General features: G+C 71.4%; 49 protein-coding genes and 2 riboswitches (1 of these 51 cut by a window edge). Of the genes, 9 read left to right on the top strand and 40 right to left on the bottom strand.

Annotation, left to right across the window (positions count from 1 at the left end):
* The 23 genes from tsaE to HYV93_09250 all read right to left on the bottom strand — a co-directional run.
* Positions 1-20 carry the 5' portion of a tRNA (adenosine(37)-N6)-threonylcarbamoyltransferase complex ATPase subunit type 1 TsaE gene (gene tsaE, locus HYV93_09360; GenBank protein MBI2526177.1) on the bottom strand. It extends 430 nt beyond the left edge of the window, so only the first 20 of its 450 coding nucleotides appear in the window; the start codon lies at positions 18-20; its stop codon lies off the left edge, out of view.
* Complete coding sequence (locus HYV93_09355) at positions 17-1,618, bottom strand: NAD(P)H-hydrate dehydratase (GenBank protein ID MBI2526176.1); 1,602 nt, start codon at positions 1,616-1,618, stop codon at positions 17-19. The genes tsaE and HYV93_09355 overlap by 4 nt, the downstream gene beginning before the upstream one ends.
* A gap of 2 nt (positions 1,619-1,620) precedes the next feature.
* The gene (locus tag HYV93_09350; GenBank protein ID MBI2526175.1) at positions 1,621-2,397 is read right to left on the bottom strand and encodes a hypothetical protein; all 777 of its coding nucleotides are present in this window, start codon (positions 2,395-2,397) and stop codon (positions 1,621-1,623) included.
* The gene (acpS, locus tag HYV93_09345) at positions 2,375-2,788 is read right to left on the bottom strand and encodes a holo-ACP synthase (GenBank protein MBI2526174.1); all 414 of its coding nucleotides are present in this window, start codon (positions 2,786-2,788) and stop codon (positions 2,375-2,377) included. Before acpS ends, HYV93_09350 begins: the two co-directional genes overlap by 23 nt.
* Positions 2,789-4,141, bottom strand: coding sequence for a phosphoglucosamine mutase (locus tag HYV93_09340; GenBank protein MBI2526173.1), 1,353 nt, complete (start codon positions 4,139-4,141; stop codon positions 2,789-2,791).
* Positions 4,138-4,839, bottom strand: coding sequence for a YbbR-like domain-containing protein (locus tag HYV93_09335; protein MBI2526172.1), 702 nt, complete (start codon positions 4,837-4,839; stop codon positions 4,138-4,140). Before HYV93_09335 ends, HYV93_09340 begins: the two co-directional genes overlap by 4 nt.
* A complete protein-coding gene (locus tag HYV93_09330) occupies positions 4,836-5,660 on the bottom strand; it encodes a TIGR00159 family protein (GenBank protein ID MBI2526171.1) in 825 nt (274 codons plus the stop codon). Before HYV93_09330 ends, HYV93_09335 begins: the two co-directional genes overlap by 4 nt.
* Positions 5,661-5,664: 4 nt before the next feature.
* The gene (gene folP, locus HYV93_09325) at positions 5,665-6,492 is read right to left on the bottom strand and encodes a dihydropteroate synthase (GenBank protein MBI2526170.1); all 828 of its coding nucleotides are present in this window, start codon (positions 6,490-6,492) and stop codon (positions 5,665-5,667) included.
* Between the two features lie 220 nt (positions 6,493-6,712).
* The gene (locus tag HYV93_09320; protein ID MBI2526169.1) at positions 6,713-8,533 is read right to left on the bottom strand and encodes an ATP-dependent metallopeptidase FtsH/Yme1/Tma family protein; all 1,821 of its coding nucleotides are present in this window, start codon (positions 8,531-8,533) and stop codon (positions 6,713-6,715) included.
* Between the two features lie 39 nt (positions 8,534-8,572).
* Positions 8,573-9,109, bottom strand: coding sequence for a hypoxanthine phosphoribosyltransferase (gene hpt, locus HYV93_09315; protein ID MBI2526168.1), 537 nt, complete (start codon positions 9,107-9,109; stop codon positions 8,573-8,575).
* A gap of 21 nt (positions 9,110-9,130) precedes the next feature.
* On the bottom strand, positions 9,131-9,826 hold the full coding sequence (locus HYV93_09310) for an SPOR domain-containing protein (protein ID MBI2526167.1): 696 nt from the start codon (positions 9,824-9,826) through the stop codon (positions 9,131-9,133).
* A gap of 125 nt (positions 9,827-9,951) precedes the next feature.
* On the bottom strand, positions 9,952-11,664 hold the full coding sequence (locus HYV93_09305; GenBank protein MBI2526166.1) for an arginine--tRNA ligase: 1,713 nt from the start codon (positions 11,662-11,664) through the stop codon (positions 9,952-9,954).
* Between the two features lie 355 nt (positions 11,665-12,019).
* Complete coding sequence (gene cobD / locus HYV93_09300) at positions 12,020-12,931, bottom strand: cobalamin biosynthesis protein CobD (protein ID MBI2526165.1); 912 nt, start codon at positions 12,929-12,931, stop codon at positions 12,020-12,022.
* A 10-nt stretch (positions 12,932-12,941) separates the two neighbouring features.
* Positions 12,942-13,910 carry an energy transducer TonB gene (locus HYV93_09295; protein MBI2526164.1) on the bottom strand — a complete coding sequence of 323 codons (969 nt, stop codon included), beginning with the start codon at positions 13,908-13,910 and terminating at the stop codon, positions 12,942-12,944.
* Positions 13,907-14,560 (bottom strand): adenosylcobinamide amidohydrolase, encoded by a 654-nt coding sequence (locus HYV93_09290; protein MBI2526163.1) that lies wholly within the window; start codon positions 14,558-14,560, stop codon positions 13,907-13,909. Before HYV93_09290 ends, HYV93_09295 begins: the two co-directional genes overlap by 4 nt.
* 10 nt (positions 14,561-14,570) lie before the next feature.
* Entirely contained in the window at positions 14,571-16,460 is a 1,890-nt protein-coding gene (locus HYV93_09285; protein MBI2526162.1) for a TonB-dependent receptor, read from the bottom strand.
* A gap of 50 nt (positions 16,461-16,510) precedes the next feature.
* Positions 16,511-16,678: riboswitch (cobalamin riboswitch) on the bottom strand.
* Between the two features lie 53 nt (positions 16,679-16,731).
* A complete protein-coding gene (locus HYV93_09280) occupies positions 16,732-17,481 on the bottom strand; it encodes an ABC transporter ATP-binding protein (protein ID MBI2526161.1) in 750 nt (249 codons plus the stop codon).
* 77 nt (positions 17,482-17,558) lie between these two features.
* Entirely contained in the window at positions 17,559-18,674 is a 1,116-nt protein-coding gene (locus HYV93_09275) for an iron ABC transporter permease (protein ID MBI2526160.1), read from the bottom strand.
* Complete coding sequence (locus HYV93_09270) at positions 18,671-19,567, bottom strand: cobalamin-binding protein (protein MBI2526159.1); 897 nt, start codon at positions 19,565-19,567, stop codon at positions 18,671-18,673. Before HYV93_09270 ends, HYV93_09275 begins: the two co-directional genes overlap by 4 nt.
* Complete coding sequence (locus HYV93_09265) at positions 19,564-20,970, bottom strand: cobyrinate a,c-diamide synthase (GenBank protein MBI2526158.1); 1,407 nt, start codon at positions 20,968-20,970, stop codon at positions 19,564-19,566. Before HYV93_09265 ends, HYV93_09270 begins: the two co-directional genes overlap by 4 nt.
* The gene (cobT, locus tag HYV93_09260) at positions 20,967-22,043 is read right to left on the bottom strand and encodes a nicotinate-nucleotide--dimethylbenzimidazole phosphoribosyltransferase (GenBank protein ID MBI2526157.1); all 1,077 of its coding nucleotides are present in this window, start codon (positions 22,041-22,043) and stop codon (positions 20,967-20,969) included. Before cobT ends, HYV93_09265 begins: the two co-directional genes overlap by 4 nt.
* Positions 22,018-22,581, bottom strand: coding sequence for a bifunctional adenosylcobinamide kinase/adenosylcobinamide-phosphate guanylyltransferase (gene cobU, locus HYV93_09255; GenBank protein MBI2526156.1), 564 nt, complete (start codon positions 22,579-22,581; stop codon positions 22,018-22,020). The genes cobT and cobU overlap by 26 nt, the downstream gene beginning before the upstream one ends.
* A 26-nt stretch (positions 22,582-22,607) precedes the next feature.
* Positions 22,608-22,802: riboswitch (cobalamin riboswitch) on the bottom strand.
* A 78-nt stretch (positions 22,803-22,880) separates the two neighbouring features.
* A complete protein-coding gene (locus tag HYV93_09250; protein MBI2526155.1) occupies positions 22,881-23,672 on the bottom strand; it encodes an OB-fold nucleic acid binding domain-containing protein in 792 nt (263 codons plus the stop codon).
* Between the two features lie 284 nt (positions 23,673-23,956).
* Between HYV93_09250 and HYV93_09245 the strand changes: the two genes are divergently transcribed.
* The gene (locus HYV93_09245; GenBank protein MBI2526154.1) at positions 23,957-25,132 is read left to right on the top strand and encodes an MFS transporter; all 1,176 of its coding nucleotides are present in this window, start codon (positions 23,957-23,959) and stop codon (positions 25,130-25,132) included.
* A gap of 78 nt (positions 25,133-25,210) precedes the next feature.
* Here the strand turns inward: HYV93_09245 and HYV93_09240 are convergent, their stop codons facing one another.
* Genes HYV93_09240 through HYV93_09230 form a run of 3 tightly spaced genes read right to left on the bottom strand, consistent with a single transcriptional unit; the run spans position 25,211 to position 27,893 of the window.
* Positions 25,211-25,462, bottom strand: a complete 252-nt coding sequence (locus HYV93_09240; GenBank protein MBI2526153.1) for a hypothetical protein — start codon at positions 25,460-25,462, stop codon at positions 25,211-25,213.
* 43 nt (positions 25,463-25,505) lie between these two features.
* The gene (locus HYV93_09235; GenBank protein MBI2526152.1) at positions 25,506-27,503 is read right to left on the bottom strand and encodes a tetratricopeptide repeat protein; all 1,998 of its coding nucleotides are present in this window, start codon (positions 27,501-27,503) and stop codon (positions 25,506-25,508) included.
* A gap of 24 nt (positions 27,504-27,527) precedes the next feature.
* A complete protein-coding gene (locus tag HYV93_09230; protein ID MBI2526151.1) occupies positions 27,528-27,893 on the bottom strand; it encodes an RNA-binding S4 domain-containing protein in 366 nt (121 codons plus the stop codon).
* Between the two features lie 159 nt (positions 27,894-28,052).
* On the opposite strand from HYV93_09230, the gene HYV93_09225 reads away from it, so the two are divergent.
* Positions 28,053-28,745: a DUF3047 domain-containing protein gene (locus HYV93_09225; protein ID MBI2526150.1), complete on the top strand. Its 693-nt coding sequence runs from the start codon at positions 28,053-28,055 to the stop codon at positions 28,743-28,745.
* 25 nt (positions 28,746-28,770) lie between these two features.
* Entirely contained in the window at positions 28,771-29,193 is a 423-nt protein-coding gene (locus tag HYV93_09220; GenBank protein ID MBI2526149.1) for a DoxX family protein, read from the top strand.
* A gap of 18 nt (positions 29,194-29,211) precedes the next feature.
* Here the strand turns inward: HYV93_09220 and HYV93_09215 are convergent, their stop codons facing one another.
* The 13 genes from HYV93_09215 to HYV93_09155 form a co-directional block, all read right to left on the bottom strand.
* Complete coding sequence (locus tag HYV93_09215; GenBank protein ID MBI2526148.1) at positions 29,212-30,795, bottom strand: GMC family oxidoreductase; 1,584 nt, start codon at positions 30,793-30,795, stop codon at positions 29,212-29,214.
* A 4-nt stretch (positions 30,796-30,799) separates the two neighbouring features.
* The gene (locus HYV93_09210; protein ID MBI2526147.1) at positions 30,800-31,375 is read right to left on the bottom strand and encodes a hypothetical protein; all 576 of its coding nucleotides are present in this window, start codon (positions 31,373-31,375) and stop codon (positions 30,800-30,802) included.
* 576 nt (positions 31,376-31,951) lie between these two features.
* Entirely contained in the window at positions 31,952-32,923 is a 972-nt protein-coding gene (locus HYV93_09205) for an alpha-ketoacid dehydrogenase subunit beta (GenBank protein MBI2526146.1), read from the bottom strand.
* A gap of 151 nt (positions 32,924-33,074) precedes the next feature.
* Complete coding sequence (locus tag HYV93_09200) at positions 33,075-34,061, bottom strand: thiamine pyrophosphate-dependent dehydrogenase E1 component subunit alpha (GenBank protein ID MBI2526145.1); 987 nt, start codon at positions 34,059-34,061, stop codon at positions 33,075-33,077.
* Positions 34,062-34,096: 35 nt separating this feature from the next.
* Positions 34,097-34,942: an ABC transporter permease gene (locus HYV93_09195; GenBank protein ID MBI2526144.1), complete on the bottom strand. Its 846-nt coding sequence runs from the start codon at positions 34,940-34,942 to the stop codon at positions 34,097-34,099.
* Positions 34,935-35,885 (bottom strand): ABC transporter permease, encoded by a 951-nt coding sequence (locus HYV93_09190; GenBank protein ID MBI2526143.1) that lies wholly within the window; start codon positions 35,883-35,885, stop codon positions 34,935-34,937. The genes HYV93_09195 and HYV93_09190 overlap by 8 nt, the downstream gene beginning before the upstream one ends.
* Positions 35,886-35,909: 24 nt before the next feature.
* Entirely contained in the window at positions 35,910-37,538 is a 1,629-nt protein-coding gene (locus HYV93_09185; protein MBI2526142.1) for an ABC transporter substrate-binding protein, read from the bottom strand.
* 28 nt (positions 37,539-37,566) lie between these two features.
* Positions 37,567-38,199 (bottom strand): histidine phosphatase family protein, encoded by a 633-nt coding sequence (locus tag HYV93_09180; protein ID MBI2526141.1) that lies wholly within the window; start codon positions 38,197-38,199, stop codon positions 37,567-37,569.
* 71 nt (positions 38,200-38,270) lie between these two features.
* On the bottom strand, positions 38,271-39,017 hold the full coding sequence (cobS, locus tag HYV93_09175; GenBank protein ID MBI2526140.1) for an adenosylcobinamide-GDP ribazoletransferase: 747 nt from the start codon (positions 39,015-39,017) through the stop codon (positions 38,271-38,273).
* Positions 39,018-39,039: 22 nt separating this feature from the next.
* Positions 39,040-40,563: an acyl-CoA carboxylase subunit beta gene (locus HYV93_09170; protein MBI2526139.1), complete on the bottom strand. Its 1,524-nt coding sequence runs from the start codon at positions 40,561-40,563 to the stop codon at positions 39,040-39,042.
* Between the two features lie 7 nt (positions 40,564-40,570).
* Positions 40,571-41,617 carry a sigma-70 family RNA polymerase sigma factor gene (locus HYV93_09165; protein ID MBI2526138.1) on the bottom strand — a complete coding sequence of 349 codons (1,047 nt, stop codon included), beginning with the start codon at positions 41,615-41,617 and terminating at the stop codon, positions 40,571-40,573.
* A gap of 179 nt (positions 41,618-41,796) precedes the next feature.
* Positions 41,797-42,306, bottom strand: coding sequence for a type II 3-dehydroquinate dehydratase (aroQ, locus tag HYV93_09160; GenBank protein ID MBI2526137.1), 510 nt, complete (start codon positions 42,304-42,306; stop codon positions 41,797-41,799).
* A gap of 71 nt (positions 42,307-42,377) precedes the next feature.
* Complete coding sequence (locus HYV93_09155; protein MBI2526136.1) at positions 42,378-45,605, bottom strand: tetratricopeptide repeat protein; 3,228 nt, start codon at positions 45,603-45,605, stop codon at positions 42,378-42,380.
* Between the two features lie 423 nt (positions 45,606-46,028).
* Here HYV93_09155 and HYV93_09150 point away from each other — a divergent pair, with 423 nt between their 5' ends.
* The 6 genes from HYV93_09150 to HYV93_09125 all read left to right on the top strand — a co-directional run bounded on the left by HYV93_09150 (position 46,029) and on the right by HYV93_09125 (position 56,709).
* Positions 46,029-47,153, top strand: coding sequence for a hypothetical protein (locus HYV93_09150; GenBank protein MBI2526135.1), 1,125 nt, complete (start codon positions 46,029-46,031; stop codon positions 47,151-47,153).
* 111 nt (positions 47,154-47,264) lie between these two features.
* A complete protein-coding gene (locus HYV93_09145) occupies positions 47,265-50,135 on the top strand; it encodes a fused MFS/spermidine synthase (GenBank protein ID MBI2526134.1) in 2,871 nt (956 codons plus the stop codon).
* Between the two features lie 46 nt (positions 50,136-50,181).
* A complete protein-coding gene (gene gspE, locus HYV93_09140; protein MBI2526133.1) occupies positions 50,182-51,873 on the top strand; it encodes a type II secretion system ATPase GspE in 1,692 nt (563 codons plus the stop codon).
* An 8-nt stretch (positions 51,874-51,881) separates the two neighbouring features.
* A complete protein-coding gene (locus HYV93_09135; GenBank protein MBI2526132.1) occupies positions 51,882-53,105 on the top strand; it encodes a type II secretion system F family protein in 1,224 nt (407 codons plus the stop codon).
* Positions 53,106-53,521: 416 nt separating this feature from the next.
* The gene (locus HYV93_09130) at positions 53,522-56,263 is read left to right on the top strand and encodes a hypothetical protein (protein MBI2526131.1); all 2,742 of its coding nucleotides are present in this window, start codon (positions 53,522-53,524) and stop codon (positions 56,261-56,263) included.
* A 140-nt stretch (positions 56,264-56,403) separates the two neighbouring features.
* Positions 56,404-56,709, top strand: coding sequence for a hypothetical protein (locus HYV93_09125; protein ID MBI2526130.1), 306 nt, complete (start codon positions 56,404-56,406; stop codon positions 56,707-56,709).
* Positions 56,710-56,760: 51 nt separating this feature from the next.
* Here HYV93_09125 and HYV93_09120 read toward each other — a convergent pair.
* The coding region (locus HYV93_09120; GenBank protein ID MBI2526129.1) for an IS66 family transposase at positions 56,761-57,391 on the bottom strand (631 nt) is incomplete at its 5' end.

Genomic DNA, 57,391 nt, shown 5'->3' with positions numbered 1-57,391 from the left:
AAGGTCTCGGCGACCCTCATCGCGAGTCGTCGCGGCGCCCCCCGGCCCGCCGCCCGGCGGCTCCCGGCTGCCGAGCCGGCGGCGTCTCGGGTCGCAGCGTGCCAGGAATGGCTTCGATGATGTCTCCGGCGATGAGGCCCTCCTCTCCCCACCGGGCGCAGGCCAGGTCGCCCGCCAGCCCGTGCAGGTACACCGCCGACTGGAGCGCGGCGAGCGGATCCAGCCCCCGCGCCAGGAAGGCTCCCACCATGCCGGTGAGTACATCGCCCGATCCGCCCGTCGCCATCCCGGGGTTGCCCGTGGGATTGACGAAGACGTCCCCGTCCGGCGCGCCGATCACACTTCCCGCTCCCTTGAGTACGGCCCAGACCCGACGACGCGCACAGAAGACGCGGACCATCTCGATGCGGTCCGCCTGCACCTGGCTCACCGGGACCCCGAGCATGCGCGCCATCTCTCCCGGATGCGGGGTGAGGAGTCTGGGACCGGCGGCGCCCTCGAGCAGCTCGGACGCGCCGGCCAGGGCGGTGAGCCCGTCAGCATCCACCACCATGGGCTTCGGGAGCTCGCGCAGGAGCTCCCGGACCAGCGACTGGGTCTCCGGGTCGAGGGAGAGGCCGGGGCCGAGCGCCACGGCCTCGGTGCGGCCGGCCAGCTCGAGGATCCGCCCCTTGCTCTTGAGGGAGAGAGTCTGCGCAGCGGTCTCGGCAAGGGGCTCGGTCATGCTCTCCATGCCGAGCGACGCCACGATGGGCTGCTGCGAGGCAGGGGTGGCGACGGTGACGAGCCCCACCCCGCTCCTGAGCGCCGCTCGCCCGGCGAGGGCGGCCGCCCCGGTCTTCCCCACTGATCCCGCCACGATCAGGAGATGGCCGTAGCTGCCCTTGTGCGCGTCGCGACGGCGGGCGGGGAAGTGGCTCCTGATGTCGGCTTCCTCGAGGAGCCAGGTGCCGATCCCGCGGCCCACCTCGGCCTCCGGGATGCCGATGGGAATCACCGCCACCTCCCCAGCGTAGCCGGCGGCCGGATGCACGAGAAGCGCCCGCTTCCAGCCGGCGAAGGTGGCGGTGAAGCGGGCCCTGACCGTGGGGCCGGAGATCTCTGCGCCGTCTGCACTGAGCCCCGACGGCAGGTCCAGCGCCACCGCAGGCGCCCGGGAGTCGTTGATCGCCTCGATGACCGAGGCGGTGATGCCGCGTGCGGGCCCCTCGAGGCCTGTCCCCAGGAGCCCGTCGACGACGACGTCGGCCGCCCGGGCCGCATCCCCGACAGCGGCGGCCTGGGCCACGGTGACGATCTCCTCGACGCGCCCGCGCCATCGGCCGAGCGCCCGGGCTGCATCCCCTCTCACCTCCGCGCGTCGCCCGCACAGGAGCACCCTCACCCCGGCGCCCCGGGTCTTGAGGTGGCGGGCGACCACGAAGCCGTCGCCGCCGTTGTTCCCCTTCCCGCAGAGGACGAGCACGCCCTTGCCCCGGATGGGCGCGAAGCGCTCGGCGATCAGCCGGGCAGCCCCCGCGCCGGCCGCCTCCATGAGACGCGGCCCCGGGATGCCGAGCTGGCTCGTGGCCCGCAGGTCGAGAGCGCGCATCTCGGCCGCGGTGAACACCGGGAGCATGGCTACCTGCCGGGAGGCGCGAGGAGGCGGCCGGCCTGGGCGAGGAAATCCGCCAGCAGTGTGGTGTAGGCCTCCCGGTGCGTGGTGCGGATCGCCCGCGGCAGCTCGATGTGCAGCGCGCGCTCGGCCGTCTTGAGGACGCCCTCGTCCTTGGCCGCCGAGGCCGTGTAATGCAGCGGATCGAGCGGCTCCACGAGCACCTCGAGCCGGGGCAGCCCGTCTCGCCCCCGCACGTGGACATCGCGCACCAGCTCGAGGAGGCTCTTGAGCCGCCAGGCCTCGTCGCGCGTCACGCCGACCGTCGCGATCTCGATGCGCTGGGCGCTGCCCTGCCGGCCATTGCCGTGGAGCTCGACGTAGAGCCGCAACGGACCCTGGGACGCCGCTGCCACGTGAGCGCGGTAGGCGTCGAAGGTCTCCCGGGCGGCGGCGGTGTGTGCCTCGAGGCGAGGCGCTTCTCCCGGCACGCTCTCCGTGGGGCGGTTCACGTTGAGCCTGCGGCCGGCGACGTCGAGACGAGAGAAGCCCCGGACCACCACGGCGCTCCACCCCGTGAGGCGAGCCAGGTCGGCGCCGATGAGGTCCGTGGCGCTGTCGGAGCTGCCGTGGGGGGCTGCGATCACGAGGCCGGGACGGCCACGCTCGACGGCAAAGTTGCCCCCGACGGGCGCGGTCCCGGGAGCCGGAGGCTTCACGACAGGCTCGGGGATCAGCCCGGCACAACCCTGGAGGAGCAGGGCGAGGCTCAGCACGAGCCTACCCGCGCTCCGCCTCGCCATCCGGCTCCCCACCGACGAGCAGCACCTGGGCCAGGGCGTAGTCGCCATCGTGCGTCAGCGACAGGAGCGCCCGCCGGGCGCCCTTCGCGTGCGCCAGCGCCCGCGTGCGCCCCGACAGCACCAGGATTGGCGCCTGCCCCGGCTCCCGCCTCACCTCGAGCTCCTTCCACCTCACCCCCATGCGCAGGCCGGTGCCGAGCGCCTTGAGCCCGGCCTCCTTGGCGGCGAAGCGCGCGGCGAGGTGCGGGACCGGATCTCGCCGGCGCCGGCAGTACGCGATCTCCTCCTCCGTGAAGACGCGCTGGAGGAAGCGATCGTTCCAGCGCTCGATCACCTTGCGCATCCGCGGGATCCTGGCGAGGTCCACGCCGATGCCCTTGATGCTGGTCACTTATCTGCGCCCGATTTCCCGCTGGATCATCCCCGCCAGCTCGGCGGCCATGCGCTCGATCCGTGACTGGTCCTCGCCCTCTACCATCACCCGCAGCAACGCCTCGGTCCCTGAGTACCGCAGCAGGATGCGCCCGGAACCGTTCATCTCGCGGTCGTGCCCCTCGGCGCAGGCGGTGAGCCCTGGGATGTCCTCCAGCGGCCGCTTCTCCCTCACCGGCACGTTCAGCAGCACCTGGGGGAACTTGGTGAGGCACGTCGAGAGCGCGGACAGGGACTTGCCGGTCTCGCGCATGACGGTCAGGAGCTGCAGCGCCGAGACGATCGCGTCCCCCGTGGTCGCGTGATCCAGGAAGAGGAGGTGGCCGGACTGCTCCCCGCCCAGGTTCGCCCCGAGCCTCAGCATCTCCTCCAGGACGTAGCGGTCGCCGACCTGAGTCTTCACCGTTCGGATGCCGGCTTCGCCGAGCGCGCGGTCGAGCCCGAGGTTGGCCATCACGGTGGTCACCAGCACCTGGCCGCGGAGCCGCCCCTGCGCGGCCAGGTGGCGGGCGCAGATGGCCAGCGCGTAGTCACCGTCGCGGATCTCGCCGCGCTCGTCCACGGAGATGAGACGATCGCCGTCGCCGTCGAAGGCGACGCCAAGGTGGGCGCCCAGGGCGAGAACCTTCCTCCGCAGCGTCTCCGGATGCAGCGCCCCTGAGCCCAGGTTGATGTTGCGCCCGTCGGGCCGGGCGCCGAGCACCGTCACGCGGGCCCCGAGTCCGCGGAACACACGGGGTGCTACCCGGTAGGTGGCGCCGTGAGCGCAGTCCACCACGATGCTGAGCCCGGTGAGGTTTACCGGGCAGGTGCCAATGGCATAGCCCACGTAGTCCGCCTCGGCGCTGGCATGGGGCAAGTGGCGTCCGATGCTGGCCCCCGTGGGCTTGGGCGCCGCATCGGGCTGCCTCAGCCGGGACTCGATCTCGTCCTCCCAGGCGTCGGGGAACTTCGAGCCCTCGGAGGAGAAGATCTTGATGCCGTTGTCCTCGAAGGGGTTGTGCGAGGCCGAGAGCACCACCCCTCCGTGGGCTTCGAGGGCGCGGGTGAGATAGGCGATGGCGGGCGTGGGCAACACGCCGACCGCGTACACGTCGCCGCCAGCCGACAGAGCCCCCGAAACCAGTGCCCCCTCGAGCATGGGCCCGGACAGCCGCGTGTCCCGTCCGACCACCAAGCGCGCGTTCTCGACGCCGTGGTGCTCGAGGAGGGTGGCGACGAGCTGCCGCCCGAGACGGAAGGCCAGTTCGGTGGTGAGGGGCTCGGCATTGGCGACCCCCCTGATCCCATCGGTGCCGAAGAGGCGGCTCATGTCCGCTCCCGTCCGGGGAGGGTCGAGCGCCCTCCCGTGGAGTCACCGTTCCTCGTCCCGGCGCCGGTGACCTCGACGACGACCCGGACGCGTCGCTCGCCGACGATCCGGATCGAGCCCGCCGGTGCGGCGAGGGCCACCATCCGCTCGATCGTGGCCGTGGCGCCTGAGAGGTTCACGGGCTCCGTGGCGATCTCCGTCAGTCCGTTCACCTGCGAGGCGGGGCCTTCCACCTGCACGTCCGCCGGCGTGACGCTGACGCCGACGACCCGATAACCGTCCTGCAGACTGCCGGTCAGTCGCGGAACCACCGTGAGCCGGGAGGAGCGGGAGGCCTCGACGACGAACCGAACCCGCGAGGGGCTCACGCGCAGCACGGTGACACCGGCCGGGACGACGATCTGCTCGGGCAGCACGCGAAGCACCACCTCGCCCGGCCGCACGCCGGCCAGGCTCACACGCGCCCTCACCTGGTCGGGGCCGAGCCGTCCCAGGATGGCGCGCAGCCCGTGAAGCTGCACGTCCACGCTGTCGGGCCGCTCGCCGACCACCTGGACGCCCGGCGGGACGGCGTCGATCTCCAGGGGAGCTGCGACCACCACCTCCGCCTTCTCCGAGGTCGTCACGAACACCCAGAGGGCGGTGGCCACGGCCAGCGCGGCGACCTTGAGCTGCCAGTGTTGAAGGAGGGCCGTCATCTCCTCAGCCATCCCCGCGCCGGCACCCACCAGGGGGCGCGCCCGGGTGAGGGCCCCGGGGCCAGCGCGAACAGCTCTGCCAGCCGCTGACGGAGCTGCTCGCGGTCCAGCGGCGTCTCCATCTGGCGCCCCACCGCGAGCGAGATGCGCCCCGTTTCCTCCGACACCGCAAGGACCACGGCATCGGTCTCTTCCGACAGCCCCAGGGCCGCGCGGTGCCGCGTCCCCATGGCCCGTCCGAGCTGGGTGTTCCGGGACAGGGGCAGGAAGCACCCGGCAGCGACGGCACGGTTGTGGCGGATGAAAACGGCTCCGTCGTGGAGGGGAGAGTAGGGCAAGAACAAGCTCACGAGGAGGTCGGCCGACACCAGGGCATCCAGCGGGACGCCCAGCTCGGCGTAGTTCCTGAGCCCAGTGGTCCGCTCGAGCACCATGAGGGCCCCGATACGCTTGGCGGCCAGGGAGTCGGCGGCCTTCACCACATCGTCGATGACGTGGCTCTGCCGCTCCTGGCCGGCCCGGGTCATCCCCTGGAAGAGGGGGCTCCGCCCGATCTCCGCCAGCGCCCGCCGCAGCTCAGGCTGGAAGAGCACCACCAGGGCGAGCACCCACACCGACCAGAAGTTCTCGAGGATCCAGCTGGTGCTGAACAGCTCCAGCCGGCGAGCCAGGAAGGAAGCCACCATGAGCCCGCCCAGCCCTGCCAGCATCTGAAGCGCCCGCGTGCCGCGGAGCATGACGAGCACGCGGTGCAGGACCACAGCCACGAGGAGGATGTCCACCGCGTCGCGCACCCGGAAGGACTGGAGCAGAGCCCACACGGGCCTACGCCCCTTCCCCGGCCTGCCGGATGGCCAGTGCGACCTTGACGGCCTGCACGGTCTCGGCCACGTCGTGGGAGCGGATCATGTGCGCTCCGCCGAGCACGGCCGCCGCCGCGGCGGCCAGCGATCCCGGGAGGCGGCGCGCCGGATCAGCCTCACCCGCCAGGGCGCCGATGAAGGACTTCCGCGACACTCCCACACAGACCGGCCGGCCCAGGTCTCTCAGGTGGCGCAGAGTGGCCAGCACCTGGCAATCCCACTCGTGCCACGGGATGCCGCGGCGCCTGAAGAAACCGATCCCGGGATCCACGACGATCCCGTCCCCTGGCACCCCCGCCTGGGCGGCGATCGCCAGGCTCTCCCGGAGCAGGGCCAGCACCGTGTCCGCCGGCGACAGCCCTTCGTGGCCGTCCCGCTCCGAGGCCATGACGATGAGCCCGGCTCCGGCCTCGGCCACGGCCCGAGCCACCCCGGGGTCGCCGGCGAGCCCGCGCACGTCGTTGACGACGCGAGCGCCGGCCTTGAGCGCCGCCCGGGCAGGCGCCCTCCGGCTCGTGTCGGCCGACACGGGGACGTCGAACTTCCCGACGAGCAGCTGGACGGCCGAGGTCAGGCGGTCGGTCTCCTCGGCCTCCGAGATCTCCCCCTGCCGGTACGGCGCCGTGGACATGGCCCCCACGTCGAGGAGGGCGGCCCCCGCGCCTGTCATCTCCTCGGCGAGGCGCAGGAGGTGGTCGCCCGAGCGGGCCACGGAAGCCCCGTAGAACGAGTCGCGGCTCACGTTGATCGCCCCCATGACTGCCACGTCGAGGCCGTCGCCGACCCTCACCCCCGCCAGACATGCCCGGTTTGCCGCGGCTCCCACGCAGACAAAAATACCATTCCCTCCCTCACCGCCGCCGCCCGAAATGGCGGGACGCCGGGCGCCGGCCGGGGCGGGGGCCCTCCCCGCAGAACACGCTGAGTCGCAACCCTCGGCGACATCTCGTCCGACCGAGAACGTGGCGGGGCGACCGTGAGCGAACCGGAGCGACGCGGGCCGGCCCGGCTCAGGCGGGAGCGGGCGCGGGGGCTTCCTGGAACGGCCGCGCCCGCAAGATCCGGGCGATCTCCTCGCCGTCGAGCGACTCGCGCTCCAGGAGGGCGCGGGCGAGGGCATGGAGCTTCTCGAGGTTGTCCTCGAGCATCTGCCGGGCGCGAGAGGCGCAGTCCGTGACGATGCGCTTGATCTCGGAGTCGATCAGGATGGCCGTGTCCTCGCTGTAATCCTTGGGGCGGGACATCTCGCGCCCGAGGAAGATGTGCTCCTCGCTCTTGCCGAACGTGAGCGGGCCCATCTTGTCGGACATGCCCCACTCGCAGACCATCTTGCGGGCCATCTCCGTGGCCTTCTCGAGGTCGTCGCCGGCGCCGGTCGTCTGCTGCTGGAAGACGACCTCCTCGGCGGCCCGGCCGCCCAGCAGGATCGTGATCCGGTTGACGAGGTACTCCTTCGAGTAGTTGTACTTGTCGTCGGTGGGCAGCTGCTGCGTCAGTCCCAGCGCCCGGCCGCGCGGGATGATCGTCACCTTGTGGAGCGGATCGGCTCCCGGCAGCAGGTCGGCCACCAGGGCATGCCCGGCCTCGTGGTAGGCGATGGTCTTCTTCTCGGACTCCGAGATGATCATGGACCGGCGCTCCACACCCATGAGCACCTTGTCCTTGGCGTTCTCGAAGTCGATCATCTCGACAGTCTTCTTGTCCTGGCGGGCGGCGAGGAGGGCGGCCTCGTTCACCAGGTTGGCGAGGTCGGCGCCCGAGAAGCCGGGCGTGCCGCGCGCCAGCACCTTGAGGTCCACGTTGGGCGTCAGCGGGATGCGGCGGGCGTGGACTCGCAGGATCTCCTCGCGGCCCTTGACGTCCGGGCGCGCCACGACCACCTGGCGATCGAAGCGGCCGGGGCGGAGCAGCGCCGGGTCCAGCACGTCGGGGCGGTTCGTGGCGGCGATGAGGATCACGCCTTCGTTGGTCTCGAAGCCATCCATCTCGACGAGGAGCTGGTTGAGCGTCTGCTCGCGCTCGTCGTGGCCGCCGCCAAGGCCCGCGCCACGGTGGCGCCCCACCGCGTCGATCTCGTCCATGAAGATGATGCAGGGGGCGTGCTTCTTGCCCTGCTCGAAGAGGTCGCGGACGCGCGAGGCGCCGACGCCGACGAACATCTCGACGAAGTCCGAGCCCGAGATGGAGAAGAAGGGCACGTTGGCCTCACCGGCGATGGCCTTGGCCAGGAGCGTCTTGCCGGTGCCGGGCGGCCCCACCAGGAGCACGCCCTTCGGGATCTTGCCGCCGAGCTTCTGGAACTTCGGCGGATCCTTCAGGAACTCGATGATCTCCCGCAGCTCTTCCTTCGCTTCCTCCACGCCCGCCACGTCCTGGAAGGTGATCTTGTTCTGCTTCTCCGAGATGAGCCGGGCGCGCGCCTTGCCGAAGGAGAGCGCCTTGGCGCCGCCCCCCTGCATCTGGCGCATGAAGAAGACCCACACGCCGATGAAGAGCAGCATCGGCACCCACTGCAGGAAGATGGCGAAGTACGACGGGTTACCGTCCACCGGCTTGACGCTGATGCGGACGCCCCGGTCCTTGAGCACCTTCACGAGGTCGGGGTAGTCAGCCGTGATGGTGCGGAAGGGCTCGCCGTTGGTGAGCTTGCCGCTCACGGCATTGCCCCGCAGCGTGACCTCGCGCACCTCTCCCGCCTCGACCTTCTTGAGGAAGTCGGAGAAGACGACCTCGTCGCGGGGAGACTCCTTGGCCTGGAACAGGTTGAACAGGAGGATGACGATCAGGCCGATGACCATCCACAGCGCGAGGTTCTTGTAAAACGGGTTCATCGTGCAAAAAGTATAGCATACGGCCCCCGGGGGGGCCGGTCAGCCGGACGCTCCCGCCTCGAGCACGTGGATGTCGGGCAAGCCGCGATAGAGCCCTCCGAGATCGAAGCCGTAGCCGACCACGAAGCGGTCCGGGATCACGAAGCCCACGTAGTCGAGCTTCACGTCCACTTCCCGCCGCCCGACCTTGTCCAGCAGCACGCAGACGGACAGGCTCTTCGGCCGGCGGGTGGCAAAGTTGCGCTGGAGGTAGTCGAGGGTCCGTCCGGAATCGACGATGTCCTCCACCAGGATCACGTCCCGGCCCTCGATGGACACGGACAGATCGGCAGTGAGACGGACGGCGCCAGACGACCGGGCGCTCGCCCCGTACGAGGAGAGCCCCATGAAGTCGATCGCAATGGGAGCGCCGATGGCGCGGATCAGGTCGGCCATGAAGATCACCGCACCCTTGAGCACGCTCACGAGGAGCGGGTTCCTGCCGGCCAGGTCGTGGCCGATGGCCCGCCCCAGCTCGCTCGTGCGGGCGGCGATCTCCTCGCGCGGGATGAGGATGCGGCCCACCCGATGCGGCATGCTGACGCCGGCCCCACCGGCTCAGTTGGCGGTCACGTAGGTGGCCAGCGCCCGTTCCGCGCGCAGCCGCTCGGCCATCTGCTCGGCGTCGCTGCGCGTCTTGAACCACCCCACGCGGACCCGGTGGCGCGGCTGGCCATCCTCCGCCGTCAGGGCGGTGATCTCGGCCGGGAACCCGGCGCCGCTGAGCGCCCGCTGCACGGCGTCGGCCTGCTTGCGGTTCTTGAAGGCCCCCACCTGTACCGTCCACACGGTGCCGGTGGCCGGGGAAGCTCGACCGGGGCCCTCGACCCGGCTCCCGCCGGGCTCGCCCGGCGCGGTGACGGGCCTCGCCACGCCCTCCGCCTTGGGCGAAGCATCGGCCGCAGGCCCGGCCTCCGGCCTGGGTCTGGCCTCCGGCCTGCCCTTCTCCTCGGACTTGCCCTTGGCGTGGGAGTTGGTGGGGCCCAGCGGCGCGGTGAGGGTCTGATAGAACGTGAGCTTCTCGGAAAGGCCCCTGGGCCGCTCCGCCTCCATCTCCCCCAGACCGCCCCGCCGCACCGGCACCGCGCCCTTCCTGGCGGCATCCGGGGTCGCGGCCTGGGACGCCGGGCGCGTCCACTGCCGGCCCACGAGCATGCCGAGCGTGAAGGTGAGGGCGAGAATCACCACCGCGGCCACCCCGAACCCTGCGCGCTGGAAGAACCCTGGGCCGCCGCCTGCTCCGTTACGAGTCATAGGGTCGCCTCATTCCCTTGCCTCCACCTCCGCTCGGCTCGCCTCCGGCTGCGCCTCGCCCCCTCGCTCCGCTCGGGGGACCTCCACCTCCGCTCGGCTCGCCTCCGGCTGCGCCTCGCCAAACATTACATGCTCTGGGGGGCGGAGACGCCGAGGAGGCCGAGGCCGCTGCGCACGACCTGGCCCACGGCGGCGCAGAGGCCGAGCCGTGCCAGACTGAGGGGCCTGTCCTCCGTGAGGATCCGGTGCGCCTTGTAGTAGGGGTGGAAGGCCCCCGCCAGCTCGCCGAGGTAGTAGGCAACCCGGTGTGGCTCGCGCGCACGGGCGGCGCCGGCCACCAGCTCGGGGTACTGGAGCAGGCGCTTGATGATCGCCTGCTCCTCGGGCAGCACGAGGCGGCCGAAATCCACCTCGCTCCACGGCGGCACCCCGACGCCCTGCTGGGCCGCGGTCCTGAACAGGCTCGTGACCCGCGCGTGGGCGTACTGGACGTAGAACACCGGGTTGTCGGCACTCTGGCGCGTGGCGACGGCCAGATCGAACTCCAGCGGGCTGTCGTGGCGCCGGGTGAGGAAGGTGAAGCGGGCGGCGTCCCGGCCCACCTCCTCGAGCAATTCCTCCATGAGCACGAACTCCCCTCGCCGCTTGGACATGCGGACCGGCTGGCCGTCGCGGAGGAGCGTCACGAGCTGGACGATGAGGACGTCGAAGGTCGCCTCGGGATGGCCGAGGGCCTTCATCGCGGCCCGGAGCCGCGGGATGTAACCGTGATGGTCGGGGCCCAGGAGATCGATCACGCAATCGACGCCCGCGAACTTGCCGAAGTGGTGGAAGCCGATGTCCACGGCGAAGTAGGTGAGGTCTCCGTCCGACTTCCTGAGGACCCGGTCCTTGTCGTCCCCGAGGGCGGTGGAGCGGAACCAGAGCGCGCCCTCGTCCTCGAAGAGGAAGCCCGCGGCGCGGAGCTCCTCGATGGCCCGCTCGGGCAGGCCGGCGGCGCGCACATCGCTGGTCTCGCGGGCCCAGCGGTCGAAGGTCGTGCCGTACGCCTCGAGGACACGCTGCTGGCCGGCGACCATGGCCTCGACCGCCATCCGGCCCAGCCGGTCGAGGCGCTCGCCGGCCGGCAGCGCCAGCACCGCGCGGGCGCCGGCCGGGTCGCGCGCGAGATAGTCCCGGGCGAGGTCCACGAGGTACTCGCCGGGATAGGCGTTCTCGGGCAGCTCGGCGGGCTCGCCCAGCGCCTCGCGCAGCCGCACCTCCACGGAGGCGGCGAGGGCCTGGAACTGCGTCCCCGCGTCGTTGACGTAGTACTGGCACTCCACGCCGGCGCCCTGCGAGCGGAGGATGCGCGCCAGGGCATCGCCCACCGCGGCCGCGCGCGCGTTGACGATGACCAGCGGCCCCGTGGGATTGGCCGAAACGAACTCGATGCGGTAGCGGCGACCCGTCTCCTGTTCGCCCTTGCCATAGTCCGGGAGCAGGAGGATGTCTCGAAGCTCATCGGCCCAGGAGGCCGGCTTCAGAACGACGTTGATGAAGCCTGGGCCGGCGACCACCGCGCTCGCCACCTGCGGAAGGGATTCCAGTTCTTCCGTGACGACGACGGTGACCCCCTCGGTCGGCACGCCGTGCTCACGGGCGTAGATCATGGCGGACGGGGTGGCGTAGTCGGCGTGATGTACCCCTCGAGGCACCTGCCAGATGACATCCGCGGGCGGCACCAGGTTCTTCTTCTCGAGGGCTCGCTTGAACGCCTGTGTGAGCAGTTCCGTGACCTTCAGTTCAGTCTCCTCACGTGCAGATACAAATCGCCGCCCATGGCGGCGATGGCTCATGATACCGCCCGCCCGCAGCGCCCGCGAACAAATTACCGGCGCGCGCGGGGGGTTCTCGGGTCAGGCTGAGAGCCCGAGGAGGCGCAGGAGGCGGGGCAGGCCGATGGCGGCCTCGAGCGCGTCGGCGAGAATCTCGTAGGCGGTCTCGCGCCGGGCGCGGTGATCCTCCGCTGTACTGGCTGGCACCGCCTGGCTTCCGCGTGCCCAGGCCGCCAGCCTCGCGCGCGAGGCCGCCGATTGAAGGGCAGCGCCCTGATGCCGTGCCGCATCAGCAGCCGGCAGAGCCCCGCCACGAGCACGGTCTTGCCCGCATGCGAGCCCGTGGCCTGGAGCATGAGCGCCGGCGGGCGATGCCTCATGACAGCACGGCCAGCGCGAGGGCGGCCGCCGCGAGCCAGAGCCCGCAAGCCCAGCGGGCGACGGCAAGCCCTCGCTCGATCGCGCGGACATCCGGCGCGGGGCCCGCGCCGAGCCGGTAGTGGCCGGGCTTGGCGAGCGTGACGCCGAGGGCGCCCGCCATGGCGGCCATGGTGCGTCCCGCATTGGGGCTGGCGGTGAGCCCGCCGTCTCTTCTCAGCGTCGCCCAGGCTGGCCGGGCGGACTGCCCGGCGCACCACGCCCCCGCGACCAGCGCCGCTGCCGCGAGCCGCGCCGGGATCAGGTTGAGGAGGTCGTCCAGGCGCGCGGCCGCCTTCCCGAGGTGCTCGAGGCGGCCGTCCCGGTAGCCGATCATCGCGTCAGCCGTGTTCACGGCGCGGTAGGCCCATGCGGCCGGCACCCCGCCCACGAGGAAGAGACAGAGGGGCGCCACCACGCTGTCGGTGAGGTTCTCTGCGAGTGACTCGATGGCGGCCGAGGCGGCAGCGCCCTCGTCGAGCGACCCGGTCGGGCGGCTCACCAGATGGAGGGCCAGCGCCCGTCGGGCTTCCGCCAGGTCGCCGCGGGCCAGGGCCCGCCGCACCTCGTCCACCGCCGCGAAGAGGCGCCTCACCGAGAAGGTGTACTTGAGGAGGCAGGCGGCCACCAGGGTTTGGAGCCACGCCCACCGTCCGGCCCATCCCGCGGCGATCCCGGCTGCGAGGGCGGCCGCCCCCGCCACGCCGGCGACGAGGAGGGCCCCGTGGAGCCGGAGCAGCCACGGCGGGCCCGGCGGGGCCAGGCGCGCGCCGGCACCGAGGAGGCGCCCGGCCCACGCCACCGGGTGCCAGCGGCTCGGCGGCTCTCCCAGCATCAGATCCAGCGCCACCGCCAGCAGCAGCACCGTCATGGCGGCAGGATCAGCGCAGCTCGAAGACCAGCGGGAGCTTGACCCTGAGGGGGCGGGCGGGCAGCGTCTCGGGAAGCGGCAGCGGCGCCATCTCTCGCACCGTCTCCAGCGCCGCCTCGTCCAGCATGGCATGGGACGAGGAGGACGCCACCTCCACCTTCTCGACCTTGCCGGCCGCGTCGATCAGCACGTCGAGCTCCACCGCGCCCGAGAGCCCCCGTCGCCTCGCGGCCAGGGGGAAGACGAGCGCGTCCTGGACCCGCTGCCGGAAGCGAGCGAGATACGGGCCGTACTCGGGTGGAACGCCACCCCGCCCGTCACCCGACCCCACGAGCGCGACCCGCGAGCCCCCGCTCAGTCCGAGACCCCGGCTCCCGTCGCGCCCGCCCCCCGATGCCCACGCGGCCGGGCTCCCCGCCGCGCCCGGGCCCGCGCTCGCCGCGCCACCATGCCCCGCGGCGGCGAGAGCGCCTGGACCCGATGGAGCCGCCGCCGTCGGGCCACCAGGAACCGCATCTCTCGTCCCCGATGCCGAGTGCTCCCGGGCACCGTCCTCCAAGGGCGCGGCCGGGGGGCGCTCGAGCGCGACGCCATGGCGCTCCGGAGGCTGCTCCGCGGTGGCGCTCCCTTCCCGGGCCCGCGAGGGCGCGGATTCGGAGGCGTCGCCAGGATCCTGGCTGTGGAGCCGGGGCCTCGGCGCCCCGCTCATGGAAGCGTCGGCGGCGGTCTCGACGGACGGGGGCCCTGGGGAACGCGCCCAGCGCATCCCCTTCATCCTCCGCGCGGGCCCCCCATCGGAGCCCAGGCGCAACGGGGGGGCGGCCACGGCCGGCCGCACCGTGACGGCCTCCCACGCAGAGAGGTGCACCACCAGGACCGGGCGGAAGCCCGCCTTCACCGCCACCAGGGCCAGCAGCGCCAGTACGGCGGCATGGAGCCCCGCCGAACCCAGCAGCAGCGCCGCCCGGCGCACGCTCATGGATTCCGCTCCCTCCAGCCACGGACACCCTCTCCGAGCGCCTGCCTCGCGGCGCGGGCGATGACCCACCCGAGGGGGCTGGCAGGCCCGCCGAAGCGCGCGCGAGGCCCCCGGCCCGTCGCGGCGATCACGACAGCGTCGGTCGAGGTGCCCGTGGCGGGGCCGCCGTCACCGTCGCGGATCCCACCTTCCATCAGGAGCAACGCCTTCACCTCGGTGACGGTGATCACGGCGTTGACGAGGGCGGCGGGCTCCGGGTCGGCCTCGACGATGACGATGGTGTTGATGGTGGAGGGCGCCCAGCCGAGCGTCGCGCTCCGGCCGGCGGCGATACGATTGCTGAGCCCGACGGTGGTGACGGCCACGGCCGCGAAGCCCCCGCCCGAGGCCTCGCCCACCGTGGCCTGCTCCGTCCAGGCCGAGGTGAGGAGGCCCACGTAGGGCTCGGGGACGGCCGCGCGCCGCGCGAAGTCCGCCACCATCGCTCCCGGGTCCGCGCAGGGATCGTCCTTGGGCACGTGCAGGTTGACGATGGCGCGGGCCTGAGCGAGCCCACCGCCCACGACCGCGGAGGAGAGCGCCCGCAGCGGCAGCTCCGCGCAAATCACGACCGCCTCCGGCCCGATCTCCACGGCGAGTCCCTGGATCATCCGCGCTGCCTCAGAAGCGCACCCGCGCGCCCACGAGGGCCTGGGTGCCCAGGGCCGGGAAGCCGCGGACCTCCGCATACCCTTCGTCGAGGAGGTTCTGCACCCGCGCCGTGATCTCCACGGCCTGCAGCCACCCGTAGCGGTCCAGCACCCGGTAGGTCCCGCCCACGTCCACGCGGGTGTGGCCGCGGTTGTAGCCCACCGTCTCGTCCTCGAACTGGCGCGAGGAGGTGTGGACCTGGGTGAAGAGCGACAGCCCCGCCAGGGGCTCCCAGGTCAGCCCCACGTGCCAGCGGTGGCGCGGCTCGCGGGCCAGCGGCCGGTTGCTCCCGGAGGTCTCCGAGTCGGTGTAGGTGTAGTTGACGGAGCCGACGAGGTTCTTGAGGAGATCCGCCTCGGCCATCGCCTCGATGCCCGACGTTCGCGCGCGGGCCAGGTTGACCACGGCCACGAAGGGGGGCGCCGGGAGCGTCACGAACCGGATGAGGTTGTCGAAGTCGTTGTGGAAGTAGGTGAGGCCGAGCCGGATCCGTTCCTGCCAGAGCTTCTGGTCGGCGCCCACCTCCCAGGAGAAGCTCGTCTCCGGCTCGAGCGCCGGGTTGGAGAAGCCCGGGAAGAAGAGGTCGTTGAGCGTGGGGGCGCGGAAGCCCGAGCCCGCGCCGCCGCGCAGCCGCGTGCCCCAGCCCTTGATCAGGTAGGCCAGCGAGCCGCGCTCGGTGGTCTCGGTGCCGAAGACGCTGTGGTCCTCCACGCGGAAGCCGCCCGTGAGGAAGAGCCGGCCGAAGAAGCGGAGCTGCTCCTCGAAGAAGAGGGCCTGCGTGTGCGTCCGCGAGCGGAACACGCCCTTGTTCTCCCCTTCCTCGTGGCGGTACTCGAGCCCCACCGTGCTCGTGCTCCACTTTCCCAGGTGGAAGGCGTTGATCCACTCCGCCTCCCTGCGCTCGACGTTGATCTGCGAGAACGTGGGGATGTCGAAGGCATAGCCCGGGTCCACAGCGTCCTGGAAGCCCAAGCTGTTCTCGTAGCGGGAGATGCGCCCGCGGCTCTCCCACCAGGGCACGGGTCGCGTCTTCCCCTCGAGACTCAGCACGAGCGTCTCGCTCTGCTGCTGCTGGTTGACGTCGATCAGCGGCTCCACGGGCAGCGGGCCGCAGCAGACGAACTTCACGGGCAGATCCGTGTCGGTCCGGTTCCAGCGGGCCACGAAGGCGAGCTGGCTGTCCCAGGGCAGCGCCACCCCCAGCCGACCGGAGAGCGCGCGCTCCTCCGAGCCGTCGTTCTTGAACTGGCCGTTGCTCTCGAGATGCGAGCCGGCAAAGGCGTAGTCGAGGATCTGCCACTGCCCGCCGCCGGAGACCCGCGAGCGGAGCGTGTCGTAGTTGCCCACCTCCTGCTGCACGGAGCCGCTGAAGGGGCCCTTCCCGCGCCTGGTGATGATGTTGACGACGCCGCCGATGGCGTCGGCGCCGTAGAGGGCCGACTGGGGCCCCCGGAGGATCTCGATGCGCTCGATGAGGTCCGGGGAGATGTCCGACAGCTCAGCTTGCCCCGTGGTCGGGCTCTTGACGCGCACGCCGTCCACGAGCACCTGCACCTGGTTGGCCGTCGCCCCCCGGATGGAGAGGCTGGTGGTCTTGCCGAAGCTGCCGGAGCGGCGGATCTCGAGGCCGGGGACGCTGCGAAGCGCCTCGTCCACCGTCGCGTAGTGGTAAGTCCTGAAGTCCTCCTCCGTCACCACCGTCACCGCGGCCCCGACCTCGGCCGCCGGCGTCTCGATCCTGGTCGCCGTCACCACCACGGGGTCAACCCTCTTGCTCTCCTGCGCCGTCGCTGGCGGGGGGACCACCGCGAGCAGCAGTCCCGCGACGACCCAGCCCCTGATCCGTGCGTCCCTTGCCATGACCACTCCTCTTGCCTCGAAAGGTGTGTGGGGAACCATGCGCCCCGGACAGGTCTCCTGACTCGTGGATCGTCGCCACAGATCCGGCCTTCCCGGGATCGCTCCCAGTGGCTCCCCCGAGGCCGTGGCCTCCGGGGGGTCGGACGTGACTCCCCACTCACAGTGGCGGGACCGTGCCGGATTCAGCCCGTTGGCCGGGCCTCTACCGGCTTCCCTTTGACCGGGGCGCCGCATGTCGCCTGCCGCGTCTGCTCCAGGGTCTCTTTCCGGATCACCCCCTCGACGCCGGGTCCGGCTGAGGCCAGACCACGTGCACGACGGGCCGCCGGCTCGAGGGGTGCTTCTCGACGCTGACGCGGCAGCCGTACACGGCCTCGAGTGTCGCTTCCTCCAGCACGGACTCGGGGGGGCCGAGGCTCACCGCCCTGCCCCGGTGGAGCAGGAGCAGGCAGTGGGAGACCTCCGCGGCGAGATTGAGATCGTGGGAGACGAGCACCACGCTGAGCCCTGCCTCCGCGTTGAGGCGGCGCAGGAGCCCGACGCACTCCGCCTGGTAGCGGAGGTCCAGGTGGGCGGTGGGCTCGTCCAGCACCAGGAGCCGCGGCCGCTGGGCGAGAGCCCGCGCGAGCACGACACGCTGGCGCTCGCCGCCGCTCAGCCGATCCAGCGGCTCGCGCGCGAGATCGAGCACACCCGCCAGCTCCATCGCCTCCCGCGCGGCGGCCCGGTCCTCCTCGCTCTCGAAGAAGCGTCCGGGCGCGTGGGGAAAGCGGCCCATGAGCACCAGCTCGCCGGCCGTATACGGGAACCCCCGCGGCACGTCCTGCGGAACCACGGCCACGCTGCGGGCCACCGCCGCGCGCCCGAGCCGCATCAGCGACAGGCCGTCGAGGAGGATCTCGCCGCGCGCCGGCGCCACGACCCGGGACAGGAGGCGGATGAGGGTCGTCTTGCCGGAGGCGTTGGGACCGATGACACCCAGGATCTCTCCCTGCTCCACGGCGAGGGAGAGATCGTGGATCTCGAAGGGGGCGCGCCCGCGCTCCTCCCCGGCCGAGGGGTAGGCGAAGCTCACGTCGCGTACCTCCAGGAGAGGGCTCACGGTTGGAGCCTCGCTCCGCTCGGGGAGTCTCCATGTTTCGCTCGCCTCGCCGTGAGGCACGGCTCAGCTCGCCCTACCATCGCAGCACGCGATCGGAGCAGCGCGATGAACACCGGCGCCCCGCAGAAGGCGGTGATCACGCCCACCGACACCTCCGCCGGCGCGACGACGCTGCGCGCCAGCGTGTCCGCCGCGAGGAGGAACACGCCGCCCCCCAGCGCGGCCGCCGGCACCAGTACCCGGTTATCCGGCCCCAGGAGCATCCTGAGCGCGTGGGGAACGATCAGCCCCACGAAACCGATGGGCCCGGCGAAGGCCACCACGGCGGCGGTGAGGAGCGCCGCGCCTGCGAAGATCCGTCGCTTCAGGGCCTCGGCATCCACCCCGAGCTGCAGCGCCGCCTCCTCGCCCAGCGCGAGGAGATTGAGCCGGCGCGCCTGGCTGGCGACGAGCGCGACGCCGGCGGCCGTGAGCCCGGCGAAGACCAGTAACGGGCCGGCCGGGATGGGCGCCACGTTGCCGAGCAGCCAGTGGATCACGCCGCCGAGGCGGTTGGTGTCCACGAGGGAGATGAGCACGGTGATGGCCGAGGAGAAGAAGATCCCGACGATGACGCCCGCCAGCAGGAGCGTGTGCACCGGCAGCCCGGCGGCCGTGCTGGCGATCAGGTAGACGGCACCTCCGGCGATGAAGGCGCCGGCAAAGGCCAGGGCCGTGAGCCCGAAGGCCTGGAGCACCGTGAGCCCGAGCCCGAAGAGCTGTCCCGTGACGACGCCGAAGGCCGCGCCGCTGGAGACGCCGAGCACCGAGGGCTCCGCGAGGGGATTGCGCGTGAGCGCCTGGAACCCCACTCCGGCCACGGCAAGCGCACCGCCGGCCAGCGCGGCCACCGCGATGCGGGGCAGCCTCAGATCGAGCACGACCACGCGCGCCACTGCCTCCGCCGTCTCCTGGCCCGTCAGCACGGCGAGGACCGATGCTGGCGTCACGGCGGCGCTGCCGACGAAGAGCGCCGCCGCCCCGGCGGCCGCCAGCACGAGCCCCAGGGCGCCGACGATCCCCGCGAGTCTCGCGGCTGTCGTCCTCGGGGCCCCGTCGCCGGCGCCGCTCATCGGGTCGCGGCCCGCGGGAAAGCCCCGGGATGGATGAGGCGCGCCAGCGCCTCGAGCGCCTCCGCGATCCGCGCCCCCTGGCGGTGGAAGAGGTCGCCGTCCACGGCGTGCAGCCGTCCCGACCTGATGGCCGCCAGGCTCGTCAGCCTGTCCCACTTCTCGAGGCTCACCGGCCCGACCGCGACGCTGTGACGGGCCAGCAGGATCACCTCGGGCGCCTGCGCCACCGCCGCCTCGAGGCTGTAGCGCGGATAGCCCTCCCCGGCGCCGGCCGTCACCGACTCGCCGCCCGCCAGCGCGATCAGCTCGGTGACGACGGCCCCGCGCGCCGGGACGATCAGCGGATCCGGCCAGAGGACGTAGAGCACCCGCGGCCGTGGCCGCGCGGCGACCCGCTCGGCCACGGCCTTGATCCGCAGCCGGAGCCCCTGCGCCGTCTGCCGCGCCGTCTCGCGCCTCCCGGTGACCGCCCCGAGCCCCTCCATCATCCTCAGCACGTCGGCCACGCTGGCAGGGTTCACGAGGTAGACGGGGATGCGCAGGCGCTCGAGCTGGGCGACGGTCTCCTCGCGATTGCCGGAGGGCGTGGCCACGACGAGATCGGGCCTGAGGGCGACCATGGTCTCGAGGCTCGGCGCCAGCATGCCGCCGACGCTCGGCTTGCGGCGCGCCTCGGGCGGGTAGTCGCAGAAGTCAGTGACTCCCACCAGGCGGTCCTGGGCGCCGATGGCGAAGAGGATCTCCGTGGCCCCGGGGACGAGGGAGATGATGCGCTGGGGCATGGCCGGCAGCGTCACGGTGCGTCCCGTCAGGTCGGTGAGCGTGAGCGCCGCGCCCGCCAGGGGTGTCGCGAGCAGGAGAGCGGCCGTGAGGAAGCCGACCAGGGGGGTCACCGGCGCGCCCTCGCGCAGGCATCCACGAAGGCCGCGGCCATCGAGGGGCTGGGTCCCCAGTGAAGGTGGACATAGCTCATGAGGGCCGCGCCCACGAGGAAGCCCTCGGGGCGCGCCCCGCTGCCAGCATGGTCCTGCACCGCGTAGACGCGCTTGACCGAGGCCGGCGGCGCCTCCAGGGTGGAGCAGTGGAACTCGTGGCCCCTGGCCGTGGCACCCGCGGGTCCCAGCGGCGAGGGCTGCGTGGTCACCACCTCGCGGTAGCCGAGCGTGAGCGGGCCTGGCCGCATCCGCACCTTCGCGGGCAGCACCCCCACCATGGGCCAGGCAACGCCCCCGGCGTCCTCCAGGAGCTCGGCCAGGTACATGAGGCCGCCGCACTCGGCGTACGTCGGGCGCCCGGAGGAAGCGAAGCCAGCCACGGCCCGGCGCATGGCGGTATTGGCCGACAGCGCCTTGGCGTGAACCTCGGGATAGCCACCCCCGATGTACAGCCCGTCGGCGGCGGGCAGCCTCTCGTCGGTGAGCGGCGAGAAGAAGGCCAGCTCGGCGCCGGCCCGCTCGAGGGCCTCCAGGTTGTCGGCGTAGTAGAACTGGAACGCGTGGTCCCGCGCCACCGCGATCCGGGCGTGAGGCGAAGGAGGCCGGAGGCGCTCAGCCTCTGCGGGGCCCGGCACACGGTCCGCCGGTGGTCGGCGGATCGCGCTCCGGGCCAGTCCCACGAGGGCGTCGAGGTCCACGTGGCGCTCGACGAGGGCCGCGAGCCCCTCGCGGAGCGCCGGCGTGTAGCCGCCCTCGGCTGCCGTGACGAGCCCGAGATGGCGTTCGGGCAGGGCGAGCCCCGCGCTCGCCGGGACGGCCCCGAGCACGGGAGTCCGGCATGCCCCGTCCACCGCCTCCAAGAGCGCGCGGCGATGGACGGGGCCAGCCACGCGGTTGAAGATCACCCCGCCGAGAGCGAGATCCGGATCGAAGCGCTCGAAGCCCAGCACCACCGCGGCCGCGCTCCGGGCCGCGGCCTGCGCGTCCACCACGAGCAGCGCCGGGGCGCCGAGCCATTTGGCCACCTCCGCCGTGGAGCCCGTCTCGCGGCTCCCCTCGCAGCCGTCGAAGCAGCCCATGACCCCCTCGACCACGGCGAGGTCGGCCTCCGCGGCATGGCGCACCACCGAGGCCAGGACATGCTCGCGCCCGCACATCCAGCCGTCGAGGTTCAGCGAGGGGCGACCGGTGGCGAGGGCGTGGAAGGCCGGGTCGATGAAGTCCGGTCCCACCTTGAAGGCCTGCAGCGCGAGCCCGCGGCGCCTGAGCGCTTCGAGGATGCCGAGGGTGATCGTGGTCTTCCCCACGCCGCTCGCCGCCCCCGCGACGACGATCACCGGGATGGAGGAGGCCTCCCTCATGCCGGCGGCCCCTCGCCGCTGGACCGATCGGACACCCCCGCGGACTTGAACGTCGCCATCTCGGTGAGCACGGCCAGCGCCGCCCGCGCCAGCGCGATGCAGAGGGCGGCCCCTGTCCCCTCGCCCAGGCGCATGGCGAGATCGAGGTAGGGCTCCAGGGCGAGCGCCTCGAGAACGTGGCGGTGCCCCGGCTCCACCGAGCGATGGGCGGCGAGAAGGTATTCCCGCGCCTCGGGCTTGATGGTGACCGCGGCCAGCGCGGCTGCACCCGCGATGAAGCCATCCACGACCACGGGCAGGCGGTGGGCTGCCCCGGCGAGGACGACACCGGTCAGTCCCGCGATCTCGAAGCCTCCGACGCGGGCCAGCACGTCGATGCCGTCGCGCGGATCGGGCCGGTTCAGCGCGAGCGCCCGCGCGACGACCTCCACCTTGCGCCGCCAGCCCTCGGCGTCTATCCCGGTGCCGCGCCCGGTGACCTCCTCCGGCGGCGCTCCGGTGATCGCCGCCACCACGGCGCTGGCTGCCGTCGTGTTGCCGATGCCCATCTCTCCGGTGCCCACGAGATCGGCGCCCGCGGCGATCTCCCTCTCCACGAGCGTGGCCCCAGCCTCGACGGCGGCGACAGCCTCCTCGCGACTCATTGCCGGCCCCCTGGCGATGTTCCGCGTCCCGGCGCCGATCTTCCTCGAGACGAGACCTTCATGGACACCCAGCGGGGTCGCCACACCGAGGTCGGCGACCACCACCCTGGCCCCGGCATGCCGAGCCAGCACGTTGACGGCGGCTCCGCCCCTCAAGAAATTCTCGACCATCTGGGCCGTAACTATCTGCGGATACGCGCTGACCCCCTCGTCCACCACTCCGTGATCCCCGGCCAGGGTGAAGATCACGGGATCGGCGATCCGGGCCGGGCACCGCCCTGTGATGAGACAGAGCCGTCGGGCCAGCTCCTCCAGCCGGCCCAGGCTCCCCGGCGGCTTCGTGAGCTGGTCGAGCCGCTCCTGGGCGGCGACGCCCACGGCGGGATCCGGCGAGGCGATGCGGTCAAGGAGCCTGTGAAGACTCTTCATGGGGGATGGACTCCTTCACGGTGAGGGGGATGCCGGCCACCATCAGGGTGACCCGGTCGGCGGCTGCGGCGATTCGCTGGTTGACGAGGCCCAGGAGGTCCCTGAAGCGCAGGCCGTCGGCGGTGGGAGGGTGTACGCCCTCGCCGACCTCGTTGGAGACGATGACCAGGGACACCGCGCGCTCGCCCATGAACCGAGCCAGCTCCTCGGCCCCCTGGAGAATCACCTTGTCGTCGTCACCGCGGAGCAGCCGGTTCGCCACCCAGAGGGTGAGGCAGTCCACGAGGACGAGGGGGGCGCGGCCGTTCAGGCGGCGGCAGGCCGCAACGAGATCGAAGGGCTCCTCGACGGTGAGCCACGACGGCGGACGCTCCGCCCGGTGGCGGGCGATGCGCGCAGCCATGTCGGCATCACCGGCACGGGCGGTGGCGACGAAGGCGACGCGCGCGCGGGCGCTGCCGGCGAGGGCAAGCGAGTAGCGGCTCTTGCCGCTGCGGGCGCCGCCCAGGATCAGGTGAGATGAATGGTGAGCCGGCACCCGGGCCCTCCCTCGAAGACCGGTATGGTTGGTCTGGGAGTCCGGGTCGGTCTCCTGGCTCTCGGATCGTCCTACTCCCCACGCCTTCCCGGCGCACGCTTCCGCGCACCAGTGGCTTCACCGTGGGTTTCGTCCCCGATTACAGTGACGGGGTCGCGGCGGATTCGCACCGCCTTCCCGGGGAGCCCGCTCCGGCGGGCACCCTGGACTCCAGGCTACGCGGGCAACCTAGCAGACCCCTACGCTGCGGTCAAGGCCCGGGCCTGCACAGTGTCGGGAGCACATGATTTGACCCGAAGCTACTTCCGGACCGTGGCCTGTTCCACGATCACGGCGTAGCTGTAGCCGGCGCCGACTTGCTTGTTCTGGGCGACCTTTCCTCGAACCAGCACCTCGTCGCCCACTGCCACGGTGTCGGCCGTCGTCACCGTGAGATCCGCATTCTTTCCTTCTGCCGAGCCCGAGCCGTCGCGGATGTGGACCCAGTTGCTGCCCATGATGTTGGCGTTGAACTTGACCACCTTGCCGCGGACGGCCACGTCCTTACCGGCCAGCTCGGCCGCTTGAGCATGGACCTCGGCCACGGTGCGGCCACGGTCGCCCTCGGCCCTGGCCACCTTGATCTCACCGACGGCAGCGGCCAGCGCCATGCCTCCAGGGTGGGGCGCCACTTCCGTGCCGAGGCCCGGAACGCCAGCCGGCGAGGAACCTCCGGCCGTCGGCTCGCCACCCGGCGGAATGAGGGTGCCGAAGTAGATGCGATCGAAGGTCTTGTTGAGCGACTCGCTCCTGAAATTGCGCATGAGCGCGCCGTTGACCACGCTGACCTTGGCGCCCCTCTGGACCGGGGCCTTGGTGACCGCAGCCCACTCCTCGCCGCTGTCGGTCTTGAGCTTGAGGTAGGTGTAAGAGGCCACGTTCTGGATCTCGAGCACCTCGCCGCTGATCCTGTCGGCGCTGGCCACGGGCGTGGCGGTCGGAGCTGCGGGCTGGCCCACCTTGCCCGGAGCCTCGACCTTGGGATCGGCATCACCGGGCTTGTTGCTGCACGCTACCGCGAGTACCAGAGAGAAAACGAGCAGATACCGCATGAGCTGACCTCCTCGGTCCCCTGGGAGCTGTTTCAGCGCCAAGACCCCTTCCCGGTACGCCCACGCTACCACACAAGCCGAAGGCCGTGCCGGCGCCGCGCCCCGAGGCGCGATCAGCACTGGTCCGCCTGCCGCTTGACGGCGCCCGTGTGCCTGGCTACGATGGGACTCGCTGGCGCGCATCACCCCGTCACCCTCGACCAACCGGCCGCGTTCGTCTCTTCGATGGCCGCCTTCCTGGACGGCATCGCGGCGTAGCGACCACGCGCCCCGCACGGAGGCCGATGGATTCGACCAGGAAGAACGTCGCGCTGCTGTCCCTCTCGCAGGGCCTGCTCCTGACCAATAACTCCATCATGATCGCGACCAACGGCCTCGCCGGGTTCGTGCTCGCGCCCGACAAGGGGATGGCGACGTTTCCGGTGACGGGGTACGTGGTGGGCTCGGCCCTGGTCACGATGCAGATGTCGCTGCTCATGCGGCGGCTGGGCCGGCGGGCCGGTTTCATGCTGGGCGTCGGGCTCGGCATGCTCGGCGCGTCCATTTGCGGCCTGGCGGCGTACCTTGGAAGCTTCTGGCTCCTCTGTCTCGGCACCTTCGTGGCCGGCGCTTACAACGCCGCCGGCCAGTACTATCGCTTCGCCGCCGCGGACAGCGCCGCGCCGGAGTTCCGGTCCACCGTGATCTCACTGGTGCTGGCGGGCGGCATCCTGGGCGGCATCCTCGGACCCGAGACCAGCAAGCTCACCAAGGACGCGCTCGCCGGCCACCCCTTCGTCGGCTCCTATTTCTCGCTGGTGGGCTTCGGCGTGCTCGCGCTCGTCGTGCTGTGGTGGCTGCGGATCCCGGGCCTGTCCGCGGCGGAGCGCGCGGCGCCGGGCCGGCCGCTCGCCGAGATCGTCGCGCAGCCGGCGTTCATCGTGGCGGCGCTCACGGGAATGGTGGGGTACGGCGCGATGAATCTGCTCATGACCGCCACCCCGCTGGCCATGATGCACCACCATCCCTACCGGGCGGCGGCGTTCGTCATCGAGGGGCACGTCGTGGGCATGTTCCTGCCCTCGTTCTTCACCGGCCGGCTGGTCCAGCGGTTCGGCGTGCTCCAGACCATCCTGGTCGGCGTCCTCTTGACCTTCGTGTGCGTGGTGATCGCGCAGTCCGGCCTGGATGTCGTCCATTTCTGGAGCGCCCTGGTGCTGCTCGGCGTGGGGTGGAACTTCATGTACGTCGGCGCGACCACGCTGCTCGCCGAGGTCTATACCCCGGCCGAGCGCGCCAAGACGCAGGGTGCCAACGACTCACTGATCTTCGTCACAATGGCGTTCACGTCGGCGGCGTCGGGGTTCGTGTTCACGCGGGAAGGCTGGGAAGTGATGAACTGGAGCGTCACGCCATTCCTCGCAGGCTGCGCCCTGGCCACCCTCTGGCTTCTCGCCGCGCGTCGCCGCCAGGGGGCCTGAGTTACTCCTCCAGGGGCTCCGCGCGCCGCCTCCGTGACGCGCGTCGCCCCACTTCCACCAATGGATGTGGAGGGCGACTCAGTACTTGGCCTTGATCCTGTCGAGCTGCTCCTTGGTGATGGCGGGCACGTTGCCGCGCGCTCGCCAGCGGTTGGTATTCCACGCGCCCTCACCGAGCCAGGTCTTGATGGTCTGCAGATTCCTGGCGCGCTCCTCGCTGGTTCCGCCGAGGAACTCGTGCATGTTGCCGGGCTTTCCGCCGGCGGTGCCCTTGCCATCATCGAGCCGCCGCATCACCGAGCCGGTGGCCGGCCACACCACGTGGCGCATGAAGTAGGCGTAGCGGAGCCAGCAGGGCGAGCGGAGCCGGGCCTCACGGCGAGGCGAGCGGAAAGGAAGGATCGGCCGAGCGGAGCGAGGCCCCCAGCGCGGGATCGATCTCGTCGAGCACGGCGGCGTGCCGCGCGGCCCCGGTCAGGTCGCCCGAGCGCAGCAGGGCCCGCGCCAGCCAGAAGCGCGCCGGACCGTCGCGCGGAGCCACCGCCACCGCGCGCTCGAGTGGGGCCAGCGCTTCGCGCTCCCGGCCGAGCTCCATCAGCACCCTGCCCAGGTTCAGGAAGGTGTCGGCGTCGTCCGCGGACAGCTGCACCGCCTCGGCGAAGAGCGCGAGGGCCTCCGCCAGCCGGCCCGCCCGAACCAGCGCGGCCCCCTGGTTCTTCAGGGTGTGGGCGAGGTTGACCCGCGCCCCGGGGAAGTCGGGCGCGAGGGCCAGCGCGCGGCGCAGGAGCGGAATCGCCTCGAGGTAGCGCCCCTGGCGGGCGTGCAGAGCCCCGAGGTTGGCCGGCGCGTCCGCGAGCCGGGGGGACAGACGCATGGCCTCCGCGAACTCGCCCTCCGCCTCGGTGTAGCGCCCCTGATACGCGAGCGCGGTGCCCAGGTTGTTGTGGGCCGCCGCGCGGCCGCCCCGGAGAGTGCCGGACACGCGGAACTCCAGCTCCGCCTCGCGGTGGCGGCCCTGGGCCAGCAGCGAATGGCCGAGGTTGTTGCGGCAGACCACGCAGCGGGGATCCGCGGCGACGGCCACCCGCCAGAGGCTCTCCGAATCGCGCCAGATCCTGCTCTGCTCCCAGGCCCCATACCCCAGGCCCGCCGTGGCGAGCACCGAGGCGGCCAGCACCGCGAGCATCACGCCCCGGCCCACACGCCCCTCCTCGCGCCGCCTGAGCACCCAGACCACAGCCGCGCCGAAGAGCAGCGCCCAGCCGAGACAGGCGAGATAGGTGTACCGGTCGGCGGCGATCTGGGGCCCGCTCTGCACCACCCCGATCACGGGCAGGAGCGTGACGGCGTACGTCGCGGCCGCCGCGCACAGCGCCGGCCAGCGCCGGCGCAGGGCCACGGACCCGGCGGCCAGCAGGAGCACCGCCCCCGCGCTCCCGAGCACGGGCGTGCTGGAGAGGTCGAGGCTCTCGGACATCTCGTAGAGCGGCGAGAGCGGGTAGGGGAAGAGCGTCTTCCCGAGATAGAAGGCGTAGCCGTAGAGTGAGAGCAACACGCGCTCGGCGATGCCGAAGTCCTGGAGGCCCGCGGCGGCGCCCACCGGCGCGCGCGCCAGGAACGCCACCACCGTGGCGGCCAGAGCGAGGAGGACGAAGGGGACCTTCTCGACCCAGACGCGTCGCGCGGCCGCCGTCCCCCACCCGGTCGCCCCGCCGAGCCGTCTCAGCGGATAGACGTCCAGGATCACGAGGACCACGGGGAGGCTGACGACCAGCGCCTTGGAGAGGAGCGCGGCGACGAAGAGGACGAGGGAAGCACCGTACCAGCGCCGGCCGCGCGGGACGGCGCCCGCCGCGCGCGCGGCGACGGCCTCGAGGTAGGCCAGCACGGCCATGAGGTAGAGGAGCCCGGAGAGCACGTCCCGGCGCTCTGAGATCCACACGACGGATTCCACCCGCAGTGGATGCACGGCGAAGAGGAGTGCCGCGGCCGTGGCCCCGACGCCGAGCGCGGCCTCGCCGGCTCCCGCGGGCTGCGCCGCCCGGAGCAGCCGCCGCGCGACGTGCAGGAAGGCCACGGCTGCCGCGGAGTGGAGGAGCAGGCTCGTGAGGTGGAAGCCGAAGGGGTTGAGCCCCCAGATCGCGAAGTCGGCGCCGAGCGTCATCCAGGTGAGCGGGTGGTAGTGGCCCATGTGGAAGGCCGTGAACATCCACCGGAGCTGCGCCCGGCCCAGCCCCCGGTACCCCTCGTTCTTCAGGAAGTTCTCGGGGTCGTCCCCGTTGACCCAGTCTGCCCCAAGGGCCGGGAGAAAGGCGGCGAAGGAGACGAGGCAGACGAGGGCGACGAGCGCCGGGTGGAGGGGAGGTCGCACGTCAGCCAGCAGCGCACCCGGCCGTCACGCGCCGGAGATACGGTCGAGAAGCCGGCGGTCCCGCTTGGTGGGACGACCGGCGCCGCGGGGGCGATAGACCGGCGGCGGGATGCGCGCCGCCCGCGCGGGCGGAGGCGGCGTGAGATCCTCGTAGAGGAGCGCGGCGTGGGCACTCGGCCCGCGCCTGTCGGAGAGCGTCACCACCCGGACGATCCGCTTGCCGCGCGGGAGCGTGACGTGGACCAGGTCCCCGGCCCGCAAGAGCCGGGAGGGCTTGGCCCGCTGCTCGTTGACGTCGACCTTGCCGCCACTGCAGGCCGTCGCGGCCAGCGTCCGGCTCTTGAAGAAGCGCGCCGCCCAGAGCCACCTGTCGAGGCGCAACTCGCCCATGCCGTCCTTACGGTAACATGGCGGGTGCGCTATACTCGCCCCCGCCGAGCGCGCCGGAGCGTTGGGGATGGGGGCACGATGGGGACCTGGGGCGCTGGCTCTTTTCGACCAGTCGAGGCTCCCGTCCTGGGGGACAATATGGTGGTGGACGGGAGACGCATGATCGCCAAGCTCGCCGGCATCGCGCTGGGGCTCGGTGCCGGGCTGATGGCCGTGACGGGGGCGCCGGTGCGGGCAGCCGACCCCTCGGTCATCGTGGTCGAGGACTGGTCGCGCCAGCCGGTGGGCAAGACCGGCATCCCCGACGGGTGGAAGGGACAGACCTGGGGGAGCCCGAAGTACGACTTCACCGTCATCAACGAGAGCCCTACCAGGGCGCTCCACCTCAAGAGCCGGGACGAGGGCTCGACTGTCAGCAAGGAGGTGAAGGTGGACGCCAAGCGCTACCCGATCCTGCAGTGGCGCTGGAAGGTGGTGGCGCTGCCCAGAGGTGGCGACTCTCGGAAGAAGGAGGCCGACGATCAGGCCGGCCAGATCTACGTGACCTTCCCGCGCTTCCCGTCGGCGGTGCGCTCGCGCGTGATCGGCTACGTGTGGGACACCACGGCCCCCGCCGGCACCGTCGTCAAGAGCGAGAAGAGCGGCACCGTCACCTACGTGATCGTGCGCTCCGGGGAGGCGGAAGCCGGGCGCTGGCTCACCGAGACGCGTAACATCCTCCAGGACTACAGGCGGATCTACGGCGAGGAGCCCGGCGAGGAGGTGGGTGCCGTGTCCGTCGCGATCGACTCGAACGATACCCATTCGGCCGCCGAGGCCTACATCGGCGAGATCGTCTTCCGCAAGCCGTGAGCCCGCCCGGGGGCCGGCAGAGGCGATGACCAGGGGGGGCGGCCCATCGCCGGGAGGCGGCGGCGGGATCGACGGCTACGGTGCGACGATCCTCAGGATCGCGCTCGGTATCATCTACCTCGGCCACGCCTACCTGGCGCTCTTCGTCGCCGGTCCCCGCGCCACGGTGGCCATGCAGAGGAACCTCGGCCTTCCCCTGCCCGAGATCGGGGCCTGGTACGTGATCCTGGCTCACGGCGTCGGCGGCGCGCTCCTGATCCTGGGGCTCTGGACGCGCTGGGCGGCACTCGTGAACCTGCCGATCATGGCGGGCGCCTTCTTCCTGGTCCACCTGCGGGAGGGCTTCTTCATGGGGCCCAGGGGCGGCTACGAGTTCGCGCTGCTCATGCTCGCGGCCACCCTGGCCCAGGTCTTCCTCGGCGCCGGAGCCCTCGCCCTCAGACGATAGCCCAGCGTCGAGGAAGGCTCAGCCGCGGAGGACGCGCGTGAGATGCTCGGCGGCCCGGATGGCGAGGGCGGCGACGGTGAGCGTCGGCGGGAACGCGCTGGCCGTGACAAAGCAACCGCCCCCCACGAGGTAGAGATTGGACACATCGTGGGCGCGGAGGTTGGCGTCCACCACGCTGGAGTCGGGATCCGTTCCCATCCGGTGAGTCCCCATCTGGTGCGAGGCGTAGCCGAGACGGCTCGCCCGGATGGCCTTGGCTCCGGCGCCCCTCAGGATTCGCTCGGCGATGCCGCGTGCTTCCTCGAGCGCCGCGCGCGCGTAGTCGCCCACGCCCCAGCTGATGTGAGGCACGGGCTGGCCGAAGTGGTCCTTGACGCCGGGGTTCAGCGAGACGGAGCGCGCGGGGTCCGGGAGCTGCTCGCAGAAGATCCGCACCCCGAGCGTCCGTCCGAACTCCTCCTTCACGTGCTTCTCGAGCGCCGGCCCCCACGTCCGGCTGGCGATGGCCAGCCGGGCCGGGGGGCCTCCCGCGGAGTTCAGGAACTCCAAGAAAAAGGCTCCCCGCCTCCGGCGGTCTCGGCCCACGGCGAACTGGCCCGTCATGGTCGTCGAGAAGCCGATCCGGTACGGGTAGACCGGCTCGGCCACGCGCCCCGTGATGTCGAGCAATGGATGGGACATGAAGTGCCGCCCGACGAGCCCGCTGCCGTTCGCGAGGCCCTGGGGGGCGTCGCGGGAAGCGGAAAGCAGGAGCAGCCTGGCCGTCTCGACGCCTCCCGCCGCGACGACGAAGAGGCGCGCAGAGAGCCTGCGCTCGCGCCGATCGTGTCCGGCATAGACGACGGCCCGCACCCGGTCGGGCGGGCCCGTTTCGAGCCTCAGCGCGGAGACGTCAGCCAGGACCCGCGCGTGCCCCGTGGCCTCCGCCCGGAGAATGTGGCTGAGATCCGCGCTCGCCTTGGCGCCGATCGGGCAGACATGGCAGGTGCTGTAGCCCTGGCACCGGGCCCGTCCGGCGTAGGGGATCGAGTTGCGGGCCTGGGGGAGGCTGTGCAGCGTGATCCCCAGCGAGCGGCAGGCGGGGACGAACAGCCCGTCGGAGTAGCTCGGCGGGAAGGGCAGCAGCGGGAACCCCCCGCTCCGTGGCGACGCCCACGGATCGTCAGCCGTCCCTGCCACTCCCAGCGCCCGCTCGGCCCGCGTGTAGTACGGCTCGAGCTCCTCGTAGGAGACCGGCCAGTCCTCGGCGACCCCGTGGAGGCTTCTCAGGCGGAAGTCCTCCGCTCGAAATCTGAGCGCGTAGCCTTCCCAGTACAGCGTGCTGCCGCCGACCCCGCGGGCGCGGTTCCCCTCGAGGCGGTAGGGCGTCCTCCCGCCGGTCGTGTAGCGATCCAGCGCGGCGAGGGGGGTCTTCCAAGGGTTCTCCCCTTTGAGGAAGCGACGCATGTACTCGAAGCGCCGGGCGAAGTCGTGCCGGGGGCCTGCCTCGAGGATGACCGAGCGGATGCCGCGCCCGGCAAGCTCCAGCGCGATGATGCCGCCGGCCGGCCCCGCCCCGATGATGCACACTTCCGTCTCGCCCTGGTACCCCGCCGCGCTCATGCGGTCAGGCTTCCGCCTTTGTGTAACGGACGAGATCGCCGGGGCGCCCGGGGAATACGGTGTAGCCGACCAGCGCCCAGCCGGCCGGCGAGGCGTAGTACCCGGCGATGAGGTCGGGCACGGCGAGCGCTCGGACGCTCTGCGCCCGGCGCCGGAAGGGCCAGAGGTACTCCCGTGTCCTCACATCTGCGTTCCCCAGGTTGTGCCGGGAGACAATCCCGGCTCGGCGTGCCCGGTCCAGCGCCCAGAAAGGGCTGCCGGCGAGAGAGTCGAGAAGCACCGAGGCGCTTCGGTAGAGGGCGAGGTATCCCGGCGTGGCCTGTGTCCGCTCGCCGATATGCTCCTCGACATAACCGCGCTCCACTGGCGCCAGGGCCCGCCCTCCCACCACGATCTCGGCGAAAGCCACGATGGTCTGAATCTCCTGCGCTGACAGGAGCCCGGTGGGAGATGAGGGATCGAGTCGGGGCCGGAGGCGCCGCGCCAGGGCTCCCGCGAGCCAGGCCGGCCGCCATGAGATGAGGAGGGCCATCGCGCCCAGGGCAACCAGCGCGATCTGGAGGAGTCTGCGGCGGGTCATCGGGTCGTTACTTTACCGCTTGAGCGGAGGAAGAGACATGGCCCCAGGGAAATCCCCGGGGCCCGCGTGCGGCTGAGAACGGTGAAGCGCCTGGGCCTACCGCTTCCTGCCCAGCCACCAAGCGAGCGCGACGGCCCCGCTGCTGAGCAGTACCAGGGTCCCAGGGAACGGAACGCTTACTGTGGGTGGGGGCGCCCCTGCGAACGCCGGGTCAGCGAAAGCTACGAAGGCCGCAGTCAACAGAACCGCGCCGGACAGGAGACTCTTCTTTCCCATGATCTCATCCCCTCCAGAGTCGACACCCAGGCCGAGGCGTGAGCTTCTTCTCGACTGTCGGCAGCACACTCCATGCCAGATCGAGAACTTCTGTCCTTACAGGGCGTTGCCGCGTCCAGCCGGTCGGCCCCGTGGCAAACCGTAAAGGTTCCGGACAGGTCTGGAAGGTTTCGGACAGGTCTGGGGAGGACTATCGTCAGTCGCCATGGCCCCGGGGAGATCAGCAGATCAGCGGCCGCATCCGAGCCACGGCCGGCGCAGGCGGGCGGCATGCCTCAGAGAGGCGGCGCAAGGCAGGCGTCACTTCATCAGCTCACGCGCGGCGGCCACGATCTGGCCGGCGTGAGCGGTCACGAAGGCCTCCATGGGCGGGCTGAAGGGGATGGGGACATCGGGAGCGGCCACGCGTGCGATGGGCGCGTCCAGCTCGTCGAAGCTCTGCTCCATCACGACCCACGCCAGCCAGGCGCCCACGCTGGCGCGCCTGGGTCCCTCCTCGGCGATGACCACACGGTGGGTCCTGGCCACCGAGGCCGCCAGCGTTGCCCGGTCCAGCGGAACCAGGCTCCGCGGGTCCACCACCTCGGCGGAGATCCCCTCCTCGGCGAGCATCTCGGTCGCCAGGAGCGCCTCGCCCACCATCCGCGCCGTGGCGATGACGGTCACGTCCCTGCCCGCGCGCTTCACATCGGCCGAGCCCAGCGGCACCAGCGTCTCCTCCGCCGGCACCTCCCCCCGCACGCGATAGAGCGCGCGGTGCTCGAAGACGAGCACGGGGTCGGGGTCGCGGATCGCGGTCTTGAGCAGGCCCCGGGCATCGGCCGGCGTCGAGGGAATGCACACCTTGAGCCCCGGCGTGTTCACGAACCAGGCCTCGACGGAATTGGAGTGGTGCCCTCCCGCCGACTTGCCGATTCCGTAGGGCATGCGGAGTGTCAGCGGACAGGCGACCTGGCCGCCGAACATGTACCGGCTCTTGGCGATCTGGTTGACCACCTCGTCCATGGCGCAGGTGACGAAGTCGGCGAAGTGCATGTCCACCACGGGCACGAGCCCGGTGAGGGCCGCGCCCATGGAGGAGCCGACGATGGCCGCCTCCGAGATCGGGGCGTTGATGACGCGCTCGAGGCCGAACTCCTCGGCGAGGCCCTTGGTGACGCCGAAAGGCACTCCCAGAACGATGTCCTCGCCGATACAGTAGACGCGCGGATCCCGGCGCATCTCCTCGGCGAGGGCGAGGTTGAGGGCCTCCCCGAAATCCATCAGCGGCATGAGTGACCAGCGGGGGGTGCGAGCACCCATTCATTTCGCGGGGCCGCGCCCCCGGCCTCGGCCACCCCGCCCTCGAGGAGATCCGGCCCCGCCGCGAGCCCGGACCCCGCGATCCCCCGCCCCGGCGCCCAGCGCATCTGGCACGGCCGGCTCATCGGTCGCTCCAGGGGTAGTGGACGAGGAGATCGTCCAGCGCCGCTTCGGGCTCCGGGAGCGGGCTCGACTCGGCGAAGGCGACGGCGTCCTCCACCTCGGCCTCGATGCCCTCAGCGACCCGCGCCGCGTGCGTCGCGTCGAGCAGGGCGCTGGCCTCGAGATGGGCCCGGAGGCGCGCGATGGGGTCCCGCCGCCGCCCGTCCTCGACCTCGCTCCTCGGCCGGTAGGCCTGCGGGTCCCCCTCGTGGTGGCCGAGCCAGCGCACCGTCTTCGCCTCGATGAGCGACGGCCCCTCGCCCGCTCGCGCGCGCGCCACGGCCCGGGCCACCGCCGCGTACACCGCCACGGCGTCGTTGCCGTCCACGGCCACACCCGGGATGCCGTAGCCTGCCGCCCGCGCGGCGATGCTGCCGCCCGCGGTGGAGAGGTCCTGCGCGGTGGTGGAGGCCCAGGCGTTGTTCTCGCAGAGGAAGACCACGGGGGCGCGCCAGAGCGCGGACAGGTTCACGCCCTCGTGGAACGGGCCGCGGTTGGCCGCTCCGTCCCCGAACAGGACGGCCACCACCTGGTCCGTCCCGCGCATCCGGATGGACAGCCCCACACCCGGCGCCAGGACGCAGCCCGAGGTGAGCACGCCGTTGGCGCCGAGGTACCCGACGGAGGTGTCGGCGATGTGCATCGAGCCGCCCTTGCCCTTGCAGCAGCCGGCGGCCTTGCCGTACAGCTCGGCCATGAGCCGGCGGAGCGACCCGCCCTTGGCGATGAGGTGGCCGTGGCCGCGGTGGGTCGAGAGCAGGTAGTCGTCGTGCCGGAGCGCCGCGCAGGCGCCCACGGCCACGGCCTCCTGGCCTACGGAGAGGTGGATGAATCCCGGGATGCGCCCGGCGTGGTACAGCTCGCGCGCGCGCTCCTCGAAGCGCCGCACGCGGAGCATCGCCGCGTACATCTGGAGCAGCAGGTCCGGGCCGGCCGCCTCGGTCATGGCGCGGGCGATTCTAGCACGGCGCCGAGTGGGGCTCAGGTGGTGCCGCGGAGGCGCGGGTCGAGGACGTCGCGCAGGGCGTCACCCAGCATGTTGGCGCCGAAGACCGCAAGCGACAGCGCGAGCCCGGGCCAGAGCGCCAGCCAGGGGGCGCGGAGCATGTGCACGAGCCCCGCGCCCGAGAGCATGCCGCCCCAGGACGGGTGCGGCGGCGGCACGCCGAAGCCGAGGAAGGACAGCGCCGCCTCGATGAGGATCACCGCGCCGAGGTTCACCGTCGCGAGGATGATGATGGGCGCGAAGATGTTGGGGAGGATGTGGTGGAGGATCACCCCCCGGTGCGCCGCACCGAGGCCCCGCGCTGCCTCGACATAGAGGTTCTCCTTGACGCTGAGCACCGCGCTCCGGATCACCCGGGAGTCGCGCACCGCCAGCACGAGACCGAGCGTCAGGATGACGTTGACGAGGCCGGGGCCCAGCAGCGCCATGATGGTCAGCGCCACCAGGAGGAGCGGAAAGCACATGAAGGCGTCGACCACGCGCTGGACCACCATGTCCAGCCGCCCGCCGAAGTACCCCGAGACGAGGCCGACGCTGGCGGCGCCCAGGAGCCCCAGCGCCACGCCGCCGAAGCCCACGGCCATGGAGACGCGCGCGCCGTGGATCACGCGTGAGAGCAGGTCGCGGCCGAGGTTGTCGGTGCCCAGCCAGTGGGCCTGGCTCGACGGCTTGAGCCGTGTGAAGATGTCGGCCTCGTCGTAGCCGTAGGGGGCGACGCCCTCCGCGAGGAACGCCAGCCCGATCATCCCCACGAGGAGCACGGCCCCCAGCACCCCCAGCGGCTTCCGGCGCAGGCCAGCCCACGCGCTCCCGTCAATCATGCTGGCGCACCCTCGGGTCGAGGGCCCCGTAGGAGAGGTCCACCAGGAGGTTCGTGAGGATCACGAGGAACGCGACGAAGAGGTTCACGGCCTGAATCACCGGGTAATCCCGCCGGCTGATGGCCTCCAGCACGAAGCTGCCCAGCCCGGGCAGCCCGAAGATGTGCTCCATGACGATGGAGCCACCGAAGTAGAAGGGCATCTGCCCGCCGATGACGGTCACGATGGGGATCATGGCGTTGCGGAGGGCGTGCCGCAGCACCACGACCCGCGAGCCGAGCCCCTTCGCCCAGGCCGTCCGCACGTAGTCCTGGCGCAGCACCTCGAGCATCATGCCGCGGGTCATGCGCAGGATCACCCCCGCCTGGGTGATCCCCAGGCAGATGGCGGGCAGCACGAACTGCGCGAGCCAGCCCAGCGGGTCCTGGCGGAGTGGCGCGAAGTCCCCGATGCGGGGCGCCCAGTTGAAGTAGAAGGACGGGATGACGACGATGAGGGTCCCGAGCCAGAAGTTCGGGATGGACAGGGCCCCGATGGCGAAGGAGCGCGCCGTGTAGTCCCCCGCCGTGTCCTGGCGCACGGCGGCCAGGATCCCCACGGGCACGGCCACCAGCAGCGAGATCAGGATCGAGATGAGCGACAGCGTGATCGTGACCGGGAAGCGGGCGACGATGTCCTGGGCGGCGGGACGATTGGTCCAGAGGCTCTGCCCGAGATCGCCGCGGACGAGACCGCCGACCCAGAGGAGGTACTGCTCGAGGAGCGGCCGGTCCAGTCCCAGCTTGGCGCGGAGCTCGGCGGCGTTCCTGCCGTACTGGAACTGCTCCAGCATCATGTCCACCACATCGCCCGGGATCGCCCGGATGATGCCGAAGACGAACAGCGACACCAGGACGAGGGTGGGGACGACGAGCAGCAGCCGCTTCAGGACGTAGCGCGCCACCTCAGCCGCCCCGGGATGGAGGCGTTATTTCTCGACCCAGACCACCTCGAGCTGCGCCCCGCGGTCGAAGGAGTTCTTCGGCTGGTAGTTCTTGACCCAGGGCGTCCACGAGGACACGTTCTTCGGGTACGGCGTGAACACGTAGTAGACCTGGTCCGCCACGTACCGCTGGATGTCGTCGATGGCCTTCTTGCGGGAGGACTTGGCGACGTAGCGACGCTGCGCGTCCAGCATCACGTCGAGCTGGGTGTCGGAGACGTGGCTCCGGTTGTTGGGCTGGCCGGTCCGGTAGGAGTTGTAGAGGTAGCCGTCGACCTCGGTGAAGATGGACGAGGGGCCCCAGGTGGTCTCGTCGAACTTGCCGAGGAAGGTGCCCGAGATGTACTTGCCGTACTCCTCGTTGACGATCGACAGCTCCACGCCGATCTGCTTGAGGTAGAAGGTCAGGAGCTCGAGGTCCTCCACGTACTCGGGGCCGTAGCCGGGCCAGTGCGCGCATCTGGCCTTGAAGCCATTGGGGTGGCCCGCCTCCGCCAGGAGCTTCTTGGCCAGTGCCGGGTTGTACTCGAGCCACTTGGCGCCGTCACCCAGCTCCTTGGGAGGAAGCTTCCATTCCCGCATGGGAGTTGGGACGGGCCCGTGGTCCTCGTACCCGTGGCCGTCGAGGTACTCCTTCACCCACTTCTTCCGGTCGATGGCGAGCGACAGCGCCCGGCGCACCCGCACGTCGTTGTAGGGCGGCTTGTCGGTGCGCATGGCGAGACTCCGCACCGCCAGCCAGTCCCAGTGGACGACGGGGTACGTCGGGTTGGACTTCTTGAAGGACGCCACGTCGGCGCGCGGGATGCGCCCGTCGTAGAACGGGATGTCCACCTGCCCGGCGCGAAAGAGCGAGAGCTGGGTGGAGCGGTCCTTGACGAAGAGCCACTCCAGCTTGTCGAGGTACGGCAGCCCCTTCTGGAAGTAGTCCGGGTTGCGCGCGAACACCGCCTTGACGCCGGGCTCGTAGCGCTCCAGCACGAACGGCCCGCAGCCGACCAGCGTCTCCGCGGCCTTGAAGTCCCCGTACTTGTCCTCGATCTCCTTGGGCAGGATCCCGTTCCAGGGCTCCGCCAGGTTGTGCACGAAGGGCGCGAAGGCGTCCTGCAAGTGCACGCGCACGGTCTGCTTGTCCACCACCTCCACGGCCTCGAGCTGACCCAGGAGGCTCGCGTAGCCCGACTTCTTCCTGGCGCGCTCGAGGGAGTACTTCACGTCCGCCGCCACCAGCTCCCGCCCGTTCACCGGGGGCTTCTTCTCCCAGCGCACCCCCGGGCGCAGGGCGATGGTGTACATCCGGCCGTCCTTGGAGACCTCCGCCTTGAGGGCGAGGTCCGGGACGAGCGTGAAGTCGGAGGGGCTGTGCTTCGGCCCGTTGACGAACTTGAAGAGCGTCCGGTGGACGAAGGAGGAGATGAGCTGCGTCTGGTAGGAGATGTTGCCGTGGATGTCGAAGGAGGGGGGCTCGAGGCCCATGTGCTTGAGGACGCCGCCCCGCTTCGGTTGCTGGGCGCGGGCCCGCGTGGGGGCCACCGTGGCCGCCGCGGCCGCTCCCGCGCCCACCGTCTTCAGGAAGTCACGGCGTCGGATCAGGCTCGTGCTCGTGTCGCTCATGGCGTCCTCCGGGGTGAGAGTGGCGCGATTATAGCAGAGCCTCCGGCAGAGGCTCGCAGTGGTTCAGCAGCCGCAACCGCCAGCCCCCGTCCACTGACTCGACCACCGACAGGGCGGCATAGTCCTGGCCGAGGGTGAGGATTCTCTCCACGGGGATCCCCAGCGCCCGGCAGAGGATGGCGCGGTTGGTTCCGCCGTGGGCCACCACGGCCACGCGCTGTCCAGGACGGGCGGCCACGATCCGCTCGAAGGCGCGCCACGCGCGGTCGACGACCTGAGCGAGGTTCTCGCCGCCGGGGAACTGGAAGCGGCCGATATCCGCCATCCACTCCTCGAAGGCCGCGGGATCCCGGGCGCGGATCTCCTCGGCGGTGAGCCCCTCCCAGCGGCCCATGGCGAACTCGCGGAGATCCGCCAGGGGCTCCGCGCGAAGGCCGTGGGGCGCGGCGAGGATCTCGGCGCTTCGGCGCGTGCGGACCAGGTCGCTCGAGTAGACCGCGTCGAGGCGCGTCCTGCCGAGCTGCCGCGCCAGCGCCTCGATCTGCGCCTCCCCGACCGGGGACAGGGGCACGTCGAGGTGCCCGATGAACCGCCGTCGCTCGGCGCCCGCCACGGCGCCGTGGCGCACGAGATACACCACCGTAGGGGTCAGGTCTTGCATTACGACATCGGGAGAGCGGTCTTGCATTCTGGCATGGGCAGTGCCCTGGTCACCGTGCGCCGTGTCGGATTTCAAGACCTGACCCCAGATGCGGCGGCCAGGGCCAGCAGGGTTCCCAGCTCGGCCAGCTCCACGCCGGCGCCGAGCACGTCCCCCGTCAGCCCGCCGAGGCGGCTCGAGAGGAAGCCCGACCAGAGGAGCACACCGACGAGGGCTGCGGCCACCGCCAGCGCGCCCGGCAGCCCGAAGAGCCATGCTGCCAGCAGCCCGGTCGCGACGAGGCCCGCCGCCGCGGCCCAGGGCGAGAGCGACACCATGAAGGCACCCCCTGCGCCCGCCCCCGGCGTCGCGGCGCGGAAACACGCCGCGGCCACCAGCGGGGAGAGCCGCCCGGCAACGGGCGCCAGCAGCAGCGCGCGCCACCTCGCCTCCCCCGGTAGCTCGGCGAGAGCCGTCACCCCGATGAGGAACGTCAGGATCAGTCCCAGTGCCCCGAAGACGCCGATGCGGCTATCCCGCATGATCGCCAGGCGCTGGTCCGCGCCGTGGCCGCCGAGCCCGTCGAGGCAGTCGGCCAGGCCGTCAAGATGGATCCCACCCGTCGCGACCTTCCACACCGACACGACGAGGAGCGCGGCGAGGAGCGGCGGGAAGGCGCGGGCGAGCAGGCGGTCCGCGAGGACGAGCCCCGCCCCCAGCCCCAGACCCACGGCGGGGAACCACCAGGCAGCGCGCCCCAGCGCCCCGGGCCCCACCGCCTCGCGCCCAGGCACCGGCACGATGGTGAGGAAGCGCACGGCGAGGATCAGCGACGCCACTGCCTCGGGAGGGCCGGCGCCCTCAGACCGGCGCGACCGGGTTGCGGCGGGGCGGGAACTCGTGCTGCTTGCCCTCGGCGTAGGCCAGGCGCCTGATCAGTTCTTCCCGCAACTCGGAGCCGGCGACGATGCCGTCCACGAGCATCTCGGAGGCCAGCTTGTAGATGTCCACGTCCTCGGAGAACTCGTCACGCTTCTGCTTGACGTACGCCGCGCGCTCGCCTTCGGGAAGCTCCATGATCTTGTTGTAGTACACGGCGTTCACCGCGGGCTCCGGCCCCATGATGGCCACCTGCCCCTGCGGCAGGGCCAGCGCCGCGTCGGGTTCGAAGGCGGGCCCGCACATGGCGTAGAGCCCCGCCCCGTAGCACTTGCGGACCACCACGCAGATCTTGGGCACCGTGGCCTGGGAGGTGGCGAAGATCATCTTGGCCCCGTGGCGGATGATGCCCGCCCGCTCCGCCTTGCCGCCCACCATGAAGCCCGACACGTCGGCGAGGTAGACGAGCGGGACATTGAAGGCGTTGCAGAGCCAGATGAAGCGCGCGGCCTTGTCGGAGGAGTCCACCATGAGGACGCCGCCCTTGACCTTGGGTTGGTTGGCCACGATCCCCACGGCCCGCCCCCCGAGCCGCGCGAGCCCGACGATCACCTCCTGGGCGAAGAGGCGCTTGACCTCGAAGAAGGAGCCCGCGTCGATCACCTGGTGGACCACCTCGTACATGTCGAACCACTTGCGCTGGTCGTAGGGGACGATCTGGTCGATGGGCCGTCCGGGCCGGGGCGCTGCCGCCTCCACCGCGACCGGCCGGTCCCGCCACGAACCGGGCAGGTAGGAGAGGTATCGCTTGCAGGCCTCGATGGCCTCGGCGTCGGTGTTCACCAGCACGTCCCCGCATCCCGAGACCTCGCAATGCATCCGCGCCCCGCCCAGCTCCTCGAGGGAGGCCTTCTCGCCGATGGCCATCTCCACCATGCGGGGCGACCCCACGTAGAGGCTCGCCTTGCCGTCCACCATGATGACGATGTCGGTGAGGGCCGGCAGATAGGCCGAGCCCGCTGGTGACGGCCCGAACAGGATACAGACCTGCGGCACCACGCCCGAGAGCTGGACCAGGTTGTAGAAGATGCGGCCGGCATGCGAGCGTCCGGGGAAGATCTTGATCTGCTCCGAGATGCGCCCACCCGCGGCATCGACCAGGTAGAGCATCGGAACCTGCAGCCGCTGGGCGCGCTCCTGGATGCGGATGATCTTCTGGACCGTCTTCTCCCCCCAGGAGCCGGCCTTCACCGTGTAGTCGTTGGCCATGAGGCAGACGGGACGCCCCCCCACCATGCCGACGCCCGTCACCACGCCGTCCGCGGGCGTGTCCGCCTCCTGGTTGCGCGCGAAGAGGAAGTCCTCCTGGAACTCCGATCCCTGATCGAGGAGGAGCTTCAGCCGGTCCCGGACGAAGAGCTTGCCCTCCTCCTTGAGCTTCTCGCGGTACCTGACGTGCCCCTGCTCGATGCGCGCGCGCTCCCTGAAGTACCGCTCCTCGCTCACGGGGGACCTAGCGATCAGACGGGTTGGGATTGGCCCAGAGGATGATGATCAGGACCCCGTCGCCGTAGGTCGGCCCCCCCAGCACCGCCGGGGCCCCGGGCGCGGCCACGATGTTCGTGCGCAGCTCGGGCTGCTCGCCGCGCAGGAGTCGGACCCGCATGCGCACCGACTGGCCGTGGAGCTGGTCGGGCGTGACCTCGAGCTGGCGCGCCCCCGGGAGATGGAAGCGCTGCTGGGTGCCCAGCGCGACCTCGGCCCGCTGGCGGTCCAGCGTCGTGTACTCGGTGTAGCGGAAGAGGGTGCGGAGGCGTGGCAGGATCCGGCGGAGCCGCTCGTCGGTCTCGGCCTCCGGCGGTGCTGCCGGCGGCGCGGGGGCGGCCGAGGGCGGCGCGAGGTGGCGCTGCCCCGGCGCCGCGGTCGGAGGCGGCGCCGGGGCCGGGCTCGAGGCCTGGAGCACCCGCACGCCGAAGCGGATCATCTGCTCCGCCTGCGCGGGCGGCGCGGGGGCGAGGAGCGTGACAGCGAGCCAGAGCACGGCCCCCAGCATCGGCCCCAGGATGGCGCGGAGTCGCCGCCGCGCGTTGTGGAGCCTCGACATCACCGTCCCGATCGGGCAGTTCAGCACCTGGGCGATCTCGCGGTACGACAGCCCTTCGACATCACTCAGCATGATAATCGTTCGGAACTTGAGCGGCAATGCGTTCAGTGCGGCGCGGATGCGCTCGCGCTTCTCGGCCCCGATCGCGGCCTGCTCGGGCGTCGCGCCGGAGTCCGGCGCGGTGCGCGCCCACTCCTCCTCGGGCATCCGCTCGGCGCCGAAGGCCCGCGCGCGCGCCCCCCGCGCGCGGTGGCGGTCGGTGGCAAGGTTGAGGGTGATCCGGAAGAGCCACGTGTAGAAGGCCGACTGGCCGCGGAAGGCCGGCAGCGACTGGAATGCCCGGACGAAGGCCTCCTGGGCGCAATCCCATGCCTCCTCTCGGTCCCGCAGAACCTGATACGCGAGCCGCCACACCCTCTGGCGATACTTCTCCACGAGGGGCTCGAAGGCGGCCACCTCTCCCGCCCGGCAGCGGCGGACCAGCGTCTCGTCGTCCGGCGTCGGGGCCGCGCCGGCACCGTGCGACCCGGTGGGGCGCGGCGGGGGCGGGGGACCGGAGGGCCCTGCAGGAGTCGCCGGAGAAGTCACGCCCGCCTGTCATTCTGGCAGTTAGACGCGGCCGAGGGAGCGCTCATTCACCGCATGGGGCGCCGGGGCCGGCGGCGCGCCTTCGTGGAGCCCGCCTGCGTGCGCTGCGCCGCGACCGCCAGGGCCGCATCGACTCCGAGGATGTAGCTCGTCGCGCCGAACCCCGCGATCTGCCCCACGGCAGCGGGCGCCGTCACCGAGCGGTGCCGGAACTCCTCCCGGGCGTGGATGTTCGAGAGATGCACCTCGACCGCCGGCACGGCGACGGCGCTCAGCGCGTCGCGCAGCGCGATCGAGTAGTGAGTGAGCGCCCCCGGGTTGATGACGATGGCGCCGAAGCCCTCCTCCGCGGCGCCCTGGATCCAGTCCACCAGCTGGCCCTCGTGGTTCGACTGCCGGCAGACGGCACTTGTCCCGCGGGCCGCCGCGTGGCGCTCGACGGCCCGGTTCACCTCGGCCAGCGTGACGCGACCGTAGACGGCCGGCTCGCGCCGGCCGAGCAGGTTCAGGTTCGGGCCGTGGAGGACGAGGACGGGACGCGGCGCGCGAGCAGTCATTGGCACTACAGGTTACACCGGGACGTCGGGCCCCGGCAACCGGCCCAACGGCCAGGCGCCCGACCGGCGCGTCAGCCTCCCAGCTCGGCGAGAAGCTGGCGTGCCTGATCGGCCTCGGCGAACTGTGCCCCGCGCTGGAGCGAGCGGCGCAGCCAGGTGGCCGCCTCACCCTTGCGTCCGAGCCGGTGATAGGTGAGGCCGAGGTGGTAGTGCACGGTGGCGCTGTCCGTGGCCAGCTCGGCGGCCTGCCGGAAGAGCGGCTCGGCCTGCGCGTATTCTCCCCGGCGATAGTGCACGAACCCCAGCGTGTCCAGGACCCCCGGCAAGCCAGAGGCCAGGCCAGGCGCGCTGCGGGTGATCTCATGGGCCTTCCGTGCCAGCGCCAGCGCCTCCTCGAGGTTCTTGCCCTGCACCGCGAGGAGCCACGCGGCGTTGTTGTAGGGGCGCGGGTCGCTCGGCATCAGGGCCTGGGTGCGCTTGTAGGCCGCCAGGGCCTTGTCCACCTCGCCGGCTCGCTCGTAGGCCCCCGCCAAGGCGAGATGCGTCACGCCGTTGGTGGGCGCCAGACGGGCCGCTGCGCTCAGGGCCTCCACAGCCGGCGGCAAGCTGTTCCGCTTCAGATGCAGGCCACCCAGCACGTACTGGGCCGCTGCAAGGCCGGGCCGCGCCGCCACCACCTCCTGCGCTCGGGCGACGGCGTCGTCCAGGCGACCGACTTGACCGTAGAGGTCGGCCAGGCGCAGCTTCAGGTCGTCGCGAGGCGGCCCTGCCCGGAGCGCGGCATCCAGGTGCTGGATCGCCAGCGAGAGCTGCCCCCGCTGCTCGTAATAGCCTCCCAGGAGCAGGTTCGCCTGCACGTGAGCGGGATTCGCCCGGAGCACCGCCTTGAGGTGCTCGGCGGCCTCATCCGGCTTTCGCTCGAGCGTCCGGAACAGCGCCATGAGCATGTTGGCGGGCTGGAACAGCGGGGCGGCGTCGAGGATCCGCCTGAGCTCGGCCTCCGTCGCCTTGCGATCGCCACGGGCGAGATGGGCCCGCGCGAAGGCGTACCGGGTGGACACGTTCCGCGGGTCCGCCTCCAGCGCGCGCCGGAGCTCCTGGACATGGCCGGCCAGCAGCGCCTCGTCCGGCTTCTCGCCTGACAGCCCCGCCAGCTCCAGCCGGACCTGCCTGAGGCCGGAGTCCACTTGCAGCGCCTGCCGGTAGGCCTTCATGGCGCCCGGCACGTCACCACGCGCCAGGAGTGCCCGCCCGAGGTAGTAATGGTTGAGGGCGAGCTTCGGGTTCAGCTTCCGGACCTGCTCGAAGTGGCGCAGCGCCTCCACCGGCACCTGTTTCTCCAGATAGGCCAGCCCCAGCAGCAGTCGGGCTTCCACCAGGCCGGGGCTCGACGCCACGATCGGCGAGAGCCTGGCGATGGCCTGGTCGTGGCGACCATGCCTCAGATAGGCCTCGCCCAGCCGCAGGACGAGCTCGGGCTGTTCCCGGGTCGCCTCCACCGCCGCCTCGAGTACGGAGATCGCGCGGTCGAATCGGCCGTCGCGCATGTTGAGCGCCACCAGCATGCCCACGGCGGGGACATGGCCAGGCCGCTCCGCCACGATCCGCTCCAGGTGACCGATGGCCTCGGGGGCCCTCCCCGAGCCCGCGGCGAGCCGGGCCAGCTGGAAGCGCGCGGGGATGAACTTCTCGTCGGCCTTGAGCGCCCGCTGATAGGCCTCCTCGGCCCGCTTCGCCTCCTTGTTGACGAGGTGGAGGCTGCCCAGCATGGTGAGGAGGTGGGGGTTCTGCGCGTCCTCCTGGAGCTTCGACCGGAGGAACCCGAGGGCTTCATCGGCCCGGCCCGCGCTCATGAGCGTCGCGATCTTTGACGCGATGGCGGGGCGATTCCTCGGGTCCACCTTGAGGGCCGCCTCGTATTCCGCGATCGCCGCCTCGGGTTTCTGCTGAAGGTAGAAAAGGCGGCCGAGAGCCAGGTGCGCCGGGACGAAGTCGGGGTCCAGGTCCAGGGCCTTCGCGTACATCGCCTGGGACTTGGCGGGATCGCTCCGGGCCGCGTGGATCTGGCCGAGTAGTCCCCAGGGCTGCGGGCTTCCCGGAGCCAGGCGCCTGGCGCTGTCAGCGGCCCTGATCGCCTCGTCCCACCGGCCCAGCATGAGGGCGGCCCGCCCCACCTGGACGTGATACTCGGGGTACCTCCCCAGGGGCTTCGCGACCGCCTCGAGCTCCTTCAGGGCCTCCACCGGCCGGCCGGCCGCGAGATGCGCCAGGGCCAGGCTGTACCGCCCCTGCGCCAGAGCCGGCGCCTGCCTGACGATTTCCTGGAACTGCGCCAGCGCCTCGTCAATCCTCTCGGCCCGCAGGGCCGCATGACCGAGCAGGTGCCGGGCGATGAGCAGGTCGGGGAAGCGATCCACCAGGGAGCGGAGGGGCGAGATCGCGTCTGCGAAACGGCCGGCCCTGACGTAGAAGCTACCCAGTGTCAGGAGGTAGCGCGGGGACCAGCTCTGGGGCGGAAGATCCTCCAGCTCCTTGATCGCCTCGGGGAACCGGCCCTGGGCGCCGAGGAGAGTGCTCAGGGCGATCCTCACCTTGGTGCTCCCGGGATCGGCCGCCTTTGCCCGGGCCAGCGCCTGTGCTGCTGCCTCCATCTTCTTCTGGCGAAGCAGGAGGCTCGCCAGGCCGATGAGCGCATCGGCATGTCGCGGCCTCAGGGCCACCGCCGCCTGATAGGCTTTCTCGGCTTCCTCCGGCCGACCCAGCGCCGCGAGGGCCTCGCCGTACGCGCTCTGGATTTCAGGGACCGCGGGAGCCAGTTCGGCGGCGCGGGACAGGAGCTCTATCCCCTTCTTCGGCTCCCCCCTGCCGCTGTGGGCCGCGCCCACCAGGAACATCCCGTAGGCGTTTCCGGGCTCCTTCTCGAGCACGGCCTTGCCCTGGGTTTCGGCCTCATCCCACGCCTCGACCGCGAGGAAGACCTGTCCCAGCTCGGCCCTGACCGGGAGCGAGTCCGGCTCGAGCCTGAGGGCCCGCTGCAGCTCCCGCAGCGCATCCCCGAAGAAGGACTTCCCGCGATAGGCGGCGCCCAGGGCCTGCAGGGCCGGAACGAAGTCCGGGGCGATCTGCAGCGCATTCCTCAGCTCGATGACCGCCTCGCTGTACTTGCCCTCGGCCTGATACCGCAAGCCGCGCTCCAGTGACCTCTGCTTCCTCACGGCCGGGGTCTCGGAGCAGGCGCCGGCGACCAGCAGGACCAGCATGAGGAGGTGGAGCAGCCTCATGCCTCGGGGCCTTGCCATGCCGCTGTCGTGGCCTCGTGAATGGGTCGGGGTCATCTCTCCACGCGCTCCGAGCCTGCGCGCCCCTGGAGTATACTCCGGGGCCGTACCGACTCCCCGCACCGGGCAAGATCAGCGCCGCCCGGACAGCCAGGACTCCCGGGGTCGAGCAACCTGCCCCGGCGCTTCCCCCGGCGCGGCAGGAGCGTAAAGTTTGCCGACACTTGAGGCCGGTGGTTGCATCCGGATCGGGCGCGCTGCGCTCCAGGGAACGCTGTCGGCTCGCTTTACGATCCCGGACCGGCTGCCCGAGGCATGCGGCCGAATAGATTAATTTCGCTAGCGTCTTGCAGCTGGCACGTCGCCTGCTTGATAGTCGGCGGCGACCGCCGGCGGTGAATGCCCAGAGGGTTCGGTGCGGACTCTGAACCTGGGGAGGGACGGATGAAGAGGCAGATCGCGGTGCTGGTGATTGCCGCGGGGCTGGCGATGGCGATAGCTCCTGCGGCAAATGCCTTCACGTTGCCGCCGTTTGGCCCATATGCCGGGAACAACGGGGACTTCCAGGCCTACTCGATTCCCCTCATGAACCTCTTCTTCTTCGGCGACCAGAACTTCAACGGGCCCGGGTCCTTCTCGGTTGACAGCTCCCCGGGAAAGATCAAGGACTTCGTGGTGATCGGAAGCTTTCCGGCGGCCGGCAGGAACAACGAGGACGTGCTCGGCAAGAACAACGGGGACGATGCCTACGAGACCATCAACGCCGGGTCAGGCATCAACTACGACACCATCTGCCAGAGCAAGACCGGGGGCATACCGGGCTGCGCCGACTACACCGGCTCTGGCGCGGATTTCAAGTTCGTCGGGGCGAAGGATCCCGGCGGGACCGGGGAGTTCACCGGCGATGTGGCCGGGACCTGGGATGTCAAGATCAGCACCCTGGAATCCTTCCTGGCGGGGTCGGATCTGGTCTTCTTCTTCAACCAGAACCAGAACAACACCTCCCAGGACATCTTCGGCTGGGGCTACGTGACCCTGATCGACACTGACCCGGCCGGCGGCACTGCCACCCCGAAGTGCTACGAGTTCAACGCCTCCCAGATCGGCTTTCTCGCCTTCACCGGAGACTGCGCCCACACCGGCCCACCCGGCGGGGCGTTCAACCCGCTGACCGACATGAACGGCGGGGACTTCCTCAACACGGCGAACCCCGGAGAGTTCTCCTTCTCCGCCGGCCAGGTATGCCTCCTGCCGGGTCCCCCGGCCGTCCAGGTGCCCTGCAGCACCCCGGGAGCCATCACCGTCAACCATAACCTCGGCGCCGACGAGGCGGCCTTCGCCCTCTTTTCCCCCGAGCTCAACAACCAGCTCAAGGACCCGAGCAACCCCTATACCGTGATGCAGATCCGGTTCGCCTTTGGCGACTCGAACAACGGCTTCGAGCAGATCTTCATCGCCGCCCTGCAGTCGGTCACGCCGCCCGTTCCCGCGCCGGCGACCGTTGTGCTGCTGGGCGCCGCCCTCCTCTCCCTGAGCCTTCTCGGGCTGAGGCGCTGCCGCACGAGATAGGCCTCACCGGGAGTGGCGGCCGCTCGGGCCCGCAGGCGCCGGAAACTCCTGGCGCCTGCGGTTTTTTTTCGGCCCCCCTTCGCGCAGCGCCTCCCGCCATGATGGGGCATAATGCCGGCGTTCGCGGCGACGCAGGAGGAGCCTGAGTCCATGGGGTGGGCCGGCCTCGGTATCGTGGCGGTCTGCTTCTTCCTGTCGGGCGCCACGGGCCTCGTCTACCAGGTCGTGTGGCTCCGTCTGCTCTCGCTCGTCTTCGGACACACGGTGTACGCCATCACCACCGTGCTGGCCGCCTTCATGGCGGGGCTCGGCCTCGGGAGCTTCCTGCTGGGGCGCCGCGCCCACCGCATCGACAACCTGATCGGCGCCTACGGCTGGCTCGAGGTCGGTATCGGCCTGTACTGCGCGCTGCTGCCCGGTCTTCTCTGGGCAGCCTCCGCCGCGTACCTGGGACTTCAGCGCGAGTGGGGTACCTCCCACGCTACGTTCAGCCTCATCCAGTTCTTGCTCGTCTTCGCGCTGCTCCTGGTGCCGACGACGCTGATGGGGGGAACGCTGCCCGTGCTGAGCCAGGCGCTGGCCAGAGACGCGGGGGGTCTCGGCCGGACGATCGGCGCCCTCTATGCTCTGAACACCTTCGGAGCGCTCGCCGGGGTAGCGCTGGCCGGCTACGTGCTGATTCCCATGGCCGGGAATCGCCTGTCCGTCTGGGTGGCGGCGGCTGCCAACCTGGCCGTGGGGGCCCTGGCAATCGCGTACAGCCGGGCGGTCCGAGTGAAGGTCGAGGCCCCTGGCGGCGCGCTCGAGGCTGCGGGCCCGCCCGATCCCGGCGCCGAGCTCGACTGGCCCACTGATCCTCCCTCGCCCGCCTGGCTTGCCCTGGCGGCGCTGGGAGTGTCCGGGGCCGTGTCCATGGTCTACGAGGTGGCGTGGACCCGCGCGCTGTCCCTGGTCACCGGGAGCTCGACCTACGCCTTCACGGCCATGCTCATCGCCTTCCTCCTCGGGATCGCAGGAGGCAGCGCGCTCTACTCTCTGCTGTGGGGACGCCGGCCGGCCTCCGCGGCCTCGTTCGGAGTGCTCCAGGCCGGGACAGGGCTGGCCACTGCGCTGACCGTCCTCTTGTTCGAGCAGATGCCGGCCCTATTCCTGGCCGGGCTCGCCTGGTCTGACTCGCCGGCCTTCGTGCAGCTGCTCCAGGTCGTGGTGAGCGTGGCCGCGCTCCTCCCCTCGACGCTGTTCATCGGGGCGACATTCCCCTGTGCCGTGGCAATGGCCGCGCGCGAGGTCAGCCGTGCGGGGCATGCCGTCGGTCGGGTCTATGCGGCGAACACCGCCGGGGCCATCGCCGGGGCGATGCTGGGGGGCTTCGCGCTCGTTCCTCTCCTCGGGGTTCACGGATCACTGAAGGCCGGGGTCGCGGTCAACCTGCTGCTGGCCGCCGTACTGCTCGCGTACCCTCCCTACCCGCTCCGGGCCTGGCGCTGGGCCGCCCTCGCCACCGCCCTGCCCGTCGCGCTGGCGATGTCCGTCCTGCCGCCCTGGGATCAGGGGGTGATGGCGAGCGGCCCCGCCATCTACGGCAAGAGCTATCTCCGCGAGGGCGGGGTCCCGGCGTTGCGGCGGGCGATGCGGTCCAAGGAGATGCTGTACTACCGCGACGGGCCCAGTGCGACCGTGGCCGTGCACCGCATGGGAGAGCGCATCGTCCTCCGGGTGAACGGCAAGACGGATGCCTCGACGGGAGGGGACATGCCGACCCAGATCATGTCCGGCCATCTTCCCCTCCTGGTCCACCCCGACCCGAGGCAGGTGCTGATCATCGGCCTGGGCAGCGGTATCACCGCCGGCGCGGTGGCCCGCCACCCGGTGGAGCGCGTCGATGTCGTGGAGATCGAGCCGGGCGTGGTGGAGGCCTCCCGATTCTTCGCCCACCTCCACGGCGATGTCCTGAAGGATCCGCGCCTCCGGACGGCCGTGGCCGACGGGCGGAACTTCCTCCTGACCACGCGCGAACGCTACGACGTCATCATCTCGGAGCCCTCGAATCCCTGGATCAGCGGCCTGGCCTCCCTCTTCTCCGTGGAGTTCTTTCGCCTCGCGCGCGAGCACCTGCGAGCCGGGGGACTCATGCTCCAGTGGGTCCAGGGCTACAACCTCGAGCCCGACGATCTGAAGATGGTGGTCCGGACCTTTCGCACGGCCTTCCCGGCCACCAGCATCTGGCAGACGTCCGGCGGCGACTTCCTGCTGCTCGGGGCCGCGGAGCCGGTCCGCATCGACCTGGCCCGGGTCAAGGCCCGCCACGAGGCCAGCGCCGGGCTCCGGCGTGACTTCGAGCGTCTCGGACTGCCCGTGTGGTCGGGCATCCTCGGCTACTTCGCCCTCGGCGAGACCGATGCGGAGAAGCTCCCCGGTCATGGACCACTGAACACGGACGACCGGCTCCCGCTGGAGTTCGCGGCGCCGCGCGCCCTCTACGTCGACACGACCCAGCGGAATTTCCGGCTGGTCCGAGGCTTCAGCACCGCGGAGTTCCCGCCGGTCACCGCGGAGCGCGAGCTGGCGACGGCCGACGCGTGGTACGGGCTCGGCCTGGGGCTGCTGAGGCGAGGCTCCTCGGGGGAGGCGCTCGCCAGGTTCGGCCGCGCCCTGGAGCTCTCGCCGGACCATGCCCTCGCCCTGCTCCAGGCCAGCGCCACATCGCTGAGCGTCGGCCGGCCGGCCGATGCGCTGTCCCTCGCCAGGAGGGCGATCCAGCGGGAGCCGCGCAGCGCACAGGCCCTGCTCCTGGCCGGGCTCGCCGCGGAGCGGCTCCACAGCCGGGCCGAGGCGCTCGCCTTCCTCGAGCGCGCCGCGACGCTGGCGCCGGAGGATCCGCGAATCCGCCGCGCCGTCGCGCGCCTCCAGCTCGCCGAACTGCGAGGCGATGCGCCGTCCGGCCCGGAGGAGGACTACCTCGCCGATCTCCTGGGGCGCTGACCGCCCTCGACCGGGCGGCCAGGTCCCGGGTGCTAGAATGCCCGCCATGAGCGCTCCGGCTCACCGCCTGCTCGGCCAGATCCTCCTGGAGGCGCGCATGATTACGCCCGAGGCCCTCGAGGCGGCGCTGGACCGCGCGCGCCGGAGCGGCGAGCGGCTGGGCGAGGCGCTGGTCGCCCTGGGCGGGGCGAGCGCGGACGACGTCGCCCGCGCGCTCGCGCTGCAGCGCGGCCTGACCTTCCTGTCGGGCGACGAGATCCCCTCCACGCTGCCCGTCCTCGACGCGCTCTCCCCGAAGTACATGCGCCAGTACTCGGTCTGCCCGGTGGCGGTGGATGGCGCCAGCGTCACCGTCGCCACGGCGGATCCCACCAACGTGGTCCTGCTGGACGACCTGCGCCAGGCGCTCGGAGCCCGGCTGACCGTCTGCGTGGCGCCCGGGGAGGCGATCCTGGCCGCCATCGAGCGCACCTGGGGCGTCACGCCGCCCAGCGCGCTGCAGCAGATCGTCGCGGGCGTCGCCTCCCCGGCCGGGGAGCTCGAGGAGGACGTGACCTATCTGCGGGACCTCGCGCTCGAAGCCCCCGTGGTCCGGCTGGTCAATCTCCTGCTGGAGGAGGCGGTGAACGCCGATGCCTCCGACATCCACATCGAGCCCTTCGAGAGCGCGCTGCGCGTGCGCTACCGCATCGACGGGCTGCTCTACGATCAGGAGGCGCCGCCGCGCCGGCTCCAGGCGGCCCTGGCCTCCCGCATCAAGCTCATGGCGGAGATGAACATCGCCGAGCGGCGACTGCCGCAGGACGGGCGCATCCGCGTCACGACCCAGGGCCGCCGCATCGACATCCGGGTCTCGACGATTCCCACCGTCCACGGCGAGTCCATCGTCATGCGCCTGCTGGACCGCTCCTCGGTCTTCCTTCCCTTCGAGCGGCTCGGGCTCGCCGCCGCCATGGCCGAGGACCTCGGGCGGCTCATCCGGCGGCCGCACGGCATCACGCTCGTCACGGGGCCCACGGGCTCGGGCAAGACCACGACCCTCTACGCGGCGCTGGACAAGATCAATGCGCCCGACAAGAAGATCATCACCATCGAGGACCCGGTGGAGTACCAGCTCACGGGCGTCAACCAGATCCCCGTGAGCCCGAAGATCGGCCTCACCTTCGCCAACGGGTTGCGGCACATCGTGCGCCAGGACCCGGACGTGATCATGGTGGGAGAGATCCGCGACCTGGAGACGGCCGACATCGCCATCCAGGCCGCCCTCACGGGCCACCTGGTGTTCTCGACACTGCACACCAACGACGCGCCGAGCGCCGTGACCCGCCTCGAGGACATGGGCGCGGAGCCCTACCTGATCTCTTCCGTCCTCGCCGGCGTGCTGGCCCAGCGGCTGGTGCGCCGCGTGTGCGCGCAGTGCCGCGAGGCCTACCTCCCCGATCCGGCCGATCTGCTGGCGCTGGGGCACACCGACACCCGCGGCGTCGAGCTGTGGCGCGGCCGGGGGTGCGAGGCCTGTCGCGGCACCGGTTACCGGGGCCGGACAGGGATCTACGAGCTGCTCGCGATCACCGAGGAGGTGCGGAGCCTCATCCTCAGGAAGACGCCCGCCGGAGCGATCCGGCGCCAGGCCGTGGAGGCGGGCATGACCACCCTGGCCGAGGACGGCTGGGCCAAGGCCCGGGACGGCATCACCACGGTCGAGGAGGTCGTCCGGGTGAGCCGGGAGGAGAGCTGAGGGCGGGCATGGCGACCTTCCTCTACCGGGCTCTCGATCGGAGCGGACATGCGATCACCGGGGTCATGGAGGCCGCCGATGCCCGGGCCGTGGTGGAGCGGCTGCAGCGCGACTCCTACTTCCCGGTGCACGTCGCCCCCGAGCAGGGCCCCGAGCACATCTCCCCCTTCGCGCGACTCCGCCTCGGGCGTCACGCGGTCACGCGCCAGGAGATCGTCGGCTTCACCCAGCAGCTCGCGAGCCTCCTCGAGGCGGGCCTTCCCGTGGACCGGGCGCTGGGCATCCTGCAGGCGACTTCCTCCGGGTCCCATCTCGTCGCGATCACCAAGGACCTGCTCGGGAGCATCCAGGGGGGCAGCTCGCTCAGCGAGGCGCTGGCGAAGCACCATCCGCGTCCCTTCTCGCGCCTGTACGTGAGCATGGTCCGCGCCGGCGAGAAGAGCGGCGCGCTGGAGACCACGCTCAGTCGCCTGGCGCGCGTCCTGGAAGAAGCGCAGGAGTTCCGGGACACCGTCGCCTCGGCGCTCATCTACCCCGCGCTGCTCATGGCGGTGGGCGCCGTCACGGTGGCCTTCCTCATGGCCTTCGTCGTGCCGCGGTTCGCCGAGATCTTCCGCGACCTCGGCCAGCCCGTGCCGCTGCCCACCGAGGCGCTGCTGGTCACCAGCGAGGCGCTCCAGCGCCACTGGTGGGGCGTGCTGCTGGCCTGCGCCGCGGGGCTGCTCGGCGCGTGGACACTGCTCAGCGCCGAGACCGGACGGAAGTGGTGGGACCGCGTCGCCCTGCGACTGCCGCTGGCCGGCGGCATCCTTCTCAGGGCGGAGGTGGCCCGGTTCGCCCGCATCCTCGGCACTCTCCTGAGGGGCGGGGTGCCGATCCTCGCCGCGCTGGGCGCGGCCGAGGACACGGCCTCGAACAGCGTCCTGCGCCGCGCGGTCGGCCGGCTGGGCGACCAGGTCCGGCGGGGCACGGGCCTGTCCGCCGCCATGACCGAGACGGGGGTGTTCCCGCCCCTGGCCCTCCATCTCGTGCGCGTGGGCGAGGAGACCGGCCGGCTGGAGGACATGCTGCTCAAGCTCGGAGAGACCCTGGACGTCGAGGTGCGACGGACGGTCAAGCGGCTGACCAGCCTGCTCGAGCCGAGCATCATCCTGGCGGTGGGCCTCGTGGTGGGCTTCATCGTGGTCGCCATGCTGATGGCGATCTTCTCGATCACCGAGATCCCGCTGTAGCCGAGCTGTAGTCGAGGGCGCAGCGCCCCTCCATCCCCTGCCTCGCCCTGCCGCCCGCGTGGTTCCACGTCTCACCCATGATTCTTGACAACAAATAGCTTGACATGTTCCTGCGGGTCGAGGTAAGGACCGTGGCTGGGAGATCCGGAATCATGAGTATCCGTCTCCATAGGTAAGGAGGCCGCATGGCACCTTTGCCCGTTCCCTCCTCGATCCGGCGCGCGTTCTCAGGTATGTCCCCCTCACTGTCAGGTTTTCTCCTCATCTTCTCCGCGCTCGGCCCACCGATCGCCGGGGCGGCGGAGCGTGACGCGGCATCGGCGCCCGCCCCGCCAGGCGAGAGGCCGGCCCTTCTCGCCGCAGCCGCCGATCCGCCCCCGAGAGCCCCCGCCAGGCCTCCCAGGGGAGGCGGCGAGGTGCAGACCGCAAGCGCCTCCAGCGGGGCCGTCACCCCCACGGCGACGTTCTCGCTGGAATCCTTCCAGACGGACCTCTTCACCGGCGGGGCCACCTCCGAGATCGCCATCGCCGTGCCCCCAGGGGCCGGGGGCGTGGCCCCCGTCATTCGCCTCCGCTACAACAGCACCCCGGTCGACGACCTGCCCCAGACCGACCAGTGGCAGGGGCCGGGCCTGGGCTGGACGCTCGACCTCGGCGGCTTCATCCTGCGCAACACCGCGGACGATAGCTTCCGGATGGTCTACGGCGGCCGCGCCCATGACCTGGTGCTGGTGGACAGCGTCCAGAAGCTCTACCGCACCAAGGACGAGACCTTCGTGCGGCTCAGGTACGACACCTCGGGCGGGACGGACTACTGGACGCTGACCACGAAGGACGGCGCCGTCCACCGCTTCGGCTACAACGCCGACAGCCGGGCCAATGCCTACCGCCCCGATCTCGTCACCCCGGTGGTCTACAAGTACTTCCTCGACGAGGTGAAGACCGCCAGCGGCGTCGCCGTGCGCTATGCCCATGCCAAGCAGACGGCAATGGTGTACGGCACCACGCGCGTCTACGACCGCGCCGTGTACCCGGACCTGATCACCTGGGCCTACTCGGGTGGGGGCGCGGTGGGTGCCACGCGCGAGGTGCGCTTCGTCCGGAGCGGCACGCGGGGGGACTACACCGACAGCAGCGCCGCCCAGGGGATGGCCTTCTTCGAGACCCAGCGCCTCGACGCCATCGAGGTGCGGGTCGGCGCGAGCCTCGTGCGCCGGTACGCGCTCGCTTACGACTACTCGGCGGACCGCGACCCCAGCGGGACCTGGGGCGACGGCACCCCGGGCGACCTCACCCTGCGCACGGTGATAGTCGTCGGCAGCGACAATGCCTCCACGCTGCCCCCGGCCAGCTTCAGCTACACCAACGCGCGGCTGAGCACGGCCTCCAATGGCCTCGGCGGCAGCGTGAGCTTCACCTACGAGCACGTGCAGACCCGGCCCCTCTATTCGTCGTGCGAGGCCTATCAGACGGACGAGCTCGGCTACGTGGTTGATTGCGGGAGATGGGCGCCGAGCCTCAGCGCCGATCCGTACGGCTACACCGTCTCGGTGGGCCACATCCTCTCCGCGGCGGACTGGGAGACGGTGCCGCTCTACCGCGCCTGCACCTCTGCAACGTATCCGCGGGACGAGTGGGGCAATATCATCGGCCCGCCGTCGTGCGTGGAGTTCGGCCTTGGCAGCGCGCCCGACGGCTGGGGCTTCTCGACCCTGCTCGGGCATGCCGAGGGCAATAGCATCATCGGCATGTGGCAACTGTTCTCGGCCTGCAAGATGGCGAGACTGGACGAATTCTACCAGGCCGTGGGGTGCGCCGACTGGACCGGCGCCACCGCCCCGGATGGCTGGGGCTTCTCAACGCTGGTTGGCCACTCCTACCTCAGCGCGCTCGACCGCTACCGCGTCAGCCAGCGCCTGGTCACCGATGGGCGGGGCGGGACCGTGACCATGGCATACGACTATCGCGACCTCGGCCTGAGCCCCAACGGCACCGAGTTCCGCGGTCACGGCGCAGTGCGCGCGATCGACGCGCTCGGCAACTACACCGACACCTGGTTCTACCAGGACGACTTCAAGAAGGGCCGGCCCTACGCGGCGGAGACGCGGGGCCAGTCGGGCGCCCTCTACACCCGGGTGTCGAGCACGTGGTCCACCACGAATCCCTATCCCGGCGTGACCTTCGTCCGGCTCGACCGCACCGACGCCTACAGCTACGAGGGGGGCTCCACCGCCAAGCAGACGGCCATGACCTTCGAGTACGACGCCTACGGCAACCGCATCCGTGCGGTCAGCCTGGGGGATGTCGCGGTGAGCGGGGACGAGCGCGACGAACGCACCGACTGGGCCGTCGACACCGCCTCCTGGCTGATGCGCCCCACCCGCGTGGCGCTCCACGACGGCGCCGGGGCGCTGCTCCGCGAGCACTGGCTGTCCTATGACGGCCTCGGCTGGGGCAGCCTGGGCGCCCGCGGCCTGCTCACCCGCGACGAGGCCCGGCTGGCCGGCGCCCGCGGCATCGCGGGCAATCCCGTCGTCACCCACGCCTACGACGCCTCCGGCAACCGGACTGCGACCACCGACCCCCGCGGCTGCACGACGACCACCACCTTCGAGGACGGGCAGGTCTATCCCGCCTCCGCCACGACCTGCCTCGGCCACACCACGACCTTCACCCATGACGCCCGCTTCGGGGTGCGCACGAGCCTCACCGACCCGAATGACCAGACCACCACCTCCACCTACGACGTCTTCGGCCGGCTCACCCGGGTGACGGGGCCCTTCGACACGGGGTCGACCTATGGCTCGGTGAGCACCTTCTACAAGAGCCTGGGCGACCTCTCGCTCCAGCGCATCGTGACCTACCGCACCGTGACCTACCGCACCGAGCAGCATGGCACAGCAGAGGTGCTCTGGAGCGCCCAGTACTTCGATGGCCTCGGGCGCGTCTACATGACGCAGGCCGAGGGGCCCGGCGGCCAGGTCATCGTGAGCGAAACCACCTTCGACGCGCGCGGGTTGGTGGCTCAGCGCTCCGCCCCCCGCTTCATCACGGAGGGCGCCCTGTGGACCACGATGACCTACGACGCCCTGGGCCGCCCCGTGCAGGTGCGCCACCCCGACAGCTGTAGCCGCGCGCGCTGCCTTGCAGTGATCTGACCGTTCCTGCCCGCGTAGTCCTTCAGCCGCTGACGCGATAGACTCGGCTCCTCCAGACAGGGCGACGCCCCGGGTGCTTGCCACACCCGGGGCGTCTGTGCGTCCTCGACCCGTTTGGCAGCGGCATGGAGGAGCGCCTCATGAGCATCGCGCTGGCGTGGTCCGACTTCAAGGGGTATGTGGCGGCAATCGGGCCGGGGCGGGGGCGGCCGGCGCGACCGGCGCACTGCGTGTTCTGCGAGGGCGCTCGGGTCTGGTTCAACGGCTGGCGCCTGGTCTGGATCACGCTCTTGGTGGAGGGCCAGCCCCAGCGCCCGGCGGAGGGGCTGCCGCTGCAGCGGGTGCGGTGTGCCCGGCGCGCGTGCGGGCGCTCCTGGACGCGTAACCGTCCGGAGAACCCCACCCCAGGGTGGCGGGGTGGGACGGGGGGGCAAAGGCGACGGTGACGACGCAGGCTGGCTCAGCGGTTGAGCCGGCCGGGGTGCGGCGGGTTACGGCTAGGTCGCGATCTGGGCGGCCTTCCAGTGCCGCGGCAGCAGCTCGGCGCGGCGGCGATTGGGGTGCGTGGAGATCCGCTCGAGCACATCGCGCAGATACGCCCACGGATCGATCCCGTGGGCCTTACACGTGGCCACCAGGCTGTAGAGAATCGCGGCCCGGTGGCCCCCGGCGTCGCTGCCGCAGAAGAGCCAATTGTTTCGGCCCGTGACCACCTTCCTCATCGCGCGTTCGGAGACGTTGTTGTCGATCGCGAGATCGCCATCCTTGCAGTACCGCGTCAGCGCGGTCCACTGCGCCCCCGCGTAGCCCACGGCCTCGCCGATCGGGCTCTTGGGCAGCACGACATCGGCCTGCTCGTCCAGCCAGCCTCGGATGCGGTCCAGCACGGGCATGGCCTGCTCCGCCCGCCGGGCGCGGCGGGTCTCGGCGTCGGCCCCCTTCACCGCGCGCTCCACCGCGTAGAGCTGCTGGATGAACCCGAGCGCCAGCAGCGCGCGCGCCGGGTCCGAGGCCTTGGCGTCCCAGAAGTAGCGGCGGGCATGCGCCCAACAGGCCACCTCGATGACGCGCCCGGTGGCGTAGAGAGCATCGTAGCCCGCGTAGGCATCGGCCTGGAGATACCCGCGG

Source organism: Candidatus Rokuibacteriota bacterium (assembly GCA_016188005.1).
Lineage (GTDB): Bacteria > Methylomirabilota > Methylomirabilia > Rokubacteriales > CSP1-6 > UBA12499.
This window is presented reverse-complemented; position numbering and strand designations above follow the sequence as displayed.

What these genes read in the sequence shown, in the direction of transcription:
- hpt (MBI2526168.1), bottom strand. Translation starts at nt 9,109, where the DNA reads ATGCCGCATCGGGTGGGCCGCATCCTCATCCCGCGCGAGGAGATCGCC.
- cobD (MBI2526165.1), bottom strand. Translation starts at nt 12,931, where the DNA reads ATGACGGTGCTGCTGCTGGCGGTGGCGCTGGATCTGATGCTGGGAGAG.
- HYV93_09200 (MBI2526145.1), bottom strand. Translation starts at nt 34,061, where the DNA reads ATGACCGAGGCGGCCGGCCCGGACCTGCTGCTCCAGATGTACGCGGCG.
- HYV93_09220 (MBI2526149.1), top strand. Translation starts at nt 28,771, where the DNA reads ATGACCAGGGGGGGCGGCCCATCGCCGGGAGGCGGCGGCGGGATCGAC.
- HYV93_09295 (MBI2526164.1), bottom strand. Translation starts at nt 13,910, where the DNA reads ATGAGCGTGCGCCGGGCGGCGCTGCTGCTGGGTTCGGCGGGGCTCCAT.
- HYV93_09350 (MBI2526175.1), bottom strand. Translation starts at nt 2,397, where the DNA reads ATGGCGAGGCGGAGCGCGGGTAGGCTCGTGCTGAGCCTCGCCCTGCTC.
- HYV93_09320 (MBI2526169.1), bottom strand. Translation starts at nt 8,533, where the DNA reads ATGAACCCGTTTTACAAGAACCTCGCGCTGTGGATGGTCATCGGCCTG.
- HYV93_09150 (MBI2526135.1), top strand. Translation starts at nt 46,029, where the DNA reads ATGAAGAGGCAGATCGCGGTGCTGGTGATTGCCGCGGGGCTGGCGATG.
- HYV93_09250 (MBI2526155.1), bottom strand. Translation starts at nt 23,672, where the DNA reads ATGCGGTATCTGCTCGTTTTCTCTCTGGTACTCGCGGTAGCGTGCAGC.
- HYV93_09215 (MBI2526148.1), bottom strand. Translation starts at nt 30,795, where the DNA reads ATGAGCGCGGCGGGGTACCAGGGCGAGACGGAAGTGTGCATCATCGGG.
- HYV93_09225 (MBI2526150.1), top strand. Translation starts at nt 28,053, where the DNA reads ATGATCGCCAAGCTCGCCGGCATCGCGCTGGGGCTCGGTGCCGGGCTG.
- HYV93_09355 (MBI2526176.1), bottom strand. Translation starts at nt 1,618, where the DNA reads ATGCTCCCGGTGTTCACCGCGGCCGAGATGCGCGCTCTCGACCTGCGG.
- HYV93_09310 (MBI2526167.1), bottom strand. Translation starts at nt 9,826, where the DNA reads ATGACTCGTAACGGAGCAGGCGGCGGCCCAGGGTTCTTCCAGCGCGCA.
- HYV93_09335 (MBI2526172.1), bottom strand. Translation starts at nt 4,839, where the DNA reads ATGACGGCCCTCCTTCAACACTGGCAGCTCAAGGTCGCCGCGCTGGCC.
- HYV93_09275 (MBI2526160.1), bottom strand. Translation starts at nt 18,674, where the DNA reads ATGAGCGGCGCCGGCGACGGGGCCCCGAGGACGACAGCCGCGAGACTC.
- HYV93_09210 (MBI2526147.1), bottom strand. Translation starts at nt 31,375, where the DNA reads ATGACCCGCCGCAGACTCCTCCAGATCGCGCTGGTTGCCCTGGGCGCG.
- gspE (MBI2526133.1), top strand. Translation starts at nt 50,182, where the DNA reads ATGAGCGCTCCGGCTCACCGCCTGCTCGGCCAGATCCTCCTGGAGGCG.
- HYV93_09155 (MBI2526136.1), bottom strand. Translation starts at nt 45,605, where the DNA reads ATGGCAAGGCCCCGAGGCATGAGGCTGCTCCACCTCCTCATGCTGGTC.
- HYV93_09205 (MBI2526146.1), bottom strand. Translation starts at nt 32,923, where the DNA reads ATGCCGCTGATGGATTTCGGGGAGGCCCTCAACCTCGCCCTCGCCGAG.
- HYV93_09125 (MBI2526130.1), top strand. Translation starts at nt 56,404, where the DNA reads ATGAGCATCGCGCTGGCGTGGTCCGACTTCAAGGGGTATGTGGCGGCA.
- HYV93_09195 (MBI2526144.1), bottom strand. Translation starts at nt 34,942, where the DNA reads ATGATTGACGGGAGCGCGTGGGCTGGCCTGCGCCGGAAGCCGCTGGGG.
- HYV93_09185 (MBI2526142.1), bottom strand. Translation starts at nt 37,538, where the DNA reads ATGAGCGACACGAGCACGAGCCTGATCCGACGCCGTGACTTCCTGAAG.
- HYV93_09180 (MBI2526141.1), bottom strand. Translation starts at nt 38,199, where the DNA reads ATGCAAGACCTGACCCCTACGGTGGTGTATCTCGTGCGCCACGGCGCC.
- HYV93_09305 (MBI2526166.1), bottom strand. Translation starts at nt 11,664, where the DNA reads ATGAGCCATCGCCGCCATGGGCGGCGATTTGTATCTGCACGTGAGGAG.
- HYV93_09230 (MBI2526151.1), bottom strand. Translation starts at nt 27,893, where the DNA reads ATGGGCGAGTTGCGCCTCGACAGGTGGCTCTGGGCGGCGCGCTTCTTC.
- HYV93_09340 (MBI2526173.1), bottom strand. Translation starts at nt 4,141, where the DNA reads ATGAGCCGCCTCTTCGGCACCGATGGGATCAGGGGGGTCGCCAATGCC.
- HYV93_09245 (MBI2526154.1), top strand. Translation starts at nt 23,957, where the DNA reads ATGGATTCGACCAGGAAGAACGTCGCGCTGCTGTCCCTCTCGCAGGGC.
- aroQ (MBI2526137.1), bottom strand. Translation starts at nt 42,306, where the DNA reads ATGACTGCTCGCGCGCCGCGTCCCGTCCTCGTCCTCCACGGCCCGAAC.
- HYV93_09290 (MBI2526163.1), bottom strand. Translation starts at nt 14,560, where the DNA reads ATGATCCAGGGACTCGCCGTGGAGATCGGGCCGGAGGCGGTCGTGATT.
- HYV93_09240 (MBI2526153.1), bottom strand. Translation starts at nt 25,462, where the DNA reads ATGCGCCACGTGGTGTGGCCGGCCACCGGCTCGGTGATGCGGCGGCTC.
- HYV93_09135 (MBI2526132.1), top strand. Translation starts at nt 51,882, where the DNA reads ATGGCGACCTTCCTCTACCGGGCTCTCGATCGGAGCGGACATGCGATC.
- HYV93_09265 (MBI2526158.1), bottom strand. Translation starts at nt 20,970, where the DNA reads ATGAGGGAGGCCTCCTCCATCCCGGTGATCGTCGTCGCGGGGGCGGCG.
- HYV93_09285 (MBI2526162.1), bottom strand. Translation starts at nt 16,460, where the DNA reads ATGGCAAGGGACGCACGGATCAGGGGCTGGGTCGTCGCGGGACTGCTG.
- HYV93_09145 (MBI2526134.1), top strand. Translation starts at nt 47,265, where the DNA reads ATGCCGGCGTTCGCGGCGACGCAGGAGGAGCCTGAGTCCATGGGGTGG.
- cobT (MBI2526157.1), bottom strand. Translation starts at nt 22,043, where the DNA reads ATGAAGAGTCTTCACAGGCTCCTTGACCGCATCGCCTCGCCGGATCCC.